59 protein-coding genes, 1 tRNA gene and 2 pseudogenes (1 of these 62 running past the window's edge) are annotated in these 56858 nt (G+C 69.2%); 45 read left to right on the top strand and 17 right to left on the bottom strand.

The window, feature by feature from the left end:
- The 4 genes from UW392_RS04820 to UW392_RS04805 all read right to left on the bottom strand — a co-directional run.
- Positions 1-665, bottom strand: the start of a protein-coding gene (locus UW392_RS04820; protein ID WP_320773596.1) for a penicillin-binding transpeptidase domain-containing protein. Its footprint begins 793 nt before the window's first position; 665 of the gene's 1458 nt are visible here — the first part of the coding sequence; the start codon lies at positions 663-665; its stop codon lies beyond the left edge, outside the window.
- Positions 662-2059, bottom strand: a complete 1398-nt coding sequence (locus UW392_RS04815; RefSeq protein ID WP_320773595.1) for an FtsW/RodA/SpoVE family cell cycle protein — start codon at positions 2057-2059, stop codon at positions 662-664. Before UW392_RS04815 ends, UW392_RS04820 begins: the two co-directional genes overlap by 4 nt.
- Before the next feature lie 23 nt (positions 2060-2082).
- Positions 2083-2580 carry an SH3 domain-containing protein gene (locus tag UW392_RS04810; protein WP_320773594.1) on the bottom strand — a complete coding sequence of 166 codons (498 nt, stop codon included), beginning with the start codon at positions 2578-2580 and terminating at the stop codon, positions 2083-2085.
- A gap of 155 nt (positions 2581-2735) precedes the next feature.
- A complete protein-coding gene (locus tag UW392_RS04805; RefSeq protein WP_320773593.1) occupies positions 2736-3242 on the bottom strand; it encodes a dual specificity protein phosphatase family protein in 507 nt (168 codons plus the stop codon).
- Between the two features lie 120 nt (positions 3243-3362).
- On the opposite strand from UW392_RS04805, the gene UW392_RS04800 reads away from it, so the two are divergent.
- Entirely contained in the window at positions 3363-4166 is an 804-nt protein-coding gene (locus UW392_RS04800) for a nuclease-related domain-containing protein (RefSeq protein ID WP_320773592.1), read from the top strand.
- A gap of 36 nt (positions 4167-4202) precedes the next feature.
- On the opposite strand, the gene ligD is transcribed toward UW392_RS04800, so the two are convergent.
- Positions 4203-5093 (bottom strand): non-homologous end-joining DNA ligase, encoded by an 891-nt coding sequence (ligD, locus tag UW392_RS04795; protein WP_320773591.1) that lies wholly within the window; start codon positions 5091-5093, stop codon positions 4203-4205.
- A gap of 51 nt (positions 5094-5144) precedes the next feature.
- On the opposite strand from ligD, the gene UW392_RS04790 reads away from it, so the two are divergent.
- Entirely contained in the window at positions 5145-6194 is a 1050-nt protein-coding gene (locus tag UW392_RS04790) for a Ku protein (RefSeq protein WP_320773590.1), read from the top strand.
- Positions 6195-6216: 22 nt separating this feature from the next.
- On the opposite strand, the gene UW392_RS04785 is transcribed toward UW392_RS04790, so the two are convergent.
- The 4 genes from UW392_RS04785 to UW392_RS04770 form a co-directional block, all read right to left on the bottom strand.
- Entirely contained in the window at positions 6217-6690 is a 474-nt protein-coding gene (locus UW392_RS04785) for a hypothetical protein (RefSeq protein WP_320773589.1), read from the bottom strand.
- Positions 6691-6792: 102 nt separating this feature from the next.
- A complete protein-coding gene (locus tag UW392_RS04780) occupies positions 6793-7566 on the bottom strand; it encodes a DUF4142 domain-containing protein (protein ID WP_320773588.1) in 774 nt (257 codons plus the stop codon).
- Between the two features lie 69 nt (positions 7567-7635).
- Positions 7636-8043: a hypothetical protein gene (locus UW392_RS04775; protein WP_320773587.1), complete on the bottom strand. Its 408-nt coding sequence runs from the start codon at positions 8041-8043 to the stop codon at positions 7636-7638.
- Positions 8044-8108: 65 nt separating this feature from the next.
- Entirely contained in the window at positions 8109-8522 is a 414-nt protein-coding gene (locus UW392_RS04770) for a MerR family transcriptional regulator (protein ID WP_320773586.1), read from the bottom strand.
- 106 nt (positions 8523-8628) lie between these two features.
- Between UW392_RS04770 and UW392_RS04765 the strand changes: the two genes are divergently transcribed.
- Positions 8629-10134 carry a SulP family inorganic anion transporter gene (locus UW392_RS04765; protein ID WP_320773585.1) on the top strand — a complete coding sequence of 502 codons (1506 nt, stop codon included), beginning with the start codon at positions 8629-8631 and terminating at the stop codon, positions 10132-10134.
- A 134-nt stretch (positions 10135-10268) separates the two neighbouring features.
- Here UW392_RS04765 and UW392_RS04760 read toward each other — a convergent pair whose 3' ends face one another.
- Positions 10269-10865, bottom strand: a complete 597-nt coding sequence (locus UW392_RS04760) for an SDR family NAD(P)-dependent oxidoreductase (protein WP_320773584.1) — start codon at positions 10863-10865, stop codon at positions 10269-10271.
- 127 nt (positions 10866-10992) lie between these two features.
- Here UW392_RS04760 and UW392_RS04755 point away from each other — a divergent pair, with 127 nt between their 5' ends.
- Positions 10993-11406, top strand: a complete 414-nt coding sequence (locus UW392_RS04755) for a hypothetical protein (RefSeq protein WP_320773583.1) — start codon at positions 10993-10995, stop codon at positions 11404-11406.
- Positions 11407-11636: 230 nt separating this feature from the next.
- Positions 11637-13730 (top strand): protein kinase domain-containing protein, encoded by a 2094-nt coding sequence (locus tag UW392_RS04750; RefSeq protein WP_320773582.1) that lies wholly within the window; start codon positions 11637-11639, stop codon positions 13728-13730.
- Between the two features lie 25 nt (positions 13731-13755).
- Here UW392_RS04750 and UW392_RS04745 read toward each other — a convergent pair whose 3' ends face one another.
- The gene (locus UW392_RS04745; RefSeq protein ID WP_320773581.1) at positions 13756-13947 is read right to left on the bottom strand and encodes a hypothetical protein; all 192 of its coding nucleotides are present in this window, start codon (positions 13945-13947) and stop codon (positions 13756-13758) included.
- 11 nt (positions 13948-13958) lie between these two features.
- Positions 13959-14810, bottom strand: coding sequence for a helix-turn-helix transcriptional regulator (locus tag UW392_RS04740; RefSeq protein ID WP_320773580.1), 852 nt, complete (start codon positions 14808-14810; stop codon positions 13959-13961).
- A gap of 241 nt (positions 14811-15051) precedes the next feature.
- On the opposite strand from UW392_RS04740, the gene UW392_RS04735 reads away from it, so the two are divergent.
- The 3 genes from UW392_RS04735 (at position 15052) to UW392_RS04725 (ending at position 18106) form a co-directional block, all read left to right on the top strand.
- The gene (locus tag UW392_RS04735; protein ID WP_320773579.1) at positions 15052-15456 is read left to right on the top strand and encodes an ATP-binding protein; all 405 of its coding nucleotides are present in this window, start codon (positions 15052-15054) and stop codon (positions 15454-15456) included.
- Positions 15457-15616: 160 nt separating this feature from the next.
- Entirely contained in the window at positions 15617-16489 is an 873-nt protein-coding gene (locus UW392_RS04730) for a nuclease-related domain-containing protein (RefSeq protein WP_320773578.1), read from the top strand.
- 1155 nt (positions 16490-17644) lie between these two features.
- The gene (locus tag UW392_RS04725; RefSeq protein ID WP_320773577.1) at positions 17645-18106 is read left to right on the top strand and encodes a hypothetical protein; all 462 of its coding nucleotides are present in this window, start codon (positions 17645-17647) and stop codon (positions 18104-18106) included.
- On the opposite strand, the gene UW392_RS04720 is transcribed toward UW392_RS04725, so the two are convergent.
- On the bottom strand, positions 18092-18505 hold the full coding sequence (locus UW392_RS04720) for a hypothetical protein (RefSeq protein ID WP_320773576.1): 414 nt from the start codon (positions 18503-18505) through the stop codon (positions 18092-18094). The two genes, UW392_RS04725 and UW392_RS04720, sit on opposite strands and share 15 nt — an antisense overlap.
- A gap of 414 nt (positions 18506-18919) precedes the next feature.
- Here UW392_RS04720 and UW392_RS04715 point away from each other — a divergent pair, with 414 nt between their 5' ends.
- Positions 18920-19849, top strand: a complete 930-nt coding sequence (locus UW392_RS04715) for an aminoglycoside phosphotransferase family protein (RefSeq protein ID WP_320773575.1) — start codon at positions 18920-18922, stop codon at positions 19847-19849.
- A 15-nt stretch (positions 19850-19864) separates the two neighbouring features.
- Here UW392_RS04715 and UW392_RS04710 read toward each other — a convergent pair whose 3' ends face one another.
- Complete coding sequence (locus tag UW392_RS04710; RefSeq protein ID WP_320773574.1) at positions 19865-21250, bottom strand: helix-turn-helix transcriptional regulator; 1386 nt, start codon at positions 21248-21250, stop codon at positions 19865-19867.
- 271 nt (positions 21251-21521) lie between these two features.
- On the opposite strand from UW392_RS04710, the gene UW392_RS04705 reads away from it, so the two are divergent.
- The 4 genes from UW392_RS04705 (at position 21522) to UW392_RS04690 (ending at position 23781) form a co-directional block, all read left to right on the top strand.
- Complete coding sequence (locus UW392_RS04705) at positions 21522-22073, top strand: bifunctional DNA primase/polymerase (RefSeq protein WP_414495572.1); 552 nt, start codon at positions 21522-21524, stop codon at positions 22071-22073.
- A complete protein-coding gene (locus UW392_RS04700; RefSeq protein ID WP_320773572.1) occupies positions 22073-22384 on the top strand; it encodes a hypothetical protein in 312 nt (103 codons plus the stop codon). The genes UW392_RS04705 and UW392_RS04700 overlap by 1 nt, the downstream gene beginning before the upstream one ends.
- On the top strand, positions 22377-22709 hold the full coding sequence (locus UW392_RS04695; protein ID WP_320773571.1) for a hypothetical protein: 333 nt from the start codon (positions 22377-22379) through the stop codon (positions 22707-22709). The genes UW392_RS04700 and UW392_RS04695 overlap by 8 nt, the downstream gene beginning before the upstream one ends.
- A gap of 763 nt (positions 22710-23472) precedes the next feature.
- Positions 23473-23781 (top strand): hypothetical protein, encoded by a 309-nt coding sequence (locus tag UW392_RS04690; RefSeq protein WP_320773570.1) that lies wholly within the window; start codon positions 23473-23475, stop codon positions 23779-23781.
- 45 nt (positions 23782-23826) lie between these two features.
- On the opposite strand, the gene UW392_RS04685 is transcribed toward UW392_RS04690, so the two are convergent.
- Positions 23827-24207, bottom strand: coding sequence for a hypothetical protein (locus UW392_RS04685; RefSeq protein ID WP_320773569.1), 381 nt, complete (start codon positions 24205-24207; stop codon positions 23827-23829).
- Between the two features lie 500 nt (positions 24208-24707).
- On the opposite strand from UW392_RS04685, the gene UW392_RS04680 reads away from it, so the two are divergent.
- Positions 24708-26357, top strand: a complete 1650-nt coding sequence (locus UW392_RS04680) for a DNA methyltransferase (protein WP_320773568.1) — start codon at positions 24708-24710, stop codon at positions 26355-26357.
- Between the two features lie 43 nt (positions 26358-26400).
- On the top strand, positions 26401-27201 hold the full coding sequence (locus UW392_RS04675) for a DUF4145 domain-containing protein (protein WP_320773567.1): 801 nt from the start codon (positions 26401-26403) through the stop codon (positions 27199-27201).
- A 150-nt stretch (positions 27202-27351) separates the two neighbouring features.
- On the opposite strand, the gene UW392_RS04670 is transcribed toward UW392_RS04675, so the two are convergent.
- Entirely contained in the window at positions 27352-28092 is a 741-nt protein-coding gene (locus UW392_RS04670) for a GntR family transcriptional regulator (protein ID WP_320773566.1), read from the bottom strand.
- Between the two features lie 192 nt (positions 28093-28284).
- Here UW392_RS04670 and UW392_RS04665 point away from each other — a divergent pair, with 192 nt between their 5' ends.
- From UW392_RS04665 to UW392_RS04630, 8 genes are all read left to right on the top strand, one after another.
- Positions 28285-28644, top strand: coding sequence for a hypothetical protein (locus UW392_RS04665; protein WP_320773565.1), 360 nt, complete (start codon positions 28285-28287; stop codon positions 28642-28644).
- Entirely contained in the window at positions 28644-29963 is a 1320-nt protein-coding gene (locus UW392_RS04660) for an FtsK/SpoIIIE domain-containing protein (protein ID WP_320773564.1), read from the top strand. Before UW392_RS04665 ends, UW392_RS04660 begins: the two co-directional genes overlap by 1 nt.
- Positions 29964-29975: 12 nt before the next feature.
- Positions 29976-30170: a hypothetical protein gene (locus UW392_RS04655; protein WP_320773563.1), complete on the top strand. Its 195-nt coding sequence runs from the start codon at positions 29976-29978 to the stop codon at positions 30168-30170.
- Between the two features lie 46 nt (positions 30171-30216).
- On the top strand, positions 30217-30507 hold the full coding sequence (locus tag UW392_RS04650) for a hypothetical protein (RefSeq protein ID WP_320773562.1): 291 nt from the start codon (positions 30217-30219) through the stop codon (positions 30505-30507).
- 104 nt (positions 30508-30611) lie between these two features.
- Positions 30612-30872 (top strand): hypothetical protein, encoded by a 261-nt coding sequence (locus tag UW392_RS04645; protein ID WP_320773561.1) that lies wholly within the window; start codon positions 30612-30614, stop codon positions 30870-30872.
- The gene (locus UW392_RS04640; protein ID WP_320773560.1) at positions 30869-32251 is read left to right on the top strand and encodes a replication initiator; all 1383 of its coding nucleotides are present in this window, start codon (positions 30869-30871) and stop codon (positions 32249-32251) included. Before UW392_RS04645 ends, UW392_RS04640 begins: the two co-directional genes overlap by 4 nt.
- On the top strand, positions 32241-32453 hold the full coding sequence (locus UW392_RS04635) for a helix-turn-helix transcriptional regulator (RefSeq protein ID WP_320773559.1): 213 nt from the start codon (positions 32241-32243) through the stop codon (positions 32451-32453). Before UW392_RS04640 ends, UW392_RS04635 begins: the two co-directional genes overlap by 11 nt.
- Positions 32450-33838 (top strand): site-specific integrase, encoded by a 1389-nt coding sequence (locus UW392_RS04630; RefSeq protein ID WP_320773558.1) that lies wholly within the window; start codon positions 32450-32452, stop codon positions 33836-33838. Before UW392_RS04635 ends, UW392_RS04630 begins: the two co-directional genes overlap by 4 nt.
- Positions 33839-34098: 260 nt before the next feature.
- Here the strand turns inward: UW392_RS04630 and UW392_RS04625 are convergent.
- Positions 34099-34170, bottom strand: a tRNA-Arg gene (locus tag UW392_RS04625).
- Between the two features lie 222 nt (positions 34171-34392).
- Between UW392_RS04625 and UW392_RS04620 the strand changes: the two genes are divergently transcribed.
- From UW392_RS04620 to UW392_RS04515, 22 genes and pseudogenes are all read left to right on the top strand, one after another.
- A complete protein-coding gene (locus UW392_RS04620) occupies positions 34393-34818 on the top strand; it encodes a response regulator (RefSeq protein WP_320773557.1) in 426 nt (141 codons plus the stop codon).
- Between the two features lie 134 nt (positions 34819-34952).
- Entirely contained in the window at positions 34953-36029 is a 1077-nt protein-coding gene (gene nrtL / locus UW392_RS04615; RefSeq protein WP_320773556.1) for an ArgS-related anticodon-binding protein NrtL, read from the top strand.
- A 69-nt stretch (positions 36030-36098) separates the two neighbouring features.
- Complete coding sequence (gene lysA, locus UW392_RS04610; RefSeq protein WP_320773555.1) at positions 36099-37490, top strand: diaminopimelate decarboxylase; 1392 nt, start codon at positions 36099-36101, stop codon at positions 37488-37490.
- A 185-nt stretch (positions 37491-37675) separates the two neighbouring features.
- Positions 37676-38968, top strand: a complete 1293-nt coding sequence (locus UW392_RS04605; RefSeq protein WP_320773554.1) for a homoserine dehydrogenase — start codon at positions 37676-37678, stop codon at positions 38966-38968.
- A gap of 6 nt (positions 38969-38974) precedes the next feature.
- On the top strand, positions 38975-40033 hold the full coding sequence (gene thrC / locus UW392_RS04600) for a threonine synthase (RefSeq protein ID WP_320773553.1): 1059 nt from the start codon (positions 38975-38977) through the stop codon (positions 40031-40033).
- A gap of 456 nt (positions 40034-40489) precedes the next feature.
- The gene (thrB, locus tag UW392_RS04595; protein WP_320773552.1) at positions 40490-41419 is read left to right on the top strand and encodes a homoserine kinase; all 930 of its coding nucleotides are present in this window, start codon (positions 40490-40492) and stop codon (positions 41417-41419) included.
- A 408-nt stretch (positions 41420-41827) separates the two neighbouring features.
- The gene (rho, locus tag UW392_RS04590) at positions 41828-43897 is read left to right on the top strand and encodes a transcription termination factor Rho (RefSeq protein WP_320773551.1); all 2070 of its coding nucleotides are present in this window, start codon (positions 41828-41830) and stop codon (positions 43895-43897) included.
- 338 nt (positions 43898-44235) lie between these two features.
- Positions 44236-45375 (top strand): LCP family protein, encoded by a 1140-nt coding sequence (locus UW392_RS04585; protein WP_320773550.1) that lies wholly within the window; start codon positions 44236-44238, stop codon positions 45373-45375.
- Between the two features lie 168 nt (positions 45376-45543).
- The gene (rpmE, locus tag UW392_RS04580) at positions 45544-45768 is read left to right on the top strand and encodes a 50S ribosomal protein L31 (protein ID WP_030672379.1); all 225 of its coding nucleotides are present in this window, start codon (positions 45544-45546) and stop codon (positions 45766-45768) included.
- A gap of 106 nt (positions 45769-45874) precedes the next feature.
- Positions 45875-46951, top strand: coding sequence for a peptide chain release factor 1 (prfA, locus tag UW392_RS04575; RefSeq protein ID WP_320773549.1), 1077 nt, complete (start codon positions 45875-45877; stop codon positions 46949-46951).
- Between the two features lie 114 nt (positions 46952-47065).
- A complete protein-coding gene (gene prmC / locus UW392_RS04570; RefSeq protein ID WP_320773548.1) occupies positions 47066-47896 on the top strand; it encodes a peptide chain release factor N(5)-glutamine methyltransferase in 831 nt (276 codons plus the stop codon).
- 55 nt (positions 47897-47951) lie between these two features.
- Positions 47952-48599: an L-threonylcarbamoyladenylate synthase gene (locus UW392_RS04565; RefSeq protein ID WP_320773547.1), complete on the top strand. Its 648-nt coding sequence runs from the start codon at positions 47952-47954 to the stop codon at positions 48597-48599.
- On the top strand, positions 48596-49267 hold the full coding sequence (locus tag UW392_RS04560; RefSeq protein ID WP_320773546.1) for a protein-tyrosine-phosphatase: 672 nt from the start codon (positions 48596-48598) through the stop codon (positions 49265-49267). Before UW392_RS04565 ends, UW392_RS04560 begins: the two co-directional genes overlap by 4 nt.
- Positions 49264-50013, top strand: a pseudogene (locus UW392_RS04555) (hypothetical protein); the annotation flags it as partial. The gene UW392_RS04560 and the pseudogene UW392_RS04555, both read left to right, overlap by 4 nt.
- Positions 50014-50210: 197 nt before the next feature.
- On the top strand, positions 50211-51512 hold the full coding sequence (locus tag UW392_RS04550; protein ID WP_320773545.1) for an MraY family glycosyltransferase: 1302 nt from the start codon (positions 50211-50213) through the stop codon (positions 51510-51512).
- Between the two features lie 286 nt (positions 51513-51798).
- Complete coding sequence (locus UW392_RS04545; RefSeq protein ID WP_320773544.1) at positions 51799-52233, top strand: hypothetical protein; 435 nt, start codon at positions 51799-51801, stop codon at positions 52231-52233.
- A gap of 210 nt (positions 52234-52443) precedes the next feature.
- A complete protein-coding gene (atpB, locus tag UW392_RS04540) occupies positions 52444-53283 on the top strand; it encodes a F0F1 ATP synthase subunit A (protein ID WP_320773613.1) in 840 nt (279 codons plus the stop codon).
- A 74-nt stretch (positions 53284-53357) separates the two neighbouring features.
- On the top strand, positions 53358-53582 hold the full coding sequence (atpE, locus tag UW392_RS04535) for an ATP synthase F0 subunit C (RefSeq protein WP_215165679.1): 225 nt from the start codon (positions 53358-53360) through the stop codon (positions 53580-53582).
- 40 nt (positions 53583-53622) lie between these two features.
- On the top strand, positions 53623-54183 hold the full coding sequence (locus tag UW392_RS04530; protein ID WP_320773543.1) for a F0F1 ATP synthase subunit B: 561 nt from the start codon (positions 53623-53625) through the stop codon (positions 54181-54183).
- The gene (locus UW392_RS04525) at positions 54180-54995 is read left to right on the top strand and encodes a F0F1 ATP synthase subunit delta (RefSeq protein WP_320773542.1); all 816 of its coding nucleotides are present in this window, start codon (positions 54180-54182) and stop codon (positions 54993-54995) included. The genes UW392_RS04530 and UW392_RS04525 overlap by 4 nt, the downstream gene beginning before the upstream one ends.
- Before the next feature lie 146 nt (positions 54996-55141).
- Positions 55142-56731: a F0F1 ATP synthase subunit alpha gene (atpA, locus tag UW392_RS04520; RefSeq protein WP_320773541.1), complete on the top strand. Its 1590-nt coding sequence runs from the start codon at positions 55142-55144 to the stop codon at positions 56729-56731.
- Positions 56732-56752: 21 nt separating this feature from the next.
- A pseudogene (locus tag UW392_RS04515) lies at positions 56753-56858 on the top strand (F0F1 ATP synthase subunit gamma); the annotation flags it as partial.

Below are 56858 nucleotides of genomic sequence, written 5' to 3'. Positions count from 1 at the left end.
GTCACCACCTTGAACGTCGACCCCGGCGGATAGGTCCGCCGCACCGCCCGGTTGAGCATCGGCCGGTCCGGGTCGTCGTTCAGCCGCTCCCAGGTGCGCAGCGCCGCCCGCCCGTTCCCCGACAGCTCCCCGGGGTCGTACGACGGCGTCGACACCATCGCCAGCACCCGCCCGGTGGCGGGCTCGACCGCGGCCACCGCGCCCTTGCGCCGCCCCAGTCCCTCGTACGCCGCCTTCTGCGCCCCCGCGTGGAGGGTGGTGACGACGTGGCCGCCCGGATTGCGCGCCCCCGTCACGTCGTTCCACAGCGGCAGCGGCGCCAGCACCGGGTCGGCACCGGACAGCACCCCGTCCTCGACATGTTCGAGGAGCGTCGTCCCGTACTCCTGCGAGGCGAACCCCGTGACCGGCGCGTACACCGGCCCGTCCCGGTACGTCCGCTCGAACCGGAGGTGCTCCCCGGTGTCCCGGGACCCGGTGACCGGCTTCCCGCCGACCAGGATGTCCCCGCGCGGCTGCTGGTACCGCGCGATGTCGGGCCGCCGGTTGCCGGGACTGCCGTCGTACTCCGGCGCCCGTACGACCTGCACCCGCGCGGCGTTCACCAGCAGCGCCACCAGCAGCAGCGCGCAGAAGAAGGCGGCGTGCCGGATGTTCCGTGTCATGGGTGTGCAGCCTGTCCACGGTCCGGTGTCTCCGGCGCCTGTCGGCGCGCGGAGTCGCTCAGCCGGATCAGCAGCGCGACGATCGCCCAGTTGGTGACCACCGAGGAGCCGCCCTGCGCGAGGAACGGCATCGCCATCCCGGTCAGCGGGATCAGCCCGGTCACCCCGCCCGCGATCACGAACACCTGGAGCGCCAGCAGTGAGGCGAGCCCCACCGCCAGCAGCCGCCCGAACGGGTCGCGCAGCGCGAGGCCCGCCCGGAAGCCGCGCTCCACCAGCAGCCCGTACAGCAGGATGATCGCCGTCAGCCCGACGAAGCCCAGCTCCTCCCCGGCCGTGGCCAGGATGAAGTCCGACTTGGTGGCGAAGCCGATGAGGACGGAGTGGCCGAGCCCGAGCCCCGTACCGGTCACCCCGCCGGCGCCGAACGCGAACAGCGACTGCGCGAGCTGGTTCGGCCCGTCCCCGGCCTCGATCGACGCGAACGGGTGCAGCCAGTCCTCGACCCGGCTGTGCACGTGCGGCTCAAGCCAGCCCACGGCGACCGCGCCGAGCGCCGCCAGCAGCAGGCCGACGGCGATCCAGCCGGTGCGGCCGGTGGCGACGTAGAGCAGGACGACGAAGAGGCCGAAGAAGAGGAGGGAGGTCCCGAGGTCCCGCTCCAGGACGAGCACGCCCACACTCACCAGCCACACCGCGACGATCGGCCCGAGCACCCGGCCGGTCGGCAGCTGGAGCCGCCAGACCCGCCGCCCCGCGTACGCCAGCGCGCTGCGGTTCGCCGCCAGGTACGCCGCGAAGAACACCGCGAGCAGCACCTTCGCGAACTCGCCCGGCTGGATGGAGAACCCGGCGATCCGGATCCAGATCCGGGCGCCGTTCACCGCGGGGAACAGGATCGGCAGCGTCAGCAGCACGAGCGCGGCGGCCACGCACACATAGGTGTACCGCTGGAGCATCCGGTGGTCGCGCAGGACCAGCACGATCAGGATGAACAGCGTGACGCCGAGGGCGGACCACACGAGCTGGGTGGGGGCCGCGACGTCGCCCGGCGTCTCCAGGTCCAGCCGGTAGATCAGCACCGCGCCCAGGCCGTTGAGCAGCACCCCGATCGGCAGCGGCAGCGGATCGGCGTACGGGGCGCGCAGCCGTACCGCGAGGTGCGCGAGGAGCGCGAGGACACCGAGCCCGGCGCCGTAACCGGCGGCGCCGGGCGGGAGGGTGCCGTGCTGGGCCAGGCCCACGTTGCAGTAGCCGAACACCGACAGCAGGACGGCCAGCACGATCAGGGCGAGTTCGATGCCGCGGCGCCGGGGGAGGCGGGCGACGGGTGCGGGCGCGTCCGCCGCCGCCACGGTGAATCCGGTTCCGGTACCGGGTCCGGCCTTGGTCATGTCCGGAACCTAGTCGGCATGCATCAGCACCAGCGCGGCGACGGGCCGACGTTGTCGATGTAACGCGCGGCGCCCCAGGCCCAGGTGCCGTCCGTCAGCAGGTACCAGATCGGGTTGTGCTTGACCTTCTCGCCCGCGGTCTTGCAGTAGATGCTGACGGTCTCGCCGCGGTGGGCGTAGCGGATGATCTCGGAGCCGCGGTTCGGGGCGCTGCGCAGCGCGAGCCGGTCCGCCGTGACGATGCCGCGGTAACGGCCCTGCTCGTGGTGACCGCCGCCGTGGCCGTCACCGTGACCGCCGCCGTGGTCTCCGCCGCGGGGGCCGCCGGCCTCGCCCCAGGTGTCGCTGCCGGTCTCGCCCTGGAAGCTGCTCTGGCCCGGGTCGTCGCTCCACTCGTCGCTCGCCGCCGTGGCGGCGGCGGGCGTGACGGCGGCAGCGGCGGCGAGCGCGCCGGCGGCGGCCGTTATGGCCAGCCGGGCGGTGAGGCGGCGGGCGGGGCGCGGGTGCGGGTTCCGGGACATGGACGACCTCCAGGGGACGCGGGCCAAAGGTGACTAATCGCCACATTAAGAGCGTCCAGGAGGGCGCGCCCGTCGCACTGCGCCATCGGGAGACGGGCGCGCGGCCCCGGCACCGGCACCGGCAGAGACCCCCGTACCGGCCTCGGAGCGAGGAGCTACTCGGCGAGTTCCTCCAGCAGCCGCACGGTCGGCAGCCCGGCCCGCAGGTACTCCACGAACAGCTCGTTGTGCAGCGCCCACGGCGACCGCCGGGACCGGATCAGCCGGATCGCCTCCTCGGCCGTGCACCCCCGCTGCACCAGCGCGTGGGCGACGACCAGACCGGAGCGGTTGTACCCGGAGTAGCAGCGCACCAGCACGCGGCGGTCCGCTTCCAGCGCCGCGCACGCCGACTCCGCGAGCCGCATCACGCCCGCCAGCTGCGTCCCGTCCAGCGGCCCGTCGGGGATCGGCCACACCTGGTGCTCCACCCCCGGCGCCGGCCCGTGTCCGGGCAGCCGCAGCAGCGTCTGCACGAGGTCGAACTCGTCCTCCACCGAGGCGAACGCCACCTGCCCGGGACCCGTGCGGTACTCGTGCCCGCCCATCCACAGACCGGGCACGATCTCGCTCCACGGAGTGTCCGGAGCCGGTACGTCGGGCTGCTTCCCCCGCGTGCGCAACGGTGCCTCCCCGCCTCACGTCCGGCGGGCCAGCCCCGCGGGCGCAACTCCCCCTAAAGGTAACCGGGTTCTTGCCTCTGGAGCACCCCGCCTGCTCCCATGGTCCAGGGGTGATGGTGCATGAACCGACTGCGCGTCATACCGGCCCGGCGGCACGGCCAGGAACGGCTCTACGTCTGCCTCGCCGACGGCCGGAACATCGCCTGGTACGACCGCGAGGCGGCCCGGGTCAACCTGCTCAGCGACGACCGCAGAAGCGACGTCCTCGACATCCTCGGGCCCTTCCTCACCGGCCCGGTGACGATCGGCCCGCCCCCCGTCCCCACCCCCGCCGAACTGGCCCGTCTCTCCCTCCACCCCGACGACGACCTCGCCCCCAACCGTCCCGGCGAGTCCCTCCTCGTCGCCCTCGACCGCGACCCCGGCCCGGCCCGCCGGCTGCGCCCCGACCCCCGGCGCCGCGCGCTCACCGCCGAGCTGGTGACGGGGGAGGCCCTCGACGCGCTCGACGGGGCGGGCTGGCACACCCTGCACTCCGTCCCGCTGCCCGGCGGCGACCGCATCCACCACCTGCTGATCGGCCCCGGCGGCCTCTACGCCGTCCACGCGCTGTACGCCCGCAGGTCCCGGGTCCGCGTCGCCGACCCGCTGGTCGCCCTCGGCCGGCACGAGCCGCGGCCGGTGCTGCGCCGGGTGCGGGCCGACGCCGACCGCGCGTCCTACGCGCTGACCGCGGAGGTGCGGCCCGTACTGGCACTGGTGGCGCCGTCCGGCGTCACGGTCACCGCGGCGCCCCGCGACGTCCGCGTGCTGACCGACGCGGAGCTGCCGGAGCTGGCCCGGCAGGGCGGCGTACTGAAACCGGCGGACGTGGAGGGACTGCACGCGATGGCACGGGACCGGACGACGTGGGATCTGCTGTAGGCCCCTCCCGGCATCCTTCCCGGCGGAGCGGCTGATTCAGGGCAGCGTGCCCGCCGCCCCGCGGTCGAAGAGGGGGGCCAGCAGATCCCCGTGCCCGGCGAGGCGCGGCGGCACGTCGGCGGGCGAGAAGAACAGGTCGCTCTCCTTACGGCACCCCGCCACCTCCTCCCACGTCACCGGCGTGGACACACCGGGCCGGGTGCGGGCACGCACGGTGTAGGGGGCCGCCGTCGTCTTCCTGGCGGCGTTCTGGCTCCAGTCCACGAACACCTTCCCCGGCCGCAGACTCCGGGTCATCCGGTGCACGACCAGCTCGGGCATGGCCCGCTCGGCCTCCACGGCCAGTGCCTTCGCGTACTCCGAGACCCGCTCGGAGGACGACCCGCGCACTCCGGCGAGCAGGTGCAGCCCCTTGGCGCCCGACGTCTTGGCGTGCACCTCGATCCCGTCCCCGGCGAGGCGCTCGCGCAGCCACAGGGCGACCTCGCAGCAGTGCGCGACGGTCGCGGGCGGCCCGGGGTCGAGGTCGAGGACGAGCCGGTCCGCCTCCTCGGGCGAGGCGGCGACCCACTGGTGCGTATGGAACTCGGCCACCAGGTTGGCCGCCCACATCAGACTCGGCAGGTCCTGCACGAGCACCATCCGGGCCGGCCCCTCCGACCGGGGCACCTCGGCGGTGGTGACCCAGTCGGGCGTACCCGGCGGCACGTTCTTGGCGAAGAAGACCTGCCCGTCCGGCCCGTCCGGGTACCGCAGGAACGACACCGGACGGTCCCGCAGGTGCGGCAGCAGGGCGCCGGCGACGGTCGCGTAGTAGTGCAGCAGCTCGGCCTTGGTGAAGCCGGTCGCGGGATACAGCACCTTCTCCAGGTTGCTGAGGGCCACCCGCCGCCCCTCCACCTCTGTCACCTCTTTACTGGGCGCCATACGATGAGAATCTCACGAAAACGGTACAAAGATGGCGGAGAGGTGCGGAACGTGCGATCCATCTGGAACGGCGCCATATCCTTCGGCTTGGTCAGCATTCCGATCAAGCTCATGAACGCGACCGAGAACCACTCGATCTCCTTCCGCCAGATCCACACGGAGGACGGCGGCCGCATCCGCTACCGCAAGGTCTGCGAGCTGGAGGACCGCGAGGTCACCTCGGCGGAGATCGGCAAGGGGTACGAGGACGCGGACGGCACGATCGTCCCGATCACCGACGAGGACCTGTCCGCCCTGCCGATCCCGACCGCGCGGACGATCGAGATCGTGGCCTTCGTGCCGGCCGACCGCATCGATCCGCTCCAGATGGGTTCCGCGTACTACCTCGCCGCGAGCGGCGCCCCGGCGGCGAAGCCGTACACGCTGCTGCGCGAGGCGCTCAAGCGGAGCAACCGGGTCGCCATCGCGAAGTACGCGCTGCGCGGCCGGGAGCGGCTCGGCATGCTGCGCGTGGTGGACGACGCGATCGCCATGCACGGCCTGCTCTGGCCGGACGAGGTGCGCGCACCCGAGGGTGTCGCCCCGGAGACGGACGTCACTGTCCGCGACAAGGAACTGGACCTGGCGGACGCCCTCATGGACACGCTCGGCGAGATCGAGCTGACCGACCTGCACGACGAGTACCGGGAGGCGGTGGAGGAGGTCATCGCGGCGAAGGCGACGGGCGAGGCCCCGCCGGAGACCCCGCGCCAGGCGCCCGCCGGAAAGGTACTGGACCTGATGGCGGCCCTGGAGAACAGCGTGCGGGCGGCGAAGGAGTCGCGGGGGGAGGCGGCGGAGGACGGGGAGAACGCGGAACACGCGGAGGTCAGGGAGTTGCCGAAGCGGAAGGGGACGACGGCGGCGGCGAAGAAGTCACCGGGGGGCGCGAAGGGCGCGAAGAAGCCGACGGCGTCCAGGAAACCGGCGGCCAGGACGGACGACAGGACCGACAAGTCCGGGAAGAAGACGGCCGCGAAGAAGTCCGCGTCCAAGAAGGCCGCACCCGCCAAGAAGACGGCACCCGCCAAGAAGGCGGCGTCGGGCAGGCGCAGCGCCTGACGCCCCCCCCGTACCCGGTGGCTCAGCCGACCGTCACGGAGGTGGCCCCGGCCGTGACCTGCGCCGGGGACGGCGGCACCACGGCCGACGGCGAGGGCGGGGCGGCCGTGGGCAGTTCCACGGGCGCCTCCACCCGCTCGACGGTGGTGGCGTCCGGGTCACCGGCCGGAGAGCCGGTCCCCGTGCCGAGCCGCGACCAGACGGTCAGGGCGAGGACGACGGCCGCGGCGGTGGCGAAGACGCGTACGGCACGGCGGACCCGGGCCCGCCGGTCCAGTTCGTGCCAGGACGGTTCGGGCGCCGGGTCGTCCGGGAGCCACAGCTCACCCACGGCGTCGGACGTGGCGGGGGAGCGCGCCGGGAGCGCGGGCGTCCGCTCCCGCGCCGACGGCTCCCGGGGCGCGGAAGCCCGTATGGCGTCCTCGCTGTCCGTGAGGAACTTCTCCCACACCTCGTCCGGCGTGCCGCTGCCGCCCGCCGCCCCGGAACCGCTCACGATCTGCACTCTCCCGTCCGTGGACGGCGATCATCGCACGATGCGGGAAAAGGGCGCCAATGTATGACACCGCTGTGCGGCGGCCCTGGGACGGGAAGGGGGTCAGCCGGCGGTGGTGGAGGCGGCGGTCGGCGCGGCGGTGGCCGAGACGGACGGCGCCGGCCCGCCGGTCTTCACATCCAGGTCGGGGCGGGGCGTGAGGACGGCGGTGGGCTCCCCGGGCCCCGGCGGGGGCGGCGTGACCCGGTCGTTGGGCAGCTTCGCCGGGGCGGTCTGCTTGAAACTGACGTCGCCGAAGCCGACCAGGCCGGTCTTCTCCAGGACGGTCATGTGGTCGAGGACGGTGTCGTTGGCGAGGTCGGCCAGTTCGCGCACCATCGTGTTGCGGGTGGTGGCCCGGATGTTGGCGATGACCGGGAAGATCTGCCCGTGGGTGACGCGCATGATGGTGACGGCGGTCGCGTCGAAGTCAGCGCCCTTCTTGGCCGCCACCGTCGCGACGAACTCCTGCTGCTGCGGGCTGGCCTTGTTGGGCAGGGTGATGCCCATCTCGGTCGAGATCTTGCGGCACTCGGCGTCGAGCCCGGCGTGCCCGACGACGAGGTGCTCGCCGGCCTCCTTCATCGCCTTGGAGGTCCCGCGCTCCATGGCCAGCTCACCCAGCGGGTACTCCCACAGCCCGGCGGCCCGCACCTTGACCACGAAGTCGCGGTCGGCCTCGGTGAGCGGCCCGTAGGGCGTGCTGGCCACGAGCCGGTCCTGCCCGCCGTCCTTCTTCTGCAGCCCGACCATCGAGGGAAAGGCGAGAGCGGTGAGGGTCAGGCTCAGCACGCCGAACAGGACGACGACGCCGATCCTGCTGCGGGTCATGCGCATGGGGGCCTCCGGGGCGGGACGGACGGATGCACGGCTGTCACGCCAGGGAGTACGGATGAGGCGGCCGATTCAATCAAGAGAGGGGGACCGTCTGTCCGGTTGCGGTTGCCGCCGGCCCCTGAGGGCCAGCCGGAAGTCGAGGTAGGCCAGCCCGACGACGAGCACGGGCACGATCGAGGACAGCAGGACGACCCGTGGCGTCCCGTCGGTGAACCCGGCCACCAGCCCGACGAGGAGCGCGCTGCCGGCGAAACCGAAGAGCTGCCGGTACGAGGCGAACCCGCCCAGCACGGACGCGGTCCGCGCGGTGTCGCTCTCGTCCTCGTCGGAGAAGGCGGCCCGCACGGGATGCCGGTCACCCTCGGCCCGCGCCCGCCACCAGGCGAAGAACAGCCGGGCGAGGACGTAGAGGGCGAGGACACCGATGAGGATCCACCACTCGGCGGGGCTGTCGGGATGGGAGCGGGCGAGTGTCATGAGCACCGCGTGCCCGGCACCCCGGGGAACAGCCGCTTCCGGTTGGCTGACCTTTGGCCGGCCGCCTACGACGGCGAGGGCCGCGAGTCCTCCAGCCGCTCCCGCAGCGTCCCGGCGAACTCCTCGGCCATGGCGAGCCGCGACCGCAACTTCTCGCAGCGGGCGTCGGCCTGCTCACGGTAGGAGTCGAGCCGCCGCCGCAGCCGCTCCAGCTCGTCCCCGGCGGGCGGATCGTCCACGTCCCCCAGCCGATCGGTGATCTCAAGAAGATCCCGCATCTCCTCCAGGGAGAAATCCAGCGGCTTCATGCGACGGATCACCATCAACCGCTCGACATCGTCCTCGGTGTAGAGCCGGAACCCCCCTTTGCTGCGGGCGGAGGGACTGACGAGGCCGACGTCCTCGTAGTGGCGCATGGTGCGCAGCGAGAGACCGGTCCGCTCGGCCACTTCGCCGATCTGCATGTGCCGCTCACTCATGGCCGCGCTCTCACTCCAGTCACGCTCGCGGAAACTCTACTCTCACGTAAGGGTAGAGTTGAGGTCTCTCCCTCACTCGCAGAGACACTCCAAGAGAAACGATCGCATGTCCTCACCCCTGTCCACGGCCTCCCGGCCGCCGCGCTTCTCCCGCCCCGACTGGCTGGCGTCCCCCAAGGTGCTGCGCACGGAGGTGCTGGCCGGCCTGGTCGTGGGCCTCGCCCTGATCCCGGAGGCCATCTCCTTCTCGATCATCGCGGGGGTGGACCCGAGCGTCGGTCTCTTCGCCTCGTTCACGATGGCGGTGGTCATCTCGGTCGTGGGCGGCCGGAAGGCGATGATCTCGGCGGCCACGGGAGCGGTGGCGCTGGTCATCGCCCCGATGAACCGGGAACACGGCTTCGGTTACCTGGTGGCGACCGTCATCCTGGCGGGCGTCCTCCAGATCGTCCTGGGCGCGCTGGGCGTGGCCCGCCTGATGCGCTTCGTGCCTCGCTCGGTGATGACAGGCTTCGTCAACGCCCTCGCCATCATGATCTTCATGGCCCAGGTCCCGAACCTGTACGACGTCCCGTGGCCGGTGTACCCCCTGCTGGCGGCGGGCCTGGCCCTGCTGATCCTCACCCCGCGCCTCACGCGGGCGATCCCGGCCCCGCTCGTCTCGATCGTCGTCCTGACGGTGATCACGGTGGCGGCGGGCCTAGCGGTCCCGACGGTGGGCGACAAGGGCGAGCTGCCCTCGTCCCTCCCGACCCCCGGCCTCCCGGACGTCCCCTTCACCCTCACCACCCTCACCACCATCGCCCCGTACGCGCTGGCGATGGCCTTGGTGGGCCTGATGGAGTCCCTGATGACGGCGCAACTCGTCGACGACATCACGGACACCCCCTCGAACAAGACCCGCGAGTCGATCGGCCAGGGCCTGGCCAACATCGTCACGGGCTTCTTCGGCGGCATGGGCGGCTGCGCGATGATCGGCCAGACGATGATCAACGTGAAGGTGTCGGGAGCCCGTACCCGCCTCTCCACCTTCCTGGCGGGCGCCTTCCTGATGCTCCTCTGCATCGTCTTCGGGCCGATCGTGTCGGACATCCCGATGGCGGCGCTGGTGGCCGTCATGATCATGGTGACGGTCGGCACGTTCGACTGGAACTCGATCCGCCCGAGCACGCTGCGGCGCATGCCGCTGGGCGAGACGACGGTGATGATCCTGACGGTGATCGTGGTCGTGGCGACGGACAACCTGGCGATCGGGGTGGTCGTGGGCAGCGTGACGGCGATGGTCATCTTCGCCCGCAGGGTGGCCCACCTGGCGAACGTGACGTCGGTCCTGGACCCGGAGGGAACGCAGGTCGTCTACTCCGTCACAGGCGAACTCTTCTTCGCCTCCTCCAACGACCTCGTCACCCGCTTCGATTACCGCGACGACCCCGACGACGTGGTGATCGACCTCTCCTCCACCCACATCTGGGACGCCTCGTCCGTCACGGCCCTGACGGCGATCGAGACGAAGTACGCGGAACGGGGGAAGCGGGTGACGATCACGGGCCTGAACGAGGCGAGCGCGGAGATGCGGAGCCGGGTGGCGGGGCGGGGGGCCGCAGCACGCTGAACTCGGCCGCCGGGGGCGCACTACACGCTGAACCCTCCCTGAGAGACGAAGAGACGAAGAGACGAAGAGGCGACGGACCAGGCAGGCGCCGCCGCTGCCTCCCCCGCCCCGGGTCGCGCACGCGACCTCACACGTCACGCAGTGAAGCCCCCGTCGACACAGATCGAAGCCCCGGTGATGTACGAACCGTCCGCACTCGCCAGGTGGGCGACGGTCCCCGCGATCTCGGCCGCCTCGGCGTACCGGCCCACCGCGGTGAACCCGGCGATCATCTCGGAGGTGGGCCCGTCGGCGGGATTGGTCTCGGTGTCGGTCGGACCGGGAACGACCAGATTGACCGTGATGCCGCGCGGACCGAGTTCGCGAGCGAGCCCCTTCGTCATCCCGGTCAGAGCCGTCTTGCTCATCGAGTACAGCGCCAGCCCGGGAAAGACCGCACGCTCGGCGACGTTGCTGCCGATGCTGATGATCCGCCCGCCCCGGCCCATGTGCCGCGCGGCCGCCTGCGACGCCACGAACGGCGCCCGGACGTTCACCGCGAGGGTCCGGTCGACGGCCTCCGCGCCCAACTCCTCAAGCGGGCCGACGAGGAAGACACCGGCGTTGTTGACCAGGATATCGAGTCTGCCGAAGTCGTCGACCGAGCATCGCGACCACCGCCTCCCGAAGCTGGCGGAATTCGGACCACGAACCGAGTCGGAGCGAACGCCAGGCGAGGACGCCGCGACCACCTGGCTATCCTGCTCCACGCCTCTACAAGGCGACGGGGGAGGAGACATGACAGTGCAAACCGACGGTCCGGTCACCGGGCGCAGAGACCCCGGGGCGTCGCCTTCCGCATGGCGGCACCTTGCCGCCATGCACGTGAGCGGAGTCATCCTCCTGCTCACGTTCTTGGTGCCGCCGCTGTGGATGCTGAACGCCGGCTACACGGCCCCGCCAGGAGACCCCACGGCGGACGCCCCCTTCGCACTCCTCCTCGCCGTGCCACTGGCCTGCGTGAGTCTCCACGTGATGGTGCAGATCCCGGCGGGACTCCTGGGCACCTGGCTGTGCAGAAGCCGCACGACACCGGCCAAGTACGCAAGCGCGGTCGTCGTGGCGAGCGCACTGAGCCCGCTCGTCCTCTGGGGCCTGGGCTGGACCGCGTCGAGCCACATCCTGCCTGCGTGGGCCGACGCCACAGCACGCGGCTCGGTCGGCCTGGCCGGCTACATGTGGGTCGTGCGAACGCGACCTGGACCTGCGCGGCACGGCCAGTCACGCCCCTGACCGCGCAGTGGCGACGGCCGAGCCGCGCGAACCGCGAGCAGGTGGAGCAGGTGTATGCCATCGCCCGCCACCGCCGGGCGTGGTGCGGAGCCTGACCCCACCGGCCACCCCCGCCCCAGTCACGTCGGCGACCGCTGCCCCGAACGGCATCCGGCTATACGCTCCTTCTCCGCAACCGCAACCGCAACCGCAACCGTACGAACGGCCCGCGAACCGAGGGGAAGCCCAAGGTGCAGGCGTTACGCGAGACGGATCCCCGGCACATCGGCCCCTACGCGGTCCGGGCCAGACTCGGCGCGGGCGGCATGGGCGAGGTCTACCTGGCCGAGACGCCCACCGGCCTGCGCCTGGCCGCCAAACTGGTCCGGGCGGAACACGCCGAGGACCGCACCTTCCGGGCCCGTTTCCGCCAGGAGGTCCGGGCGGCACGGACCGTGGGCGGGCCCGGGACGTACATCGCCCGTGTCCTGGACGCGGACACCGAGGCCGTACGACCGTGGATGGCGTCGGAGTACGTCGAGGGCCCGACCCTGCGTGACGCGGTCCTGGACCACGGCGGTCTGCCCGAGGAAGCGGTGCGGTCACTGGCCGCGGCCCTCAGCGAGGCGCTCGTCGCGATCCACGCGCAGGGCATGGTCCACCGGGACCTCAAGCCGTCCAACATCCTGCTGGCCCCGGACGGGCCGCGTGTCATCGACTTCGGCATCGTGCGGGCGCTGGAGGCGACCGCGCTGACCCGCACCGGGACGGTCGTGGGCTCGGTCGGCTACGTCTCGCCCGAGCAGATCCGCAACGACGGCCGGGTGGGACCACCGAGCGACATCTTCGCGCTCGGCGCGGTCCTCGCCTACGCGTCGGCGGGCCGCGAGCCCTTCGGCGAGGGCCGGGACGCGGTGATCCTGATGCGCATCATGAACCGCGACTACGACCTGTCCGGGACCCCCGAAGGAGTACGGGATCTCATCGAGCCGTGCCTGCGGACGGAACCGTCGGAGCGGCCCACGGCCGGCGAACTGTCGTCGGCGATCGGCCACACCGCCGAGTCACTGCTAAGGAGCTGGCGCCCAGGCTGGTACACGACCGCAACCCCCGCCCTCGCGCCGTCCGAGCGCTGGCTCCCGGGACGGGACTCCGACGAGCGGGAGAGCCGGGTGGAGTACGTGGCCCCACCGACGGCCACCGACGGACCGACCGGCACGCCACCCCCACCCCCACCCCCATCCCCTTCCCGGCGACGCCTGTTCCAGGGCATAGCGGCCGGAACGCTGGCCGCCGGAGCCGGCGTCGGCGGATGGCTGTGGTCGCGGGACCGGGACGGTGGCGGCGCTGGTGCCGACAAGGAGGGCGCCGACGCCGGCGTGTCACCGTCGACGAGCGTCCTCGCCACCCCACGGCCCGCGGTCGTGGACTGGGCATACGGCACCGCCAGACTCAGCGAGATGGGCGGCCCCAGCGTGACCCTGTCACCCGACGGCGACACCGTCTACTTCGGTGGAGTGGACGGCGCATTGCACGCGGTCTCAGCGAGCGGCAGAAAACTCTGGGAAACGAAGCTGGGCGAACCGCCTCTGTACGGCGGCACGGTCGGGGCTGCGGTAGCCACCGACGACGGTGCGTACTGCCTGTACGGCAACGGCCAGAAGCTCTGCGCGGTGGGAGTGGACGGCAGCGTGCGCTGGGAGCGGGCGTCCACCGAAGGGGCGAGGTACGGCACGATGCCGGTGCTGGCCGGTGAGCTGATCGTCGTGTCCACCGACGCGTTCGCCAAGGAACACATGGTCCGGGCCTACGCGTCCGACGGCTTCCTGACGTGGACCGCAAGCCTGCCCGGCGAGCCGGACGGACCTCCGGCGGCCGTGGACGACCGGATCTACGTGAACATGTCCTCCGACTCGACGGTCACCCTGGACGCGAAGGACGGGCGCCAACTGGCGGCTCAGGAAACGATCCCCGCCAACAGGCAACGGGCCGCCAACCATCCCGCCGTCGTCCCACCCGACGGCACCGGCTCCAGGAGCCTGGTCGTCCACACGGAGAACGGCAGGCTCACGGCGGTCGACCGCAAGGACGGCGCCGTGGTGTGGACGCTGGACGGCCACGGCACGAGCAGCAGCGACCCCACCGTGCACGAGAGCCTGATCTACGCCTTCCTCGGCGAGCACCTGTTCATCGTGAACCGCGACGGCGTCCCACAACACGTACTGACCTTCGACGAGACGCCGGTCCTGCCGGAGTACCGCCCGGTGGTCGACAGTCGCCACGTGTACGTGGCCACGCACAAGGGAATCGCCGCGGTCGACCTGCCCTCTGCGGCCCCCGGCTGAAGCGAATGCCCTTCCGCGGCGCTGCTCACAGCAGGTGATCGGCCTTGCCTGCCTTGATCTCGGTGATGAGGGTACGCAGCGCGTCGAGGGAGTCGGTGAGGTAGTGCTCCTCCTGCCCGCTGACGGCTATGTATCCGTTTCCGTCGCCATCGGTGCCGAGCCGAAAGCAGTTGCTCGCGTCTTGGCAGAAGGGTGCTTCCCAGGTGATGTCAGGCACGGCGGTGTCTCCTAGAGGCTTCGTGAAATGGTGTGCATGAGGTCGAGGGTTTTCTCCGGCGAGAGCGCGATCCTCTGCATCTCGTCGAGTTGCAGCCGGTACTTGCACAAGTGAGAGCCGGAGTAGAGGAATTCTCCCGCCATCGTCCGGTCCAGTTGCACGGTGTCGAGCGCGGGCACTTGGCCGACGGCGTACAGGATCGCCTGCCCCGAACCGGGGAACGCGCCGGCCGAGAACGGGATGGCCTGGATCGTGACGTTCTCGCGGTCCGTCGCCGCCATGAGGTGACCGAGTTGGTCACGTAGCACCGTAAGGCCACCGACCTCGATCCGCAGGGCGGCCTCATGGATGATCACGGTGTACGCCGACACTTCCGGCCCGTCGAAAGCTCGGCGTCGTTGCACGCGGTGGGCCACTCTGGCCTCGAACTCCTCGCTGGGCAGTGACGGAATAGCGGCCCGGAAGAGGGCGCGTGCGTACGCCTCGGTCTGCAGCTGTCCCGGCATGTGCGTCATCGTGCTCACACGCAAGCCCCGGGCGTGCCACTCCAACTCGGCGATGTCCGAGAATGACGCGGGCAGGAGATCGCGATACTCCTCCCACCAACCGCTCGTACGGTCACCGCACATGGCGACCAGCGCGTCCACCAGGGCCTGGTCCGTGCACTCGTACCGCAGGGCCATGCGCTGGACACGCTCGGGGCTGACGCCGTGGCGTCCTGCCTCTGTACTGGTGATCACGGTCCGCTTGGTGTTCAGCAGCGCGGCGGCCTGTTCGGTGGAGAGCCCGGCGTCCTCCCGCAACTTGCGCAGCTCCGCGCCCAGGCGCTGCTGGCGTGCGGTCGGATTGCTCCTCGGCGGCATGTGTTCCCTCTCCTCGCGTGCGGCTCAGTCTGCCGCGACACGCAGTCCGCACCGACAGCCCTCCCGAATTGGTAGCACATGTATCCCCACGTGCTCTACTGTCGGTAGTGCGCAAGTTACACACCGCGATGCCGGAAGCGCACCGCGCGAGCATGCCCGCCTGCCCTGGGCCGGGTGCGTACGCGACCAGGGCGGCAGGCCACCGGCGACCCCAACCCCTCCCACAGTCGTGAGGTCCGCCATGCTCGACATCCCCCACGTCCCCGACCTCTGGCGCTTCCCCGCCCGCCCCACCTCGGTGCGACGCGCCCGACGAGCCGTAGCCGAATCGCTGCCACAGGAACTCCGCCCCGGCCTCGGCGGCGAACTCGCCCTGCTGACCTCCGAACTGGTCACCAACGCCCTGTTGCACGGCGCCTGCCGCGAGGACGAGGACCTCATCGAACTGGTCCTCTGGCCGGCCGACGGCCACTACTGGCTGGCCGTCTCCGACCCCGGCACCGGCAAACCGCTACAGACCGACCCGGACACCGACGGCGAGAGCGGCCGGGGCTTGCTCCTGGTCGACCACCTCGCCGCAGCCTGGACCGTCCGAACGCGCCCCACCCGGGGAACATCCGTGATCGCGGGCCTCCCCTTCCCGTAGGGCGGTTGACGAAGGAGTCCAGCCACCGAGCGGAAGAGGCGTCGGCGTGCGCCTCCTCCGCTCCGCCCCCCGCTCAAAGGCCCATGCGGTCTTGTGGCCACCTCCTACCTGCTGCTGCGATGCGGCGAACACCGTCACTGCTGAAGCAGAGGGAGGCTTCATGGATCTGAAGGTCACGAGATGGAAGCGGTACGGGCGCGACCGCTTCTACGCGAACCTGCCCGACGGCACTGCGGCCGGCTGGGCGGATGCTGTGACGGGGCACATCACGGTCCTGCGCACTGAGTACCGCGAGGCCGTGATCGCCGTACTGACGCAGTACGTGTCACGGAGTCGCGGACCAGTGCGCCCGACGGCGACAACCAAGCCCGAGAAATCTCCAACGCAGCCGCCGCTGCCACTGCCACCCCTGACACCCTCCGACGACCTGGCGACCAGAGCCCCCGGAGAAGCTCTGAGCGATCGTCTCGCCCAAACCGGCGGCCCGGGACTGCTGAAAAGACTGATCTCACGGCTGCTGCGACGGCCGACGGAGTGGGACTCGTGGCAAAAGGGACTGGAGGGCGAGCGGCGAGTAGGAGCGGAACTCAACCGCCTCACACGCCACGGCTGGCGGATCCTGCACTCAATCCCGCTGGCCAATAACGTGGACATCGACCACCTGCTGATCGGCCCCGGCGGCGTGTTCAGCATCAACACGAAGAAGCATCACAAAAGAGCCGTATGGGTAGGCGACGACGCCGTGAAGGTCGATCACGGCAAACCGGCACCCTACGCACGGAAGAGCCGCGCGGAGGCCAAGCGAGTGAGTCGTGCACTCGAACGCTACTGCGCTTTCCCGGTACTGGTTGAGCCGACGCTCGTCTTCGTCGGCGTCACCGACCTGAAGGTGGTCGCCACCCAACTCACGGTGCGGGTGTACCAAGAGCGCCAAGTCGCCTCGCTGTCAGCCCTCTCAGGCGTACTGACACCCGAGCAGGTGGAGCAGGTGTACGCCATCGCCCGCCATCGCCAGGCTTGGCGCGAAGCCTGACCCCACCGGCCACCCGCGCCCCGGTCACGTCGGCACCCGCTGCCCTGCTAACGCCACCCTGGATTCGCGCGGAGAACCCGTTGCCAGGAGGTGGACAATTAACGTCGGTGCAGCGCCCCAGGAAAGACCACGTGCCCGGCTGTCACGTCCGCGCGAAAGGGGCCGGAAACTGGGGCATCAAGGTTGGCGAGCACGGTCCATGCCTCCCAAGCGCAGTCCCACAGCTCTGGCAGGGACGCCGCGTGAGCTGCACCCCGTGACCGACTGGCCGCATGATTTCTTGTGCGCCACCCACCATGAGCGTCTCTGCGTCGACTGTTGAGGGGCGGCGTTGTGGCTACTTGAAGACGGTGCTCAAGGACCAAGCCGCAGACATCCAGGCCGAGTGTAGAAGCGATCTCCCGTTCGGACGCGCTTATATGTGCCAGTAGCTCAGGCCACCGCAGCACGACGACGCTCTCCCAAAGCTCCGGAGGGACGGTGTTGGCGACGTGGTGACTCTCCCCGACGGGCAGATCGCGAAGCCGCCGTTCCCCTTGCTGAGTCTGACCGACGTAGCACAGCCCACCACTGGTGAAGACCCCGTACAGCACAGGCCCTGTCACAGGGGAACGCCCGCCGTTCGCCCGCGTCAGCAGGTCACCCACCTGATGGGCGAAGGCAAACCGCCGGTCCTGCCACTGCGCCAGCTTCCGTGGATCCGAAACCAGGCAATCAAGGGAGACAAGCCAGCTCGTGTATGCGTCATCAAGATCAGTCACGTCGGACAGTCTGATGGTATGACTACCCAGTCGAACACCCTGCGGCTCCAGCAGCTTCGGCGCCGGGAGACCTCGAACGTTGCAGGGCCCAAGTCCGGCCGGTGGCTTGAGCAGTGTCGATGCCGTGGAGTGGGTTCAGCATCCATCAGACTCTGGCTATTTCGGAACAGAGCCTCAACTTCGCGCGAAAGATCCGAGTGAACCTCATGTCGGTTTATGGGTGAACTTGCGAAACTCCGCTGACTTGAGTTGTGGATCAGTGCCGCCGTGTCGTGACGGACGCATGCCCAGCAACTGATTTCACAAGAAAGGGGTGCGGCTCAGAGGGTGTTGCACTCGATCCAGCAGTACGCTCTCTGCAACGAAAAACTGCCGCTGGAAACTGAAGATCAATGTGAGCATCATCGGCGATCATCACTGGACGGGCGGAGTCATGGCAAACCTCGACATGTTCTGGCTAATCCACACAACCTCGGTCTTGGAGAATTCCGACACCGAAGACAAGACTTCTTACAGGCTGATATTTACTCCCGGTCCCCAACCGGATGCCCCTTTATTCCTGCCATTCCCGAGGCCACTCTACGACGACCGAGAAAAAGGAAGGACGGATCAGTTCAGGTTCAACATAGATCAGTCCAAGATTGCAGTCAGCCTGACGTCTCTGCATCCAAGTAACTTCACCATCATCACTTCCGGCAAAGATATGTGGCTACCTGAATCAATATGGCTTATTGGGCGAGATGTGAACGGAGGTCATCGGCTGATTGTGTCGAGGCCGTTCTGGCCAAGCCACCTTAAGTTCAGTGAAGAAGAATCGGATGACGGTGCCGGTCAACACCGGCTAGACGAGGTCTGATTGCGAGACTTTTGCCTGTCCAGGTGTCGAGAGCTTGCCGTGGGCGGGTGCCGGTGAGTTATCCCCGCAGACTCCTGACGAGCGTGGGGCGCGGTAGGGACCGTGGAGCTCGGTTTCCCACGTCTGGAGTGGCGGCTCGATCTGGTAGCTCGGGTCGCAGTAGGCGCGGATCCACTGGGCGGCGCGGTACTGCGCGTCGCCGTCGTTGAGTACCTGGCCGCTTGCGTCGACCTCCAGCACGTTGCTGTAGATGGCGAAAACCTGCTCCAGCGCCGAACCGGTCCCGAAGACCGGCCGGTAGTCGATGCCGTCGAGCAAGTCGATGTCGATGGTGCCGTTCGCGAGGTAGAAAGCGAAGAAGCGGAGCGATGCGCGCACGTCTACGGAGAGATGTCCCACCGTCATATCTTGCATCCCACCTGCGCCGGCGTCGCTGTGATTGCGATGGTCGGACGTGCGCGGGATGGATGTTGCACGGCGCCTGACCTGCTCGCGAGCCATTCCAGAGCAGCACGCTATTGCGACATAACCACTGACAAACGCCTGCTTCCGGCGGCATCCGCCTGCACATACGCGAAGACCCCGACCTCAGCGTTACCGCTGATGGCGGGGTCTTTAGGCACCCAATTCAAGGTGCCCCCGGCAGGATTCGAACCTGCGCACACGGCTCCGGAGGCCGGGGGAGTGCGTTGGCGGCCATGCCTGCTGACCTGCGGGGGAGTGGTGCCGTGGCGGTCGGCTGGTCAAGATCATCACGCCCCTATTACGTGAGTGCGCTGTCAGCGGGTGGGGCTGCCCCGTATGGTCGGGTACATGATCTCGGGCAGCGACGGGCAAGCGGGCGACGGAGATGTGGAGTTCACGGCAGACGGCGTGAGCGTCGTCCTGCGCGAGGCGTGCGAGACGGCCGGCCTGGACCCGACAGGCGCCGAGCTGCTGCGCCTGGGCTCGAACGCGGTCTACCGCCTGGCGGTGGCTCCGGTCATCGTCCGCATCGCCCGTGACCCGTCTGTTCTATCCGAGATGGAACGAGCCGTAGGCGTCGCCAGATGGCTGGAGACGGTGGACTTCCCGGCGACGCGCGTACTGCCCGACGTCACGCAGCCGAGCCTCGTACGCGGCCGGGTGGTGACCTTCTGGGAGAGCGTCCAGGATCAGGTGGAGTACGCGACGGTCGGAGAGCTGGCAGATCTGCTTCGCCGATTCCACTGGCTCGAAGAACCGGAGTCGCTGGGCCTCCCGTACTTCGACCCGTTGGCCAAGCTGTCGTCCTCGCTGGAGAGCCTGACCGCTGTCTCGGCGAAGGACCGGACCTTCCTGGAGGAGCGGGCGGCCAGGCTCGCCAAGGACTACGACCGCTTGGACTTCGTCCTCCCCTTCGGCCTGATCCACGGAGACGCGAACATCGGCAATGTCCTCCGCCACCGGGACGGCCGCGCGGTCCTCATCGACCTGGACGGCCTCGCCCTCGCCCCACGCGAGTGGGACCTGATCCTGACGGCGATCTACTACGACCGGTACGGCTGGCACAGCAAGACGGAATACGCGGAGTTCGTCCACCGGTACGGCTTCGACCTCATGAACTGGCCCGGCTACGAGACCCTGGCCGACCTGCGCGAACTGATGATGGTGGTGTGGATCGGGCACCAGGCCGGCACGAGTGACCGCTTCGCCGCGGAGTTCGAGCTTCGGATGAGATCTCTGCGGACGGGCGAGGGACGCGACGAGTGGGGAGCCTTCTGAGAGCTGGTGAGCTACTCAGTTGCGGACCGGTCTCTGACCGTACGTCCCGGCAGCCACCCACAGCCTGTGCTCCCGTGCCTCGTCGGCAAGGTCACGCGCTGCGGCACTGGGCCCGATCGCGTCAAGGTGTTGCCGGAACTCGGCGAGGTAGCTGACGCACCGCGCCGATTTGAGCTGCTCCCCGAGATCCAGAGCATCGAGAGCCACGCGGCACGCCTCCTCGACGTCGCCGGCCCGTAGGTGCGCGTCGGCGAGCACCATGGTCGCGAAGAAGTCACTGCGTACGTGGGTGCCGCTCATGGCGTTCTCGGCGTGGGCCACCGCCCGGCGAGCGCTGTTGACGTCGCGGAAGCAGTGAGCGGCCTCGGCGGCCAACTCTGCGTCGTCGAAGTAGCTGATGTACTCGGGCTCGTCGTCGCTGTTCCGACTCTCCAGAGCCCTGGTTGCCGCTGTCAGAGCGGCCTCGCAGGCGACGACGTCCCCGGTACGGGCGAGGGCTCGGGCCTCCATCGCATGGAACTGCGCCCGCAGCGTCGGCGTGGCCACTGGTGAGATCCCCATGAGTGCCGCGCGGGCGAGCGTGGCGGCCTGCGTATACCGCCCCAGGAAGGTGGCCTGGTGGCTCATCGCTGAGAGGATGCTGCCCGCGAGTCGACGGTCGTTCGCGTCCTGGGCGAGGCGGAGGGCTTGAAGGAAGTACCGCTGGGCCAGCCCGTGACGGCAGGCGTCGTACGACATCCAACCGGCCAGCAAGGTGGCCTCCGCGACCGTGGAGAAGAGCGCTCGGCCTACCGGCTCCGTGTACCTGCCTCGCAGTAGCGGGGCCACGTCGTTGTTGAGGTACTGGATCACCGAGTGACGTGCGTGATCTCCGCCGAACTGGTCGTCAAGCTTCGCGAACACGTCTGCGGTGGTCTTCACGGCGGCCACGTCACCGAGACCGACTTGCACACCCCCGGATCGCTGCCGTGGAATGCCGGGCTCGGGCGCGACCAACCACCGCAGGGAAGCCTCACTCCACGCAGGCTCGGACGGCTCTGCGGTGAGCAACGGGTCGTACTGATTAAGATCCGCACGCCACAACTGGCTGACCGTCTGAATGGCGTCGTCCGGGCTGGTGGGATACGCCGCGTCGATCACCGCTGCGTCACGTAGCTCGCCGTGGCTCAACCCGAGTTCGGCGGCGCTCATGGAGTACGCGTCACACAGCAGCGGACTGTAGAAGTCATCGGGCGTACTGTGGCCGTTCTCCCAACTGGCGATCCGACGCTTGACGCTGCTGTCGGTGGGGAGCTGATGCCCACGCTGGCCGGCGGCCGTGCGCAACTCCCGTACAAGCCGTGGCTGGCTCCATCCCCGACTGGTACGAGCTTCACGTAAGCGGACGCTGGTCGGCTTCATGGAGACGTGCCCTCTCACTTCCGTGCGTGTGCGCGCTGACCGGGGGTGGCTGCTCCTTTTGCCTGATCGACGGTACGCGCTGGTGACCGCCTCTCGCAGCCAGTAATCAGAGATCACAAGAGCATCGACACATGACGGGGGATGACGCGCTGCCTGTGGACACGTCATCCCCCGTCACCCCTCGTCATCTGCCCTGGCCAGCGCCCGGCCACGAGTCTGGACACACGGCGGCACTGGAGCCGCGCGGAAGTCGGACTGAGGGTGAGACGACGTGCAGAGAATGACCAGGCGGGGCATGGAATGGCTGACTGCGGCGGCGGACACCCCGGAGGACTGCCGACGCGTGTGGGCGGACGACCCGAGGATGCCCATGCTGCTGCCGACCGGCCGGCTCTTCGACGTGTTGAGCGTGGATCAGCGCTTGGGCACGGAGATGTTCGACCGGCTTCAGCGCAGCGGTATGCCGTTCGGTCCGTCCTTGATCGACCGCAAGGCGCAACGAGTCGGCTTCTTCCTCGGCTCGGAGAGCCGTGAGACCTTCACGTTCTACCTGGAGGCCGAGACGGCATCGCCCCCGGAGTTCCGGTACCTCGGTGAGAACTGCGCGGTGGTCGTGCCGGGGCCGATCCCGCTGTCTGACGACCGCTACCAGTGGTTCCGCGCGCCGACGAAGCGACCGGAGGCCAACCCGCTGCGCCCGGTAGCCCTGGCGACCGCGCTCATCGCATCGGCGGAACTGCTCGCCCGAATCGACCGCTTCGACGAGCAATACCCGACCCCGTACTCGGCGGTCGCCGCACTCCCCGACGAAGCGGACCGCTGATGCCGACGGAGCCGGCTGACGGACGCGACGCAGCCGCATGGTCGCCTCTGGACAGCGACGGCTGGTACGCGGCCCGGAACGCGACGACAGCCCTGCGGGACGCGCTCGTACGCGCGGGCCTGGAGAAGGACCTCCCCTACCTGCGCGCCGAACTGAACGCCTTCGGACACGGCCTCGTCGAACTGGGCCGAGTCTCCCCTGACACGGCCGAACGCCTCGCGGAACTCCTGCGCCTGGCACTGGCCCACGGCTTCAGCCGAGACCGCGACTTCGACGCCCATTCCGTTGAGCAGCAGAAGGGACGTGCCTGACATCATGACCGACCGGCGAGGAGTGGTGGCCCGGCGAGCGGAAGACCTGCTGCCCGGCGTGCCCTACGTCCGCGGCTGGAACCGCGCGAGGCAAGGCGCCGACGCTCTGGCTGATCAGCTCGTGCTGCTCGGCCTGGACTCCGACTTCCCGGGCCTGGTGGCCGACGTGAACGTCCTCGGCGACGGCCTGGTGCAGCTCGGCACCATCCGCCCGGAGGCGGCCGAGCTGCTGGCGGAACTGCTCATGGCCGGACTCCGAGCGGAGCGGCCCGGCACGACAGCGGGAACTCCTTCGGCGGGCCTCCGCGAGACACCCGCAGCCTGAGCCGCTTCCTGATCGCCGGTCGGCTGCGGGTGGAGCAAGGTCCCCGCGGTCAGCCGGCGCAGCCCCGCACGGCTCCGCTCCCCCGACGTTGCCGTGCGGGGCCGCTTGCTGTCCCGACTGTTGTACTGGCCTGCCGCTCGGCCGGGACCGGCGCCCCAGCGCCGCAGCCCGGACGAACGGCAGGCCACAAGCCATCAGCGTGAGAAGCTTGGGTTCTTCGGCTGCGGTTGCTGCGCTGACCTGCGACCGGGTGGTGTTGAAGCGCTGGTCGCACCCGGGGCGAGGTCCCGCTGTTCCCCGCGATCCCCCGCAGTTTCTGGCGCGCGAATGGCACGGTGTCTTCGCCTCAAACGGCCCTTGGCGGGGCTGGCCCCAGGAGTGTCTGAGCATCAGCCGCCGACAGTCCGCCACGATGGCGGGTCAGCCGACTGTGCTGGCGCGCGTGTGTGCCGCGCTGCATCCCTGCCAGCCTGAGCCACGCTGTCCGCCACCGCCATGCTAGACGTGATAGGACGCACCTAGCATGATGACCTCTCGTCCCGAAGCAACCTGGGTTCGGTGTGGCCTTGGCCAGTGACGCCTGACATTCGGGCTGGCGGCGCTGCGCCCCACGGTGGCCATGGCGCATCAGTGTCGCTTGGTAAAGGCCCACAGTAGAGGTAGGCAGTCGTCAGCCGGGCGTAAGCAGCTGTGACCGCCAACTGGGTCAACGTGGCGGTACCTTCAGCACATCGGTGTCGAGCACGGGAAAGGGGAGAGCAGCATGTCGACGGGCAAACAGACGTTGCGCAAACTCGGCCACGCGGTACGAGAGGCGGCCAAGGAGGGGGTCGAGGAGAGCTTTCGTGCCCGGCACTTCAGTATGTACGATTGCGGATTCAACGACGCGGCTCAGATCTGCCTGGGCGTCCTGTCCGATGCCACGGAAGAGTTGCTAGTGAAGATGAAGTCCGGGAATCTGTCCAAACAAGAACAGGCACTGTACGCGCGACTGACTGAACTGACGGCTGAAATGGACGAACGTCTCCGGAGCGCATGCCAAGGAGAGTCGGCAGGAGACGCCCTGGCGTAACAGTCCGGCGCCCGGCCCGACCAGCCAACATAACTGCTATGAAGCTCACTTCTGAGGATCGGCACCGTACGTCACGACGTCCGGCACACCGAGAGCCATGCCGGTGATGCAACCCTTGTTCCATGCGTCGCGCTCGTCGCCAGCCAGGCCGCTAGGAAGCGCGTCTGCGCACTCCTGCTGTCCCACGGAGGTGGGGTACCGCGTGTCGGGCCCGCCGGGACTGGTGCACATGTCCTGCTGGGCGGCCACTTCGCCGCCGGTTGTGCAGTAGGTGAAGTTAGTGTCGAGAACGCGCTTCGCGTAGACCGTCGCCGTCTGCTCGCCGAACCGGTAGCCGTCCCAGTACCTCCCGGCCTTGTCCTCCTCAGCCGTGCAACCGGCTAGGGCGAGAGCGGCGAGGGCGAGCAGTATGAAGGTGCGTCCCATGCGCCAGAGCATACGAGAAGTACACCCCGGCAGGATTTGGACTTACGTCACCCGCTTTTGGAGAGAGGCTGGGTGATCTCGGACCTGAGCTGCGGCTTCGCCGGCCGAGGAAGCGGACGGCTACTCGACCGCAGGGCACCGGTGTTGACCATGACTGACCCCTGCATCTGGCACGGTTGTGGCACGAACCTCAGCTGACGACAGTCAGCCACGACGGCGGGCGCGCCGACCGACCACGCACGTGTGTGCCTCGCTGCACCCCCCCCCGGTCTCAGCCACGCTGCCAGTGCTGTCGACCAGAGAGAGCCACGACGGCCAGCACGTGATAATGGCGCGCCTGAGCCCTCAGCTTGGGACCTGAGCGCACCCTTCTGCAGCGGAATCATGCGACGTGCTGCCTTGAGGCGGTGGCAAGCTTGACTGCATAGGGACCCGGCGCCAGCAACTTTGGCCTTGCTTCGATCGATGCGCAGCGGGTCATCTTCTGGCAAGCTCTCCCCATGGCCAGGACTGCTGCATCGCCGACGAAGCCTAACCAGCTCTACTACGGCGACAACTTGGAAATCATGCGTCAGCACTTTGCGGACGAAAGTGTCGATCTGGTCTATCTCGACCCGCCATTCAACTCCAATAGGTCTTACAACGTCCTGTTCAAGGAAAGGAACGGCGACGACTCGCCTGCCCAAATCGAGGCCTTCGGAGACACTTGGGTCTGGAGTCATGAGACCGAGAGTCTCTTTCAGGAGCTACAGCAGAGCGAGGCCTCTCCGACGGTCAAAGATGCTCTGGAAGCAATTCGTAAACTGGTTGGAGAGAACGACGTTCTTGCCTACCTGACGATGATGGTGGCTCGCTTGATCGAGTTGCACAGGGTGCTCAAAGAAACAGGTTCTCTATTTCTGCATTGCGATCCTACAGCAAGCCACTATCTTAAAATTATCCTAGACGCTATTTTTGGGCCAACAAACTTTCGAAACGAGATCATCTGGCGTCGGACGCAGGCGAAGTCGCTTATGACTAGAAGGCTTCCCTCGAATCACGACGTAATTCTGGCATACGGGAAGACGGAAAGTGCTCTATGGAATGATGACAGGTTGTTTCAGGCGTACAATGAGGATGAGCTAGACGAAAAAACTCTGGCCAAGTATTCGCAAATCGACTCGGATGGTCGGCGCTATCAGCTAACTAGCCTAATCAATCCGAGCCCGGACCGCCCCAACCTCACTTATGAATTCTTGGGTGTGACGCGAGTTTGGCGCTGGACCAGAGAGCGAATGCAGGCGGCATATGAAGCCGGATTGGTGGTTCAGACGGCTCCTGGACGCGTTCCTCGGCTCAAGCGCTACCTGGACGAGCAGCGCGGGAAACCGCTGGGTGACGTCTGGACTGAAATTTCCCCTCTCAACTCACGAGCGGCAGAAAGGCTTGGATATCCGACCCAAAAGCCTGTAGCTCTGCTGCGTCGGATCATCGAATTCGCCTCATCTCCGGGTGACGTGATTCTTGATCCTTTTGCGGGGTGTGGAACCTCTATTGATGCCGCCCAAAGTCTTGATCGGCGATGGGTTGGCATAGACATCACCACCCTGGCAATCGATTTGATCGACGCACGCCTTCGTCACACTTACGGTGAAGCGATAACAGATGACTATGACGTCCTCGGTATCCCATTTGATATTGATGGCGCCTTGAGGCTGTTTCAAAAATCTCCGTTCGAGTTTGAGCGCTGGTGTGTCATGCTCGTGGACGGACAGCCGAATGAAAAGCAGGTCGGTGACCGAGGGATCGATGGCGTAATCAGGATCCCTGTCGACAGGCGCGGTACCTCTGAACGCGTTCTGGTGTCGGTAAAGGGAGGGAGTACTGGCCCTAGTCATGTGCGGGAACTGATTGGAACCGTCGAGTCTAACAAAGCGGCCATGGGGTTGTTTGTGACTCTAAGGGAGCCTACTGCTGCAATGAAGGACGCGGCCAACCATTCCGGGATATACGCCTATCCGGTTAATGGGCAGAGGTATCCAAAGGTTCAAATCATTAGTGTCGCGGACTTGCTTTCAGGTAAGCGGCCGAATCTTCCCACGAGCCTCCTGCCGTACTACCAAGCGCGGCGACGCCCCAAGGTGGAAGCCGAGCAAATGACTCTCGGCTGATCTTGCTACGTGTGGGCAGTTACCAGCAGACCTGGGTGGGATCGTGGGGATCAGTTTTGACCGGGCGAAATTTGAGAAGCTCGCGGGTCCATTTAACGAATGGCCTAGACTTCTATGTCCGCAGTGTGAAGAAATCACGCTTGAACCAAGGATTGAGAAGTTTGAAAGCTTCGCAAGCCTGGAGTTGCGTGAGACGGCTGCGTCCACTGATCCTGATGCGGAGGAGACGGACCCTTTTGGGTTCTTCTATGGGGAATTGCAGTGCCCTCGCCTCCCGTGCGGAAATAGGCACATTGTTGTTGGCGAATGGAGCCTTGAGTGGGGCCCTGTGAGCATTAAGGGCTCAGAGGATGACCCGTACCTTGTAGGCTATTCGGTCAGACACATACTTCCGGAACTACCGCTGATAGGGTCTCCTCAGGAGGTGCCGGAGGACTTGAAGGCGCTAATTAGTTCAGCATCTAAGGTTCTGCTGTCAGATCCAAATGCTGCAGCCAATAGGATTCGTTCAGCAATCGAGTGTCTGCTCAGTCACAAGCGAGTGAAGAAGTTCGGTGTAGACAGGAGAGGGAGGAGAGCCAGGCTCTCAACCCATCAGAGAATTGAGCTTTTCAAGCAAGTGAATGAACCGGCAAGTGTTCAGCTTATGGCCATGAAGTGGATAGGTAACGCCGGAAGTCACGAGGCTGAGGCAATCCCCTTCGATCACGCTCTCAATGGTATTGAGCATTTCGTGCGAGCATTGGAATTGGTCTATGACCCGCGAGAGCGCGAGCTGCAGCGGAGAGCCGAGAAAATCATTAAGGCTAAGGGGAAAGCACCCAAAGTCGCTGATGGTAAATAGAAGCCAAATCGGTCTGGCGCGGCGCGGGCGCTGGCCGGGCTGGAGCGGGGCGGAGACAGGAGCGCAGGGCCGGCCGGGGGTCGGCCGCGCGCGGGGAGCGGAGCGAGCCGCCTTGATGACGTAGAGAAAGTCTGAGCCACGTAGTCCGTGTTACAGCCGGAACGACAGCTCCAACTCGTCGCCAGGCAGGTGGAACTCTTCCAGGGCGAGCGGCTTGTCTGACTCGGTGAGGGTCACGCGGAAGATGTGGAGCAGGGGGACTCCGTCGGCGAGGCGTAGGGCCTGGGCCTGGTCGGGGAGGGGCATGCGGGTTCGGACGTACTCCGTGAAGTGGAGTTCGTGGCCCAGGTTGGCGAGCGCCGCGTAGAGATCCGGCGCCGGCGGTGGGGCTTCCTCCTCGTACTTCGTGTCGGCCAGGACGGAGAACGGCACGTAAGTCCGGTGGAACTGACGCAGCCGGCCGTGGTCCGCTGTCTGCAACGCGTCGTACGTGAACATCGGCTCGCCCGGCGGGATGCGGAGCAGGTCCGCCAGGGCCAACGGGGCGTCGGTGCGGGTGGCTACCGGTGGCTCGGCGTCCGTCCAGCGGATGCCGTCGGCCTCGACGTAGCGGCCCTCCGGGGTTCGGCGTACGCCTCGCGGGCGCGTGTGGCTCGGACGGCTGTGGGGGGAGCGGGCGAAGGTGCCTCGGCCCATGATGGCCTCGACGAGACCTGACGCTCGTAGCTCGCTGAGGCCTTGGCGGACCGTGGGGCGCGTCACGCCGAACTGCTTCGCCAACGACTCCTCGGACGGGAGCGGCTGGCCGGCTGGGAAGGTGCCGTCCAAGATGCCTTCGCGCAGGTAGTCGGCGATCTGCCGGTACTTCGGCTGCGTGTTCTTCGGCGGCATCGGCCCTCCGTGGCGGTTCCCTAACCGGCTTTACAAAATCGGCTAGACGAAGTTGACCCGGACAGCCTCGCTCATCACAAGGCGGTTGACAACCCGTACTACGGGTGGTCACTCTTGTCTCCGCAACCCGTAGTACGGGTTGTAAAGCAACCCGCAGGATGGCCCTGCGGGTGCCGAGAGGAGACACAACAAGTGGCAAGCCTTCCGATCGATACCGCGAAGTTCACGGGGATCATCTGCGCCGTTCCCCCGGCTCCGCGGCTCGCCAACCGTGAGACCGGTCAGCTCCGTGTGGACCGGGACACGGGCAAGACCGTGTACCAGGTCGGCCTCTGCCTCATGGCGGGGTCGTCGGCCGACGTCGTGAACGTGAGCGTGGCCGGGGAGCCGGCCGGGGTGCAGCTCGGTATGCCGGTGGCCGTGCGGGACCTGATCGCGACGCCATGGGAGAACGAGGGGCGGCACGGGATCGCGTTCCGTGCGGCGGAGATCAAGCCCCTGAGTAGTCCCGCCAGCAGCGCGGCTCCCGCGAGTAAGGGGGCCGGGCAGTGATGAACCTGGCCTCCGCTGCCTCGGCCGGTGCGAACTGGCCGAGCTGGATTGTGGTGGTGGCCGCGGTGCTGGTGTCGGGTCTGCTTCTGGCGGGCCCGGCCCTGCGCAGCCGCTACCCCGTTGCCTGGTGGCTGTTATGCGGCTTTCCGGCTGTGGCCTTCCGGGTCGTGCAGACCTGGCGGCCCCTGATGGCGGGCTGTGGGCTTGCGGTGAGTCGGCGACCGGCGCTGACGGTGGTGTCCGGGCTGGTCGGCAAGGGAGCGGCACCGCCTCAGCCTAAGGTGCCCCGGCACGGTCTCGTACGTCCGACCACCGGCGGTTTCGTACTGCTCGTGCGGCTGCTTCCGGGCCAGGTCCCGGAGGACTTCGTCAAGGCCGCTCCTGCAATGGCGGAGAGCTGGCAGGTGCACGTGGTGCGGGTGAGTGCCTGGCGGCCGGGGGTCGTACGGATCGTCGTTTCCGTGGCTGACCCGTTGGCCGATCCCCGGGTTCCGAAGCAGCGTGGGCCTGGCCACCTGCTCCGGGTGACCGTGGGTGCGCTGGAGACCGGGGCCGCGTGGGTCGTCGACCTGCGGCGCGTGCCGCACTGCCTGATCGTCGGGGCAACCCGCTCCGGGAAGTCGACCCTGATCAACGCCCTCGTGGCGGGCCTCGCTCCGCAGCCGGTCGCTCTCGTCGGAATCGACTGCAAGGGCGGCATGGAACTCTCCCTCTACGAGCCGCGCTTGTCCGCCCTCGCCACGAACCGAGAGCAAGCGGTCCGGCTGCTGACCGCGCTCGTCGACCTCACCCTCGACCGCATGACCCTCTGCCGGGCGGCGCACGTCCGGAACATCTGGGGCCTGCCGGACACCAAACGCCCCGTCCCCGTCGTCGTGATCGTCGACGAGATCGCGGAACTCTTCCTCGTAGCCAGCCGGAACGAGAAGGACGAAGCACAAGCGGCCGGTACGGCGCTGATCCGGCTCGCGCAGCTCGGCGCGGCCCTGGGCGTCTTCCTCGTCGTGGCCGGCCAACGCGTCGGCTCCGACCTCGGCCCCGGCGTCACCGCGCTGCGAGCACAGCTCGGCGGCCGGGTGTGCCACCGCGTGGCCGACCCCGGCACAGCCGAGATGGCCTTGGGCGACCTCAACCCCGACGCGCTCAAGGCGGCGCAAGCCATCACCCCCGAGCAAGCCGGTACGGCGGTCCTGGCGTCCGGCGACGGCTGGGAACGGGCCCGGTCCCACCTGATCACGGAAGCGGAGGCGGAAGCCGTCGCCGCCCAGTACGCGCACCTGACCCCCGTCCTGTCCGAGCTGCACGTCCACGCGCCGTGAAAGGAGCCTGCCGTGCTGGTGTCCATGTCCGCCGTACTGCTGCTCGGCCTGCTGATCTGGTTCCTCCTGCGCATCCGCTACCTGCGTTGGGCCGACGCGCTGCTCTGCGGGAGCTTCGGCTTCCTGCTCTCCCGGACCGTTGCCGCGCCCGTGGTTCAGGCCCTGCTCGACGGTGTGAACGGCTTCCTTGGCCAGTTCCGCTTCTGAGCCACTCCGCCACCCCGCCATCACTCACCAGACAAGGGGACTCCCCGTGTCCGACTACGTCATCCGCTCCGGTGACCGCGCCGCGTTCCTGGCCGGCCTGCGGGAGCTGACCGACTTCCTGACCGCTCACCCGGCCGCCGTCGTACCGCGCCACATGTCCGTCGTGGTCCTGGTCGACGCCCCCGACCCCGCTGCCCGGCAGCGCGGAGTGCAGTCCGTCGCCGCTCCGCTCGGGGTGCCGACGGAGGACATCGGCCGGGGCTACTACGACGCACGCCGCGACTTCGGTCCGGTCTCGTACGGCGTTGTCGGCATCCCTCCCCAGAAACGCCAGTGATCGCCCTTACGACGGGCTCCCGACGGGGCGCGAAGTCGCCAAACCCGACCCCGTCAGGAACCCACTCCGTCCGCCACGTAAGCAGTGAAAGGAGCACTCTCACTTTGTCCACCGCGCACCCTTCGCGCAAATCCCCGTTGCCCGACTGTGAACTGAGGCAGCGCGACGCGCAGGTCACGACCTGCGACGGCCGGGAACAGATCGTCCTCGTCAGCCTCGACGGAGCCGAGCAGTGGCTGTGCCCGGCCCATGCCGCCGCGGTCTGGCTCACGGACCCGACCTTCCGCTTCAGCGCCAAGACCCCGTTGGAAGGGATCTCGGCCGTGATGCGGCAGGCGTTCGGCGACGGAGGTGGTCGCCCATGACCACCGCCCTTCCGAAGAGCGCTGCCGCTCTCGTCGCCAAGGCGGCCGAACCGGAATTCGCGGCCTGGCGCCGGAACATCGTCCGCCTCGGCGGCTGCACCAACCCCATCCACCTGGTGGGCGCCGCGACCGTCTACGACGCGACAACCGGCGTGGCCCTGCTCTCCTACGGCTCCGACGTCTACGGCGGTCGCCTGCTCACCGCGTGCGGCAACCGGCGGGCGACGGTCTGCCCGGCCTGCTCGGGCCTGTACCGGGCGGACACGTACCACCTCGTCCGCGCCGGCCTCGTCGGCGGCAAGCACGTCCCGGAGACGGTGAGCGGACACCCGCGCGTGTTCGCCACGCTCACCGCTCCGGGCTTCGGCCCGGTCCACACCCGCCGTGAACGCGATGGACGGGTACGGGCCTGCCGACCTCGGCGAGTGGGGGAGTGCTGCCCCCACGGGGCCCCGGCCGGCTGCCGCGAACGGCACTCGGCGAACGACCCCCGCCTCGGCGAACCGCTCTGCCCCCGCTGCTACGACTACGCGGGCGCCGTCCTCTGGCACGCCTTCGCCGGTCGGCTCTGGCACCGGTTCGGGCTGGAGCTGCGGCGGGAGGTCGCCCGGCGGGTGGGGCTGACGCGTACGGAGTTCGGGGAGGTCGCCCGGCTCTCGTACGCGAAAGTCGCGGAGTATCAGCGGCGGGGTCTCATCCACTTCCATGCGGTGATCCGCCTCGACGGGCCGGACGGTCCGGGCTCTGGTTCGGCCCTGCCGGTCTGGGCGGGTGTGCCGCTGCTGGTGGACGCCGTGCGTGCGGTGGTCGGCCGGGTGCGGCTGGTCGCTCCTGGCGCGGATGTCGTCGGTCGGCGGGTGCTTCGCTTCGGTCCGCAGGTCGACGTACGGCCGGTCTCCTCGCGCGGCCGGGGCGTAGCGGGGGAGCGGCGTCCTGCCTCCGCGGCGGCCGTGGCGGGCTACATCGCCAAGTACGCCACCAAGGGAGCGGAGTCCGCCGGTGCCGTGGACGGCCGGATTCGCGATGCGCGGGAGATGGTCATGCTGCCGGTGCGGGCGCACGTACTGCGCACGATCGGTACGTGCTGGTGGCTCGGCGGCCTGCCGGAGTTCGCTCCGCTCGGGCTGCGGCGCTGGGCTCACATGCTCGGCTACGGCGGCCACTTCTCCACAAAGTCGCGCCGCTACTCGACCACCCTGACCGCCCTCCGCCAGGCCCGTGCCGACCACCGCGCCGAGCAGCAGCGGGCCTCCCTCGGCGTGCCCGACCACTCGACCGTCACGGTCGGCCAGTGGCGCTACGCGGGGCGCGGCTACTCACCGGAAGCGGCGCTCCTGGCTGCCTCGGTCCGGGAGGGCGGTGGTCTCCATGGGGCGTGACGTCCGTACGCGCCCGGCCGAGCTGCTCACCGTGCGGCAGGTCCTCGACGAACTGGGCGGCATCTCCCGACGCACCTTCTACCGCTGGCGGGAACTGCGGCTCGCACCGGCCTGCATCCGGCTGCCGAACGGGGAGCTGAGGGTCCGGCGGGACGTGCTCAACGACTGGTTGGAGGACCGGGCGGAGGGGGCGGCGTCGTGAAGTCGTACAAGGTCTCTGTCTGGAAGATGTCGGTCAACAAGACGACCAAGAAGCCGAGCTACGTGGTGCGCTGGGTGGTCGACGGGCAGCCGTTCGGTGAGTCGCACAAGACGAAAGCGCTGGCCGACCGGTTCCGCGCCAAGCTCCTGCGCGCTGTGGACAAGGGCGAGCCGTTCGACACGGTCACGGGCTTGCCGGACTCCCTCCGGGGCGGGAAGGCGGCCCTGTCGTTCCTCGATCTGGCGGTGAAGTACGTAGACGCGCGGTGGGCGGAGGCGTCCGCGAAGCAGCGGGACAGCATGACGGACGCCTTGGCGACGGTCGTTCCCGTCCTGGTGAAGCCGGGACGGGGGCGGCCCGCTCCGGAGGTGCTGCGGCGAGCACTGCGGTCGTACGTCCTGCCTGTGCCGCGTCGGGAGCGCGAGCGTTCCGAGGAGATCGCCGCTGCCGTGCGGTGGATCGAGAAGGCATCGCTTCCTGTGGGGGAGCTGCAAGAGATCGCCCGTGTGCATGAGCTGATCGACGGGTTGGGGCGGAGGCTGGACGGCAAGCCTGCGGCCACGCAGACCTATCGACGGCGGCGGGCGGTCGTCTTCAACGCGCTCGAATACGCGGTGGAGCTTGAACACCTCACGTCTAACCCGCTGAGCCGGGTGCGACGGAAGCGGGGCAAGCGGGCGGTGCAGGAAGTCGACCGGCGGGTGGTGGTCAACCCGCAGCAGGCGCGGGAGCTGCTCACGGCGCTGACCTACGTGGGCGGCTACGAGCGGGCGAGTGGTCGGCGGCTGCGGGCGTTCTTCGGGTGTCTGTACTACGCGGCCATGCGGCCGGGGGAGGCGCTCGGCCTTCGACGCTCCGACTGCACCCTTCCGGCATCGGGCTGGGGCCGTATCGAACTGGCGGAGACGCGTCCGACGGCCGGGAAGGCGTGGACCGACTCGGGCGAGGCGCACGACCGGCGTGGGCTGAAGCAGCGGGGCCATGGGGAGGTGCGCATCGTGCCGATCCCGCCTCCGCTGGTGCGGCTGCTCCGTGAGCACGTTGCGGAGTTCGGTACGGCGGAGGACGGCCGGCTGTTCGCCAGCGAGCGGGGCAACGTCATCGCTGCCTCCTCGTACTCCCGCGCGTGGAAGCAAGCGCGGGAGCTGGCGTTCGTCCCGCATCAGGTCTCCTCGGTCCTGGCCTTCCGGCCGTACGACCTCCGTCACGCGGGCGTCTCCCAGTGGCTCAACTCCGGGGTACCGGCCCCGGAGGTCGCTGCCCGCGCGGGCCACTCGGTGGACGTCCTGCTGAAGATCTACGCCAAGTGCATCGACGGCCAGGAGCAGGAGATGAACGACCGGATCATGCTGGGCCTGGGGGAGGTGGACGGCGCCACGGACTGACCCCCATAGGCACAGTGGAACGGGAGCCCCGGACCGGAAACGGCTCGGGGCTTCCGTCTGTCCTGGGGGATGCTCGGGCTGGTTCCGGGAGGTCGCGGAAACGGCTGCTGACCAGCCGTTGAGTCGTCCAAGATCATCACGCTATTACAACGTGATCACTGACAAACGCCTGCTTTCGGCGGCATCCGCCTGCACAAACGCGAAGACCCCGACCTCAGCGTCACCGCTGATGGCGGGGTCTTTGGGCACCCAATTCAAGGTGCCCCCGGCAGGATTCGAACCTGCGCACACGGCTCCGGAGGCCGTTGCTCTATCCCCTGAGCTACGGGGGCGTGTCGGCCGTTCGGCTGTTCGCTCGCGGCGACGGGTAGAACACTACCAGCTCCCCCGGGGTGGTCATGAACGGATTCCCACGGGTCGCCGAGGTGGGGACGGGGGCCGGTCCCCGCGGCGGCCGGGCGGCGCGGCCCGGACGGCCGATTCGCGTCGCCCGCGAGAGGTGGAAGTAGGGAAAACCCGGACGCGATGGCCGGTCCCGACCTACTCTCGGAGTTGTGCCAGGGGCGTCCGGCCGGGTCCTCGTCGTCGACGACAACAAGGTCATCCGGCAGTTGATCAGGGTCAATCTCGAACTTGAGGGGTTCGAGGTCGTGACCGCGGCCGATGGTGCCGAGTGTCTGGAAGTCGTTCATCAGGTGCAGCCCGACGTCGTCACGCTGGACGTTGTCATGCCGCGTCTCGACGGGCTCCGCACCGCCGCGCGGCTGCGTGCCGACGCCCGCACCCGCGAGCTTCCCGTCGCCATCGTCAGCGCCTGTACGCAGTACGAGGTCGACGCCGGTGTCGGCCTCGGCGTCGACGCCTTCCTCTCCAAGCCGTTCGAACCCGCCGAGCTGGTCGGGGTCGTCCGCATGCTTGCCGAGCGGGCTGCCAGGCAGGGCGGCACCGACCCCGCACCCCGCGCCGAGCGCGCCGGCTAGCTGGGCGACCAAGCAGCTGGGCGACCAAGCAGTCGGTGCGACGACGTGCAGGCGCCCCGCCCCCCTGTCCACATCCCGGAACGACCACCGAATCCGTTCGCCTCCCCGCCCCCCTCCTCCCATACGCTTGTCCCGTGACCCCCGTCGAGCTCTCCCGCACCCTGCTGTACGCGGTGCGTCGCGCTGTCGACGACGGGAAGCTGCACGTGAGCGTGCCCGAGCGGGTCGCGGTCACCGCGCCCGGACCCGGCGGCTGCGGCGACTACGCCAGTAACCTCGCGCTCCAGCTCGCCCGGTCCGCCGGGCAGCCTCCCCGTGCGGTCGCCGACACCCTCCGGGGATATCTCCTCGACACCGACGGCATCGTCGACGTCGTCATCACCGGGCCCGGGTTCCTGAACCTCTCCCTCGGTGCCTCCGCGCACGGCGCCCTCGTCGCGGACGTACTGCGACACGGGTCCCGCTACGGGCACGCCGGGTCCCGTTACGGGTACGCCGCCGCCCGAGACCAACCGGACGACAGTCAGACCGTCCAGCTGCACTGCCCCCGCGACCTCCGCGCCCTCGTCGTCATGGACTCCGTCGCCCGGCTCCTGCGGTCACGAGGCGCCCGCGTGCGCACCACCTGCCAGGCCCCGCCTCCCCAGGCGTGGACCACCGTGCTCGACATCCACGTCGACGGCATCGTCGATCTCGACGTCACCACCCGGCCCGTTCCCGTCCCCGACCCCGATGCCGTCCTCCGGCTCGGTCGCGACGCCGGACGCTGGGTCCTGCTGCACCCCGCCGCGCACGATCACCCTCACCCCGAGGACGGCAGGTACCTCCGCCAGACCGAGGACAACCCCCTCTTCCGCGTCCGGTACGCCCACGCCCGCACCCGCGCGCTCCTCCGCAACGCCGGTGACCTCGGGTTCACCCCCCAGCCCGGTGAGATCGGTACGGCCGCCGCCCTCGTCGTCGAAACGCTTCTCGCCGACCACCCCCGTGTCCTCGCCGCCGCGGCCCGGGGCCGCGCCCCCGACCGGCTCGCCCGGCACCTCGTCGCGCTCGCCGATGCCACGCTGGTGACGTTGCCCGACGTACTGCCGCTCGGTGACGAGAAACCCTCGGCCGCCCACCGTGCCCGGCTCGCGCTCGCCGAAGCCGCCGGGGCGGTGCTCGCCGGTGGCCTCTCCCTCCTCGGCATCGACGCCCCCGATCACCTCTGACCTCACACAGCCCGCAGAGACAGCCCCGCAGACCAGCTTCGAGAAGATCCGAGAGAAGCCAGAAGAGCCATGAGCCGTTCCGCACACCCCGCCGGCCCCCGCCACGCCGACGTCCTGCCCGAAGGGCACTACTCCGCCCCGCCCGCCGACCTCAACGACCTCGACGCCAAGGTCTGGGCCCAGACGGTCGGCCGCGACGCGGACGGTGTCGTCACCGTCGGCGGCGTCGACGTCAAGACGCTCGCCGAGCAGCACGGCACCCCCGCCTACGTCCTCGACGAAACCGACTTCCGGGCGCGTGCGCGGGCCTGGCGCGAGGCGTTCGGAGCCGACGCCGACGTGTTCTACGCCGGGAAGGCGTTCCTCTCCCGCGCCGTCGTCCGCTGGCTGGCGGAGGAAGGGCTCAACCTCGACGTCTGCTCCGGCGGCGAGCTGGCCACCGCGCTCTCCGCCGGCATGCCCGCCGAGCGCATCGCCTTCCACGGGAACAACAAGTCCACGCACGAGATCCGCAGGGCCGTCGACGCCGGCGTCGGACGCATCGTCCTCGACTCCTTCCAGGAGATCGTCCGCGTCGCCCACATCGCCCAGGAGCGGGGCAAGCGCCAGCGGGTGCAGATCCGGATCACCGTCGGCGTCGAGGCGCACACCCACGAGTTCATCGCCACCGCGCACGAGGACCAGAAGTTCGGCATCCCGCTGGCCGGCGGGCAGGCCGCCGAGGCCGTGCGGCGGGCGCTCCGGCTCGACGGGCTTGAGGTCATCGGCATCCACTCGCACATCGGGTCGCAGATCTTCGACATGTCGGGGTTCGAGGTGGCGGCCCACCGGGTGGTCGGGCTGCTCAAGGAGATCCGCGACGAGCACGGGGTCGAACTCCCCGAGATCGACCTCGGGGGCGGGCTCGGCATCGCCTACACCAGCGACGACGACCCCCGCGAGCCGCACGAGATCGCCAAGGCGCTCACCGAGATCGTGACCCGGGAGTGCGAGGGGGCCAAGCTGCGCGTGCCCCGGATCTCCGTCGAACCCGGGCGTGCCATCGTCGGGCCCACCGCCTTCACGCTCTACGAGGTGGGCACCGTGAAGCCGCTCGAAGGGCTGCGCACCTACGTCTCCGTCGACGGGGGCATGTCCGACAACATCCGTACCGCGCTCTACGACGCCGAGTACACCGTCGCCCTCGTCTCCCGTACCTCCGACGCCGAGCCGATGCTCACCCGCGTCGTCGGCAAGCACTGCGAGAGTGGTGACATCGTGGTCAAGGACGCGTTCCTGCCGGGGGACCTGGCGCCCGGCGACCTGATCGCCGTACCCGCCACGGGGGCGTACTGCCGCTCCATGGCCAGCAACTACAACCATGTGCTCCGGCCGCCGGTCGTCGCCGTCCGGGACGGCGAGGCGCGTGTCATCGTCCGGCGCGAGACCGAGGAGGACCTCCTCCGCCTCGACGTCGGCTGACCGGACCGGCAGAAGAAGAACGCCGTCCTGGGAACCGGACCGGCGGAAGAAGAGGGACCGAAGATCTTTTCTCCGACGGTCTCCGAAAATGAAATTAATGTCTCACGATCCGGACGAATGGCGGAAACTTACGTCCGGTGAGTGAGACTGGTTCCACCGCATACGGTGAGAGGAAACGAGGTCGGATGATGCGTACGCGTCCGCTGAAGGTGGCGCTGCTGGGCTGTGGAGTCGTCGGCTCTGAGGTGGCCCGCATCATGACGACGCACGCCGACGACCTCGCCGCCCGGATCGGCGCCCCCCTGGAGCTGGCGGGCGTGGCCGTACGGCGGCCCGACCGGGTACGGGACGGGATCGACCCCGCCCTCGTCACCACCGACGCCACCGCCCTCGTCAAGCGCGGGGACATCGACGTCGTGGTGGAGGTCATCGGGGGGATCGAGCCCGCCCGCACTCTCATCACCACCGCCCTCGCGCACGGCGCCTCCGTCGTCTCCGCCAACAAGGCGCTCATCGCCCAGGACGGCGCCGCGCTGCACGCCGCCGCGGACGAGAACGAGAAAGATCTCTACTACGAGGCCGCCGTCGCCGGGGCCATTCCGCTGATCCGGCCGCTGCGCGAGTCCCTCGCCGGGGACAAGGTCAACCGCGTGCTCGGGATCGTGAACGGCACGACCAACTTCATCCTCGACGCCATGGACTCCACCGGCGCCGGGTACCAGGAGGCGCTCGACGAGGCCACCGCGCTGGGGTACGCCGAGGCCGACCCCACCGCCGACGTCGAGGGGTTCGACGCCGCCGCCAAGGCCGCCATCCTCGCCGGGATCGCCTTCCACTCGCGCGTACGCCTCGACGACGTGCACCGCGAGGGCATGACCGAGGTCACCGCCGCCGACTTCGCCTCCGCGAAGGAGATGGGGTGCACCATCAAGCTGCTGGCCATCTGTGAGCGGGCGGCCGACGGCGGGTCCGTCACCGCGCGCGTGCACCCCGCCATGATTCCGCTGAGTCATCCGCTGGCCAATGTGCGCGGGGCGTACAACGCCGTCTTCGTCGAGTCCGACGCCGCCGGGCAGCTCATGTTCTACGGGCCCGGCGCCGGTGGCGCTCCCACCGCCTCCGCCGTCCTCGGCGACCTCGTCGCCGTCTGCCGCAACCGGCTCGGCGGCGGCCGCGGGCCGGGGGAGTCCGCGTACGCCGCGCTGCCCGTGTCGCCCATGGGCGACGTCGTCACGCGGTACCACATCAGTCTCGACGTCGCCGACAAGCCGGGCGTGCTCGCCCAGGTGGCCACGGTGTTCGCCGAGCACGGCGTGTCGATCGACACGGTCCGGCAGTCCGGCAAGGACGGCGAGGCATCCCTCGTCGTCGTCACCCACCGCGCGTCCGACGCCGCCCTCGGCGGCACCGTCGAGGCGCTGCGCAAGCTCGACACCGTGCGGGGTGTCGCCAGCATCATGCGGGTTGAAGGAGAGTAACCAGCAATGACCCACCAGTGGCGCGGAATCATCGAGGAGTACCGGGACCGGCTGCCCGTCTCCGACAGCACGCCCGTCGTGACGCTCCGCGAGGGCGGCACGCCGCTCGTGCCCGCGCAGGTGCTCTCCGAGCGCACGGGCTGCGAGGTCCACCTCAAGGTGGAGGGTGCCAACCCCACCGGGTCCTTCAAGGACCGCGGCATGACCATGGCCATCAGCAAGGCCAAGGAGGAGGGGGCGCAGGCGGTCATCTGCGCCTCCACGGGCAACACGTCCGCCTCCGCCGCCGCCTACGGCGTCAAGGCCGGCATGGTCTCCGCCGTCCTCGTGCCGCAGGGCAAGATCGCGCTCGGCAAGATGGGCCAGGCCCTCGTGCACGGCGCGAAGATCCTCCAGGTCGACGGCAACTTCGACGACTGCCTCACGCTGGCCCGTTCACTGAGCGACAACTACCCCGTCGCGCTGGTCAATTCCGTGAACCCCGTGCGCATCGAGGGACAGAAGACCGCCGCCTTCGAGATCGTGGACATGCTCGGCGACGCGCCGGACATCCACGTCCTGCCGGTCGGCAACGCGGGCAACATCACCGCGTACTGGAAGGGGTACAAGGAGTACGCCGCCGACGGTGTGAGCACGCGCAAGCCGCGGATGTGGGGGTTCCAGGCGTCCGGGTCCGCGCCCATCGTGCGCGGCGAGGTCGTCAAGGACCCCTCGACGATCGCCACCGCCATCCGGATCGGCAACCCCGCCTCCTGGGACTTCGCGCTCGCCGCGCGGGACGAGTCGGGCGGCGCCATCGACGAGGTGACGGACCGTGAGATCCTGCGCGCCTACCGGCTGTTGGCCTCGCAGGAGGGCGTCTTCGTCGAGCCCGCGTCCGCCGCGTCGGTCGCCGGTCTGCTGAAGGCCGCCGAGCGGGGCGACGTCGACCCGGGGCAGAAGATCGTCTGCACCGTCACCGGCAACGGGCTCAAGGACCCCGACTGGGCCGTCGCCGGCGCTCCGCAGCCGGTCACCGTCCCGGTCGACGCGGCGACGGCCGCCGAGCGCCTCGGCCTGGTCTGACCCGAAGGCCGACCGGCCCCGAAGGTCCGCTTCCGGAACGAGAACCCCGCTTCCCCGGCCGGAGAGGCGTAAGTCCCGCCCGCCGGGGAAGTTCCTTGACGGGCCCTGCGAAGGGCCCGGTGACGGGCGCCAGAACCGGGGGTGCACGGGGGGCTTGCGACACGCATCGTGCGCCTCCTGTGCGCCCTATGTCGCCGCAGAACCTTCCTTCGATAGGCTGTACCGAACCCGCCCGCCGCATATGCCGCGGTGCCGCGTCGTCTCCGCGGCCCGGAAGCGGCCGGGGTGCGGTCGCCCGTTCGGCAGGCAGCGGCGACCACGGGGTTCTCGTACGTCATCGGATACGTCCTCGGATGTCATCGAACGTCGTTCGACATCGACAGTCATTCGACATCGACCGTCATCGGCATCGACCGTCATTCGACCATCACGCAGCTCAAGGAGAGTCAACGAGCGATGGCCGGTCCCGCCTTCCGCGCCGCCGCCGTCCGGGTGCGCACCCCCGCCACCAGCGCCAACCTCGGTCCGGGCTTCGACGCCCTCGGCCTGGCCCTGGGGCTCTACGACGACGTCGTCGTCCGGGTGGCCGACTCCGGGCTGCACATCGACATCGCGGGCGAGGGCGGCGAGACGCTGCCACGCGACGAGAAGCACCTGCTCGTACGGTCCATGCGCACCGCCTTCGACCTGCTCGGCGGACAGCCGCGCGGTCTTGAGATCGTCTGCGCCAACCGCATCCCGCACGGTCGCGGCCTCGGCTCCTCCTCCGCCGCCATCTGCGCCGGCATCGTCGCCGCGCGCGCGGTGACCATAGGCGGTGAGTCCCGCCTCGACGACGCGGCCGTACTGGACCTCGCCACCGAGATCGAGGGCCACCCGGACAACGTCGCGGCCTGTCTGCTGGGCGGTTTCAGCCTCTCCTGGATGGAGGGCGGCGCCGCCCACGCGATCAGGATGGAGCCCGCCGATTCCATCGTTCCGGTGGTTTTCGTACCGGGTAAGCCCGTGTTGACGGAGACGGCGCGCGGACTGCTCCCGCGCACCGTCCCGCACGTCGACGCCGCCGCCAACGCAGGCCGTGCCGCGCTGCTCGTCGAGGCCCTCACCCGGCGCCCCGAGCTGCTGCTGCCGGCCACCGAGGACCGGCTCCACCAGGAGTACCGCGCCCCGGCCATGCCGGAGAGCGCCGCACTGGTGGAACGGCTGCGGGGCGACGGCATCCCCGCCGTGATCTCCGGCGCCGGACCCACCGTGATGGCGCTCGCCGACGCGGGCACCGCCGACAAGGTCGAGGCGCTGGCGGGCGAGGACTGGGCCGCGAACCGGCTGGGCCTGGACCTGCGGGGGGCGAGCGTGCTCCCCCTGGCACCCACCAGTGACATCTAGACGCACACGGTTGCCGGATTTGGAGAGGGGGAATATTTGTTGGATCCGGTAGTGTTAACCTCAAGTCTGCACCCGACCCCACCATGGCGAGGTGCCTCGTGTCCCCGTCCGGGACAGACATTCTTCCGGGAGCCCCCCAAACCGCACTGTGCGGTGCGCGCCGTACGCGGGCAGTACGGCGTACACCGACACTGAGCGGTCCGGGCACGCTCCGGAACCGGTGCGACCAGGCCGCCTGACACCGACAGTGGGTGCCATGGTCAGGGGAAGCGCCATCACCAGATATCTCTTCCGCCGCTTAGGCGGACCACCGCCCCGGCACGGTTCGCACAGCAAGGACCGAAGTCGGACAGCACAACCGGTCGCCGAGCCAGACAGGCCGACGTCCGCTCCAGGGAAGGACCCTTCGTGAGCGACACCACCGATCTGATGGGCGCACGTGTCGAGGAGACCGCTGCCGCGCCCGCCACGGACGCCTCCGCGCCTGCCAGCGGTGCCGGCTCCCGGCGGCGCCGGGGTACCGGCCTAGAGGGCATGGTGCTGGCCGAGCTTCAGCAGGTCGCATCCGGCCTCGGTATCAGGGGCACCGCGCGGATGCGCAAGAGCCAGCTGATCGAGGTCATCAAGGAGGCGCAGGCCGGGGGCGGGGCTCCCGCCAAGGCCGCGGACGGCGCCGCCGAGACCAAGCCGAAGCGCCGCGCCACCTCCCGGACCCGTACGGGTGACGAGGGCGCCGCCGACAAGGCGGCGGCCAAGGCCGAGAAGGCCGAGCGCAAGCCCGCCAAGGCCACCGACTCCATCGAGAAGGCCGCGTCGCAGCAGCAGATCGAGATCCCGGGGCAGCCCGACGGCGGCCCCGCCCGCGCGAGCGACGCCGAGCGCGGATCGAACGAGGCGCCCAACGAGCGCCGCCGTCGCCGCGCCACCGCCGACGCCGGCAGCCCGGCCGCCGCGACCGACACGGTCGCCGCCGAGGCCAAGGGCGACGCCCCCGCTCAGCAGAACCAGCAGCAGAACCAGGGCGGCCAGCACCAGCAGGGCGACGGCCGCTCCGACGCCGGTGACGGCGAGGGCCGCCGCCGCGACCGCCGTGACCGCGGGCGCGACCGCGACCGTGACCGCGACCGCCGCGGCAAGGGCGACGACCAGCAGAACCAGGGCGGCAACCAGCAGCGCCAGCAGCAGGGCGGCGGCCGCCAGGACCGCAACAACGGTCCGCAGGACGACGGCTACGACGACGACGGCAGCGGCCGCCGGGGACGCCGCGGCCGCTACCGGGACCGCCGCGGCCGTCGCGGACGCGACGAGATCGCCTCCGAGCCGCAGATCACCGACGACGACGTCCTGATCCCCGTCGCGGGCATCCTGGACATCCTCGACAACTACGCGTTCATCCGTACGTCCGGCTACCTCCCCGGTCCGAACGACGTGTACGTCTCCCTCGCCCAGGTCCGCAAGAACGGCCTGCGCAAGGGCGACCACATCACCGGCGCGGTCCGCCAGCCGAAGGAGGGCGAGCGCCGCGAGAAGTTCAACGCGCTGGTCCGCCTCGACTCCGTCAACGGCATGGCGCCCGAACACGGCCGCGGTCGGCCGGAGTTCAACAAGCTGACGCCGCTCTACCCGCAGGACCGCCTCCGCCTGGAGACGGACCCGGGCGTGCTGACGACCCGCATCATCGACCTCGTCTCGCCCATCGGCAAGGGCCAGCGCGGTCTGATCGTGGCCCCGCCGAAGACCGGCAAGACCATGATCATGCAGGCGGTCGCCAACGCGATCACGCACAACAACCCCGAGTGCCACCTGATGGTCGTCCTCGTCGACGAGCGTCCGGAAGAGGTCACCGACATGCAGCGGTCGGTGAAGGGCGAGGTCATCTCCTCGACCTTCGACCGCCCGGCCGAGGACCACACCACCGTTGCCGAGCTGGCCATCGAGCGCGCCAAGCGCCTCGTCGAGCTGGGCCACGACGTGGTCGTGCTGCTGGACTCCATCACGCGTCTGGGCCGTGCGTACAACCTCGCCGCCCCGGCCTCCGGCCGCATCCTCTCCGGTGGTGTCGACTCCACGGCGCTGTACCCGCCCAAGCGCTTCTTCGGCGCCGCGCGCAACATCGAGGACGGCGGCTCGCTGACCATCCTCGCCACCGCGCTGGTCGACACCGGGTCCCGCATGGACGAGGTGATCTTCGAGGAGTTCAAGGGCACCGGCAACATGGAGCTGAAGCTCGACCGGAAGCTCGCCGACAAGCGCATCTTCCCCGCGGTGGACGTCGACGCGTCCGGCACCCGCAAGGAGGAGATCCTGCTCGGCAGCGACGAGCTGGCCATCGTCTGGAAGCTGCGCCGGGTGCTGCACGCCCTGGACTCGCAGCAGGCGATCGAACTGCTCCTCGACAAGATGAAGCAGACCAAGTCGAACGCCGAGTTCCTGCTCCAGATCCAGAAGACGACCCCGACGCCGGGCAACGGCGACTGAGGCGACCGTCCACGCGCGAAGGCCGCTCCCCGGCACCCGGGGAGCGGCCTTCCCGCGTTCCCGGGAGACGTTCCCCACACGGAGCGTGTCCGTCCGGATGTCGACGGCAGCGCACGACACGTACGAAACCCCAGGTGGGCGGAGGGTGTCCGGACAAGTACGGATACCCACGGTCACCGAAGTGGCACAGTTCGCGCACCGTGCCCCGTGCAACCCTTTCCCGGGTTTCTCCGTCTGACCGAACGGAGCGACGATGGTGCCGAGGGGGTTCCGCACTGGCGCGGAGCCCGGTACCGAAAAGCAGGGGGTAGTACCGCCGTACGAGAGTCGAGGAGCACATGTCCGCCGAGCGCACGCCGGAATCCGGCATACCGGGGGAGCCCGGCACCAACGGGCCGCGCCACCGAGGCAAGGGCCACCGCCGCAAACCCCGCAGCAGACGCCGCAAGGGCCTGATCGTCACGGCCTGGACGGCCGCCGGCATCGTCGCTCTCGGCGGCACCGGCGTCGGCTACCTCTACTTCAAGCTGAACGGCAATCTCGAAAGCGTCGACATCGACCAGGCCCTCGGCACCGACCGGCCCGAGAAGGCCGACGACGGCTCCGAGAACATCCTGGTCCTCGGCTCGGACACCCGGGCCGGCGGCAACAAGAAGCTCGGCGGCGGCACCGACGACGGCAGCGCCCGCTCCGACACCGCGATGGTCGTCCACGTCTACAAGGGCCACAAGAAGGCCAGCGTGGTCTCCGTCCCGCGCGACACCCTCGTCGAGCGCCCCGAGTGCACCGACGCCGACGGCACCGTGCACGACGCCGCGAGCAACGTCATGTTCAACTCCGCGTACTCCACCGGCGGCGCCGCCTGCGCCGTGAAGACCGTCGAGTCGATGAGCGGCCTGCGCATGGACCACTACCTGGAGGTCGACTTCAGCGGCTTCCAGGAGCTCATCGACGAACTCGGCGGCGTCGAGATCACCACCACCGAGGACATCTCCGACCCCGACAGCCACCTCGACCTCAAGGCCGGCACCCACACCCTCGACGGCGAGCAGGCCCTCGGCCTGGTCCGCACCCGGCACGGCGTCGGCGACGGCTCCGACCTCGGCCGCATCCAGCTCCAGCAGGCGTTCATCAAGGCCCTGGTGCACCAGGTCAAGGACATCGGCGTCCTCACCAGCCCCAAGAAGCTGGTCGACCTCGCCGACACCGCCACCAAGACCGTCACCACCGACTCCGACCTCGGCTCGGTCAACTCCCTCATGGCCTTCGCGAGCGGCCTCAAGGGCATCACCCCCGCGAAGATGAACATGGTCACGATGCCGGTCCGGTACGACCCGGCGGACGCCAACCGGGTCCTGGTGGAGGAGACCAAGGCCCAGCAGGTCTGGACGGCCCTGAAGAACGACCGGGCGATCCCCGGGACGGCCACCGAAGGTACGGCGGCAGGCGGAGCCAAGGGCGTCGTCAGCGCCCCGTAGGGGCGCGGGGAACTGCGCGAGAACCACCCACGGACCCGCAGGGAATAGAAGACCGTAACCCCCGGTTTTGGGGGATGGACCCAGTCCTGGCAGACTGGACCGTCGGTCCCGGTTCACGCCCCGCATCCCGCGGAGCGACCCGGCACCCTCCCGAACCTAGGAGACACCTTGAAGCGCGACATCCACCCCGAGTACGTCGAGACGCAGGTCAGCTGCACCTGTGGCGCGTCGTTCACCACGCGCAGCACCATCCAGAGCGGCACCATCCGCGCTGAGGTCTGCTCCGAGTGCCACCCGTTCTACACGGGCAAGCAGAAGATCCTCGACACCGGTGGCCGCGTGGCTCGCTTCGAGGCCCGCTTCGGCAAGGCCGCCGCCGGCTCCAAGAAGTAGCGAGCCACCTCTCGCCGGTCCACGGCCGCGCCCCCACGAGGGCGCGCCGGGACCGGCGTTTTTGGTCGCCCGCCTTCCCCTTTCACCGCAGTAGCAGGAGCCCAAGATGTTCGAGGCCGTCGAGGAACTCGTCGCCGAGCACGCCGACCTGGAGAAGAAGCTCGCCGACCCCTCGGTCCACTCCGACCAGGCCAACGCGCGCAAGCTCAACAAGCGGTACGCCGAGCTGACGCCCATCGTCGCCACGTACCGCTCCTGGAAGCGGACGGGCGACGACATCGAGACCGCGCGCGAGTTCGCCGCCTCCGACCCGGACTTCGCCGCCGAGGTCAAAGAGCTGGAGAAGAGCCGCGAGGAACTCACCGAGAAGCTGCGCCTGCTCCTCGTCCCGCGCGACCCCAGCGACGACAAGGACGTGATCCTGGAGATCAAGGCGGGCGCGGGCGGCGACGAGTCGGCGCTGTTCGCCGGCGACCTGCTGCGGATGTACCTGCGCTACGCCGAGCGGGTCGGCTGGAAGACCGAGATCATCGACTCCACCGAGTCCGAACTGGGCGGCTACAAGGACGTCCAGGTCGCCGTGAAGACCAAGGGCGGCCAGGGCGCCACCGAGCCCGGCCAGGGCGTCTGGGCGCGGCTGAAGTACGAGGGCGGCGTGCACCGCGTGCAGCGCGTGCCGGCCACCGAGTCGCAGGGCCGCATCCACACCTCCGCCGCCGGCGTGCTCGTCACGCCCGAGGCCGAGGAGGTCGACGTCGAGATCAACATGAACGACCTGCGGATCGACGTCTACCGCTCCTCAGGACCCGGCGGCCAGTCGGTCAACACGACCGACTCCGCCGTGCGCATCACGCACATCCCCACCGGAGTCGTCGCCTCCTGCCAGAACGAGAAGAGCCAGCTCCAGAACAAGGAGCAGGCGATGCGTATCCTGCGCTCCAGGCTGCTGGCCGCGGCGCAGGAGGAGGCGGAGAAGGAGGCCGCGGACGCCCGGCGCAGCCAGGTCCGCACCGTCGACCGCTCCGAGAAGATCCGCACGTACAACTTCCCGGAGAACCGCATCTCCGACCACCGCGTCGGCTTCAAGGCGTACAACCTGGACCAGGTCCTGGACGGCGACCTCGACGCGGTGATCCAGGCGTGCGTCGACGCGGACTCGGCCGCCAAGCTCGCCGCCGCCTGAGCCGCGGCCCACCGCGTAGCCGCGTACCCCGCGAACCCCTCGTAGACAGCTCGGAGGACCAGCGTGCAGCAACATTCCGGGGGGCGACCCCCGAGCCCCCGCAGCGTGCTGCTCATGGAGGTCGCCCAGGCCACCCAGCGGCTGGCCGACGCCGGTGTGCCCTCGCCGCGCACGGACGCGGAGGAACTCGCCGCGTTCCTGCACGGCGTCAAGCGCGGCGAGCTGCACACCGTGAAGGACGCGGACTTCGACGCCCGGTACTGGGAGGTCGTCGCCCGCCGCGAGGCCCGCGAACCGCTCCAGCACATCACCGGCCGCGCCTACTTCCGCTACCTGGAGCTCCAGGTCGGGCCCGGTGTCTTCGTGCCCCGCCCCGAGACCGAGTCCGTGGTCGGGTGGGCCATAGACGCCGTACGCGCCATGGACGTCGTCGAGCCCTGCATCGTCGACCTGTGCACCGGCTCCGGCGCCATCGCGCTCGCGCTCGCCCAGGAGGTGCCGCGCTCGCGCGTGTACGCCGTGGAGCTGTCCGAGGACGCCCTGGTGTGGACGCGGAAGAACATGGAGGGGTCCAGGGTCGAGCTGCGCCAGGGAGACGCCCTGACGGCCTTCCCTGACCTCGACGGCCAGGTCGACCTGGTCATCTCCAACCCGCCGTACATCCCGCTCACCGAGTGGGAGTACGTCGCCCCCGAGGCCCGCGACCACGACCCGCAGCTGGCGCTGTTCTCCGGCGAGGACGGCCTCGACCTCATCCGCGGCCTGGAGCGCACCGCGCACCGGCTGCTGCGCCCCGGCGGCGTCGTCGTCGTGGAGCACGCCGACACCCAGGGCGGCCAGGTCCCCTGGATCTTCACCGAGGAGCGGGGCTGGGCCGACGCGGCCGACCACCCCGACCTGAACAACCGGCCCCGGTTCGCCACCGCCCGCAAGGCGATGCCGTGAGCCGCCCGCAGACTTCTTTCCCCCAGCAGCACGTGTTCGAGGAGGACCGCTAGACATGGCACGGCGATACGACACCAATGACGCGACCGACCGCGTGACGGGTCTGCGCGAGGCCGCTTCGGCGGTCCGCCGTGGCGAGCTGGTGGTGCTGCCGACGGACACGGTCTACGGCATCGGCGCCGACGCGTTCTCCTCGGAGGCCGTCGGGGACCTGCTGGAGGCCAAGGGCCGGGGCCGCAACATGCCGTCGCCCGTGCTGATCGGCTCCCCGAACACCCTGCACGGCCTCGTCACGGACTTCTCCGAGATGGCCTGGGAACTGGTCGACGCGTTCTGGCCGGGCGCGCTGACGCTCGTCGCCAAGCACCAGCCGTCGCTCCAGTGGGACCTCGGCGACACCCGGGGCACCGTCGCCGTGCGGATGCCGCTGCACCCGGTCGCCATCGAGCTGCTCACCGAGTTCGGCCCGATGGCCGTCTCCTCCGCCAACCTCACCGGCCACCCCGCGCCGGAGGACTGCGACGCCGCCCAGGCGATGCTCGGCGACTCCGTCTCCGTCTACCTGGACGGCGGCCCCACCCCGGGCAACGTCCCCTCCTCCATCGTCGACGTCACCCGCGAGGTGCCCGTGCTGCTGCGGGCCGGCGCGCTGTCGGCCGAGGAGCTGAGGAAGGTCGTACCCGACCTTGAGGTGGCGAATTGACGGCCCCTGAGGCGGGGCGTGGCATAGGCGGTATCAACGAGCAGACGACCACCTTCGTCGGACTGCCGCGCGACACCTTCCGCATCCTCCACGTCAGCACCGGCAACGTGTGCCGCTCGCCCATCACCGAGCGGCTGACCCGCCATTTCGTGCGGGAGCGGCTCGGCATCCTGGGCGGCGGGCTCGTCGTGGAGAGCGCGGGCACCTGGGGCCACGAGGGTGCCCCCATGGAGGACAACGCGGAGACCGTGCTCGCCGACTTCGGCGCGGACGCCTCCGGCTTCACCGGCCGGGAACTCCTCGACGACCACGTGATCCGCGCCGACCTGGTGCTCACCGCGACCCGCGACCACCGCGCGCAGGTCATCTCCATGGGCCACTCCGCGGGCCTGCGCACGTTCACGCTCAAGGAGTTCACCCGCCTGGTCAACGCCATCGACCCGGCCACCCTGCCGCCCTTGGAGGAGGGCCTGGTCGCGCGGGCGCGGGCCCTCGTGCGCGCGTCCGCGGCGCTGCGCGGCTGGCTGCTGGCGCCGACCGCGGAGGCCGACGAGGTCTACGACCCCTACGGCGCCCCGCTGACCTTCTTCCGGTCGATCGGCGACGAGATACACCAGGCCCTGGACCCGGTGGTCACCGCGCTGACCGGGGTGCCCGCCCGGACCTGAGGACCGGGCACCGGGACAGACCGGGCGCACCCGACACCGTGGGCCTGCATCGGACCGAGCAGGGCTCTGAACAGGATTTTGAGCAGGACCATTCGCCGCACGTCCGAAGCGCGCCATGCCGGTCACCCGTCCCCGTCCCCGACACGTACGCCGAGGGCTGTCCGGGCGCCCGCCACCACGGCGGCCGCGAACCGGCCGACAGCGCCGGGCGGCCGGCCGTACAGCGGGCCAGGAAGCTGTTCGGCGCCGCGCACGCCGACGTGCGGGCCCACTCCGGCTCCTCGGCGGTCCTGGCCGCCTACGCGGCGCTGCCGCGCCCCGGTGACACCGTTCTGGCGCTCGGCGGCCACCTCAGCCACGGCGCGCCGAGCAACGTCTCCGGCCGCTGCTTCGACTTCCTCGGCCACGGCGTCGACGCGGAGACCGGTCTGATCGACCACGACCAGGTCCGCGCGCCGGCCCGTGCCCACCAGCCCAAGGCGCTGGTGTACGGCTCGATCGCCTACCCCCGCCACTTCGGCCGGGCGTTCTTCCGCGAGGTCGCCGACCAGGCGGGTGCCTGCCTCATCGCGGACGCCGCCCACCCCATCGGGCTGCTGGCCGGGGGAGCGGCGCTCAGCCCGGTGCCGTACGCCGACATCGTCCGCGCCACCACCCACAAGGTGCTGCGCGGGCCGCGCGGCGGCATGCTCCTGTGCGGCGAGAAGCCGGCCGGGCGGGTGGACCGGGCGGTGCATGCGTCGACGGACGCGAGGCCCGCGCACGGGCCGAGGTGCGGGAGCTGACGGCCGGATTTCCGCCGTGTCCGAGCTGATGCGGGGCAGCCGCTCCCGGGTGCACAGCCGCACGTGCAACCATCGTCGCTACCCGGAAGTCCCCACTCGTATGCGCTCATCGCTAGGGTGAGGGGCTGGAATGGCCAGCGAGACCTGTGGGGAAGCCCGTGCGTGAATACCTGCTGACGCTCTGCATCACGGCCGCGGTGACGTATCTGCTGACAGGGCCGGTACGGAAATTCGCGATCGTGGCGGGAGCGATGCCGGCGGTCCGGGCACGGGACGTGCACCGGGAACCCACTCCGCGGCTCGGCGGTATCGCCATGTTCTTCGGGTTGTGCGCCGGGATGCTGGTCGCCGACCACCTCACCAACCTCAACGAGGTCTTCGAGAACTCCAACGAGCCGCGGGCGCTGCTCTCCGGGGCGGCCGTGATCTGGCTGATCGGTGTCCTGGACGACAAGTTCGAGATCGACGCCCTGATCAAGCTGGGTGCCCAGATGATCGCCGCGGGCGTGATGGTGGTGCAGGGTCTGACCATCCTGTGGCTGCCGATCCCGGGCGTGGGCAACGTGGCGCTGACCCAGTGGCAGGGCACGCTGCTGACGGTGGCGCTGGTCGTCATCACCATCAACGCGGTCAACTTCGTGGACGGCCTCGACGGACTCGCGGCCGGCATGGTGTGCATCGCGGCGGCGGCGTTCTTCATGTACGCCTACCGCATCTGGTACTCGTACGGCATCGAGGCCGCCGCCCCGGCGACGCTCTTCGCGGCGATCCTGATGGGCATGTGCGTGGGCTTCCTGCCGCACAACATGCACCCCGCGCGGATCTTCATGGGCGACTCGGGGTCGATGCTGATCGGCCTGGTCCTCGCGGCCGGCGCGATCTCGGTGACGGGTCAGGTCGACCCGGACGCGCTGAAGCTGTTCTCCGGCTCCGAGCGCAACACCGTCCACCAGATGGTGCCGGTGTACATCCCGCTGCTGATGCCGCTGACCATCATCGCGATCCCCGCCGCCGACCTGATCCTGGCCATCGTGCGGCGCACCTGGCGCGGCCAGTCGCCGTTCGCCGCGGACCGGGGGCACCTGCACCACCGGCTCCTGGAGGTCGGGCACAGCCACAGCCGCGCGGTGCTCATCATGTACTTCTGGTCGGCGCTGATCGCGTTCGGCGCGCTCGCCTACTCGGTCAACTCGGCGTCCATGTGGATCGTGCTGGGTGTGGTCTTCCTCAGCGCGATCGGCCTGGGGCTGCTCCTGCTGCCGCGGTTCACGCCGCGGGCCCCGCTGTGGGCGCAGCGCGTCGTGCCGCCCCGCTACCGCCGTCGCGCGGTCGGCGCCCCGGTGGTGCCGGCCGCCGAGGAGGAACGGCCCGACGACGAGCGGGTGCCCGCGGGTGTCTCGGGTGCCACGGGCGTCAATGGCGCAACGGCCGTCGGCCCCCGTTCGCGGCTGCCAAGGTAAGAATCTGACTAGAGCATTGCCAACTCGTGGGGGAGCAAAGCTCCCCATTACCAGACAAGTCGGCGCTGTGTTTGCACAAACGCGCACTGTCACTCTCATGTGTGACAGCGAGCACACCCCCAGGTAAAGACCTCATCAAATAGTTTGTGATACGGTTCACGAGAACCCCCGGATAGAGCCGAAGGACCGCAGTGCGACGGTTCCTTGGCGTGAGGACCCCACTCAGCCCGGGACTACGCTCGTCCATGACGACACCTGCCCCCTGTGAAAAAGCGGAGTTGCCGCCATGCCGTCCAATGACGTCCGGATCCTTCTCCAGGCCGCTGTGCCCACAGCTGCCGTCGGCGCGATCGCAGCCGTCGTCAGTGGTGTGGTCGCCGGTGGCAAGGGGGCGATCGGGGCCGTCGTCGCGACGGTGGTCGTGATGCTGTTCATGGGTCTGGGTCTGTATGTCCTGCAGCGCACCGCCAAATCGCTTCCGCACCTTTTCCAGGCGATGGGCCTGATGCTCTACGCGGCACAGATCCTGCTGTTGTTCATCTTCCTCGCCGCGTTCAAGAACACGACGCTGTTCAACCCGCGGTCCTTCGCGATCACCCTGGTCGTCGGAACCCTCGTGTGGATCGCCGCGCAGACGCGCGCCCACATGAAGGCCAAGATCCTCTACGTCGAGCCCGACAAGTCGGACGACAAGCCCGAGAAGACGGGCCACTCGTCGTGAGGGGTAGGGCCGGGATAAAGGCGCCAGGGAGATCCTGCTATCGTCCGGTGCCAACTGCGGCATCGCGGGCGCGGGCATCCCAGCTGACGCCTGTTCATTCGCGAGGCGAGATGCCCCACAGCCGCCCCCACATCCGTAACACCAGTCCCGTGCCGAACCGCGGCTCCGCGCCGCGCCGACACAACGAGGTTGCCGTACCTATGCGCCACGCTGAAGGAGCCCGCGGTGAGTGCTGATCCGACGCAGGTGCTCGCCTTCGAGACCGACTGCCACATCTTCGACGGCTGTGGCTTCCCGGCCCCCGGCCTGCACTCGTTCCTCTTCGAGCCGCTCGCCGGGAACGCGGACGGCAACGGCTTCTACTTCAACAAGCCGATGCTGCTCGCGCTCCTCGGCTCGATCATCATCGTGGGCTTCTTCTGGGCCGCCTTCGCCCGTCCGAAGGTCGTTCCCGGCAAGCTGCAGATGGTCGGCGAGGCCGGCTACGACTTCATCCGCCGCGGTGTGGTCTACGAGACGCTCGGAAAGCGCGAGGGCGAGAAGTACGTCCCGCTGATCGTCTCCCTCTTCTTCTTCATCTGGATGATGAACCTGTGGTCGATCATCCCGGTCGCCCAGTTCCCGGTGACGTCGATCATCGCCTACCCCGCCGGGCTGGCCCTGATCGTCTACGTCCTGTGGGTCTCGCTGACCTTCAAGCGCCACGGGTTCGTCGGCTTCTTCAAGAACGTCACGGGCTACGACAAGTCGCTCGGCGCGGTGCTGCCGCTGGCCATGACGATCGAGTTCTTCTCGAACCTCATCGTCCGCCCCTTCACCCACGCCGTCCGGCTCTTCGCCAACATGTTCGCGGGTCACACGCTGCTGCTGCTCTTCACGATCGCCAGCTGGTACCTGCTCAACGGTGTCGGCATCGCCTACGCCGGCGTGTCCTTCGTGATGACGCTCGTCATGACGGCGTTCGAGCTCTTCATCCAGGCCGTGCAGGCGTACGTGTTCGTGCTGCTGACCTGCACCTACATCCAGGGCGCGCTCGCCGAGCACCACTGAGTGACCCCGCCTCGCAATCCCCAGCCGTCCGGTGGCCAACCCCCACCGGTCCGTAAAGAGAAGGAAGAACTGGCATGTCCAACACCCTTGCCGCTGTCGAAGGTTCGCTCAGCTCCGTTGGTTACGGCCTGGCCGCCATCGGCCCCGGCGTCGGCGTCGGCATCATCTTCGGCAACGGTACCCAGGCCCTCGCCCGCCAGCCCGAGGCGGCCGGTCTGATCCGCGCCAACCAGATCCTGGGCTTCGCCTTCTGTGAGGCGCTCGCCCTCATCGGCCTCGTCATGCCGTTCGTCTACTAAGACGGCCTGACGACCGACCCTTTCGACGAAAGGCACTGATGTGACATCCGCCCTGGTACTTCTGGCGGCTGAGGGTGAGAAGGAGAACCCCCTCATCCCGCCGTGGCCGGAAGTTGTCATCGGCCTCATCGCTTTCGTCATCGTCTTCGGCTTCCTCGCCAAGAAGCTGCTCCCGAACATCAACAAGGTTCTGGATGAGCGTCGCGAGGCCATCGAGGGCGGTATCGAGAAGGCCGAGGCCGCGCAGACCGAGGCCCAGAGCGTCCTTGAGCAGTACAAGGCTCAGCTCGCCGAGGCCCGGCACGAGGCCGCGCGTCTGCGCCAGGAGGCGCAGGAGCAGGGCGCCACGCTCATCGCCGAGATGCGCGCGGAAGGCCAGCGGCAGCGTGAGGAGATCATCGCCGCCGGCCACGCCCAGATCGAGGCCGACCGCAAGGCCGCCGCGTCCGCGCTGCGCCAGGACGTCGGCACGATCGCCACGGAGCTGGCCGGCAAGCTGGTCGGCGAGTCCCTGGAGGACCACGCCCGCCAGAGCCGCGTCATCGACCGGTTCCTCGACGAGCTGGACGACAAGGCGACGAAGGCCGAGGCTGCCCGATGAACGGAGCGAGCCGTGAGGCCCTTGCCGCCGCACGTGAGCGTCTCGACGCGCTGACGGACTCCACGTCCGTGAACGCCGGCTCGCTCGCCGACGAGCTGGCCGCCGTCACCGCGCTGCTCGACCGCGAGGTCGGCCTGCGCCGGGTCCTCACCGACCCGGCGCAGACCGGCGAGGCCAAGGCCCAGCTGGTGCAGCGCCTCATCGGCGCCCAGGTCAGCGGCACCGCCGCCGACCTGGTCTCCGGGATGGTGCGCTCCCGCTGGTCGCAGCCCCGCGACCTGGTGGACGCGCTGGAGGAGCTGGCGGACACCGCCGACCTCACCGCCGCCCAGCGGCGCGGATCGCTCGACGACGTCGAGGACGAGCTGTTCCGGTTCGCCCGGATCGTCTCCTCCAACACCGAGCTGCGGGCCGCGCTGACCGACCGCAAGGCCACCACCGCGGCCAAGGGCGAGCTGCTGCGCAGCCTGCTCGGCGGCCGGGCCATGCCGGGCACCGAGCGTCTGGTGACCCGCCTTGTGACCGCGCCCCGGGGACGTAGCCTGGAGTCGGGACTCGAGTCCCTGTCCAAGCTCGCCGCCGAGCGCCGCGACCGCATGGTGGCCGTCGTCACCTCGGCGGTCCCGCTGAGCGACCCGCAGAAGCAGCGCCTGGGCGCCGCCCTCGCGAAGCTCTACGGCCGCCAGATGCACCTCAACCTGGACGTGGACCCCGAGGTCCTCGGCGGTATCCAGGTGCAGGTCGGCGACGAGGTCATCAACGGCTCGATCGCCGACCGCCTCGCCGAGGCCGGCCGTCGGCTCGCGGGCTAGCGCCAAACTTCATAGCAGTACGTACGTGTACCTACGGCCCGGTTGGGCCGTGCAGAGGATTCACCTCGTTCAGGGGGGAGTCCGGGATTTCGAGACATCCCCCCAAAGTGAAACTTCGGGCCCAACAAGGAGAGCAGGGAACCCAGATGGCGGAGCTCACGATCCGGCCGGAGGAGATCCGGGACGCACTGGAGACCTTCGTCCAGTCGTACAAGCCGGACGCGGCCTCGCGCGAGGAGGTCGGTACGGTCACCCTTGCCGGCGACGGCATCGCGAGGGTCGAGGGTCTTCCCTCGGCCATGGCCAACGAACTGCTGAAGTTCGAGGACGGCACCCTCGGCCTCGCGCTCAACCTCGAAGAGCGCGAGATCGGTGCCATCGTCCTCGGTGAGTTCAGCGGCATCGAGGAGGGTCAGCCGGTCAGCCGTACCGGTGAGGTCCTCTCCGTCGCGGTCGGCGAGGGCTACCTCGGCCGCGTCGTCGACCCCCTCGGCAACCCGATCGACGGCCTCGGCGAGATCGAGACCACCGGCCGCCGCGCCCTTGAGCTGCAGGCCCCCACGGTCATGCAGCGCAAGTCGGTGCACGAGCCGATGGAGACCGGCTACAAGGCCGTCGACGCGATGACCCCGGTCGGCCGCGGCCAGCGCCAGCTGATCATCGGCGACCGCCAGACCGGCAAGACCGCGCTGGCCGTCGACACGATCATCAACCAGCGCGACAACTGGCGCTCGGGCGACCCGAAGAAGCAGGTCCGCTGCGTCTACGTCGCCATCGGCCAGAAGGGCTCGACCATCGCCTCCGTGCGGGGCGCCCTGGAAGAGGCCGGCGCGCTGGAGTACACGACCATCGTCGCCGCCCCGGCCTCCGACCCGGCCGGCTTCAAGTACCTCGCGCCGTACACCGGCTCGGCCATCGGCCAGCAGTGGATGTACGAGGGCAAGCACGTCCTGATCATCTTCGACGACCTGTCGAAGCAGGCCGACGCCTACCGCGCCGTCTCCCTGCTGCTGCGCCGCCCGCCGGGGCGCGAGGCCTACCCGGGTGACGTCTTCTACCTGCACTCCCGTCTGCTGGAGCGCTGCGCCAAGCTCTCCGACGACATGGGCGCCGGCTCGATGACCGGTCTGCCGATCGTCGAGACCAAGGCCAACGACGTCTCGGCGTTCATCCCGACCAACGTCATCTCCATCACCGACGGCCAGTGCTTCCTGGAGTCGGACCTCTTCAACGCCGGTCAGCGCCCCGCGCTGAACGTCGGTATCTCCGTCTCCCGAGTCGGTGGTTCCGCGCAGCACAAGGCGATGAAGCAGGTCTCCGGCCGTCTCCGCCTGGACCTCGCCCAGTACCGCGAGCTGGAGGCGTTCGCCGCCTTCGGTTCCGACCTGGACGCCGCGTCCAAGGCGCAGCTGGAGCGCGGTCAGCGCCTGGTCGAGCTGCTGAAGCAGCCGCAGTACCAGCCGATGGCCACCGAGGACCAGGTCGTCTCCGTCTGGGCCGGCACCACCGGCAAGATGGACGACGTGCCGGTCGGTGACGTCCGCCGCTTCGAGACGGAGCTCCTGGACTACCTGCACCGCAAGGAGCAGGGCCTGATGACCTCCATCAAGGAGGGCGGCAAGATGTCCGACGACACCCTGACCGCCGTCGCCGACGCCATCGCGGAGTTCAAGAAGCAGTTCGAGACGTCGGACGGCAAGCTGCTCGGCGAGGACGCCCCGTCCGCCGCCAAGTGACGTAAGGAAGGGACCTGACTCATGGGAGCCCAGCTCCGGGTCTACAAGCGTCGCATCCGATCCGTCACCGCGACCAAGAAGATCACCAAGGCGATGGAGATGATCGCCGCCTCGCGCGTCGTCAAGG

Source organism: Streptomyces sp. CRN 30, assembly GCF_034105845.1.
The sequence above is the reverse complement of the archived record's forward strand: the minus strand, read 5'-3'. Positions and strand labels throughout refer to the sequence as shown.

Coding starts and splice junctions, on each gene's coding strand:
- UW392_RS04680 (WP_320773568.1), top strand. CDS start 24,708: ATGGCCAGGACTGCTGCATCGCCGACGAAGCCTAACCAGCTCTACTAC.
- UW392_RS04525 (WP_320773542.1), top strand. CDS start 54,180: ATGAACGGAGCGAGCCGTGAGGCCCTTGCCGCCGCACGTGAGCGTCTC.
- UW392_RS04660 (WP_320773564.1), top strand. CDS start 28,644: ATGAACCTGGCCTCCGCTGCCTCGGCCGGTGCGAACTGGCCGAGCTGG.
- UW392_RS04545 (WP_320773544.1), top strand. CDS start 51,799: ATGCCGTCCAATGACGTCCGGATCCTTCTCCAGGCCGCTGTGCCCACA.
- UW392_RS04685 (WP_320773569.1), bottom strand. CDS start 24,207: ATGGGACGCACCTTCATACTGCTCGCCCTCGCCGCTCTCGCCCTAGCC.
- UW392_RS04635 (WP_320773559.1), top strand. CDS start 32,241: ATGGGGCGTGACGTCCGTACGCGCCCGGCCGAGCTGCTCACCGTGCGG.
- UW392_RS04765 (WP_320773585.1), top strand. CDS start 8,629: ATGTCCTCACCCCTGTCCACGGCCTCCCGGCCGCCGCGCTTCTCCCGC.
- thrC (WP_320773553.1), top strand. CDS start 38,975: ATGACCCACCAGTGGCGCGGAATCATCGAGGAGTACCGGGACCGGCTG.
- UW392_RS04670 (WP_320773566.1), bottom strand. CDS start 28,092: ATGCCGCCGAAGAACACGCAGCCGAAGTACCGGCAGATCGCCGACTAC.
- UW392_RS04815 (WP_320773595.1), bottom strand. CDS start 2,059: ATGACCAAGGCCGGACCCGGTACCGGAACCGGATTCACCGTGGCGGCG.
- atpA (WP_320773541.1), top strand. CDS start 55,142: ATGGCGGAGCTCACGATCCGGCCGGAGGAGATCCGGGACGCACTGGAG.
- UW392_RS04700 (WP_320773572.1), top strand. CDS start 22,073: ATGCCGACGGAGCCGGCTGACGGACGCGACGCAGCCGCATGGTCGCCT.
- prmC (WP_320773548.1), top strand. CDS start 47,066: ATGGAGGTCGCCCAGGCCACCCAGCGGCTGGCCGACGCCGGTGTGCCC.
- UW392_RS04715 (WP_320773575.1), top strand. CDS start 18,920: ATGATCTCGGGCAGCGACGGGCAAGCGGGCGACGGAGATGTGGAGTTC.
- UW392_RS04730 (WP_320773578.1), top strand. CDS start 15,617: ATGGATCTGAAGGTCACGAGATGGAAGCGGTACGGGCGCGACCGCTTC.
- thrB (WP_320773552.1), top strand. CDS start 40,490: ATGGCCGGTCCCGCCTTCCGCGCCGCCGCCGTCCGGGTGCGCACCCCC.
- UW392_RS04585 (WP_320773550.1), top strand. CDS start 44,236: ATGTCCGCCGAGCGCACGCCGGAATCCGGCATACCGGGGGAGCCCGGC.
- UW392_RS04775 (WP_320773587.1), bottom strand. CDS start 8,043: ATGACACTCGCCCGCTCCCATCCCGACAGCCCCGCCGAGTGGTGGATC.
- prfA (WP_320773549.1), top strand. CDS start 45,875: ATGTTCGAGGCCGTCGAGGAACTCGTCGCCGAGCACGCCGACCTGGAG.
- ligD (WP_320773591.1), bottom strand. CDS start 5,093: ATGGCGCCCAGTAAAGAGGTGACAGAGGTGGAGGGGCGGCGGGTGGCC.
- lysA (WP_320773555.1), top strand. CDS start 36,099: ATGAGCCGTTCCGCACACCCCGCCGGCCCCCGCCACGCCGACGTCCTG.
- UW392_RS04770 (WP_320773586.1), bottom strand. CDS start 8,522: ATGAGTGAGCGGCACATGCAGATCGGCGAAGTGGCCGAGCGGACCGGT.
- UW392_RS04800 (WP_320773592.1), top strand. CDS start 3,363: ATGAACCGACTGCGCGTCATACCGGCCCGGCGGCACGGCCAGGAACGG.
- UW392_RS04810 (WP_320773594.1), bottom strand. CDS start 2,580: ATGTCCCGGAACCCGCACCCGCGCCCCGCCCGCCGCCTCACCGCCCGG.
- UW392_RS04740 (WP_320773580.1), bottom strand. CDS start 14,810: ATGCCGCCGAGGAGCAATCCGACCGCACGCCAGCAGCGCCTGGGCGCG.
- atpE (WP_215165679.1), top strand. CDS start 53,358: ATGTCCAACACCCTTGCCGCTGTCGAAGGTTCGCTCAGCTCCGTTGGT.
- UW392_RS04565 (WP_320773547.1), top strand. CDS start 47,952: ATGGCACGGCGATACGACACCAATGACGCGACCGACCGCGTGACGGGT.
- UW392_RS04780 (WP_320773588.1), bottom strand. CDS start 7,566: ATGCGCATGACCCGCAGCAGGATCGGCGTCGTCGTCCTGTTCGGCGTG.
- UW392_RS04735 (WP_320773579.1), top strand. CDS start 15,052: ATGCTCGACATCCCCCACGTCCCCGACCTCTGGCGCTTCCCCGCCCGC.
- UW392_RS04640 (WP_320773560.1), top strand. CDS start 30,869: ATGACCACCGCCCTTCCGAAGAGCGCTGCCGCTCTCGTCGCCAAGGCG.
- UW392_RS04690 (WP_320773570.1), top strand. CDS start 23,473: ATGTCGACGGGCAAACAGACGTTGCGCAAACTCGGCCACGCGGTACGA.
- UW392_RS04755 (WP_320773583.1), top strand. CDS start 10,993: ATGCACGTGAGCGGAGTCATCCTCCTGCTCACGTTCTTGGTGCCGCCG.
- UW392_RS04710 (WP_320773574.1), bottom strand. CDS start 21,250: ATGAAGCCGACCAGCGTCCGCTTACGTGAAGCTCGTACCAGTCGGGGA.
- UW392_RS04605 (WP_320773554.1), top strand. CDS start 37,676: ATGATGCGTACGCGTCCGCTGAAGGTGGCGCTGCTGGGCTGTGGAGTC.